Raw genomic sequence first — 49,551 nt, forward strand, 5'->3', positions numbered from 1 at the left:
CTTTTTGGCTGTTTCCTCCGATCAGGATCTGGCCGCCCTTAACACCGACCTAGCCCGTGTTGCCGTGCCCAGGTTGTTGAAGATCGACGGCGTGCGAGGCGCCGAGGTGAGCGGCGCCAACTCCCAGCACATCGCCATTGTGCCGGACCCGGCCAAAATGGCCGCCGCGGGCGTCAACCCCGGCACCATCGCCAAGGCCCTGAGCAACAACGGCACCCTGGTTCCCGTGGGTTCCCTCGACACCGGCAACCTGACCTTGTCCATCCAGGCCGGCAGCCCTGTCGACTCCCTGGACGCCGTCAAGGCGCTGCCCCTGGCCAGCACCCCCGTCCCCGGCGCGGCCCCCGCCAGCACTCCCCCCACCATCGCCTCCGTTGCCAGCGTCGGCCTGGCCGATGACCCCACCACCTCCATCACACGCACCAACGGTGAGCCCACCCTGGCGCTGTCCATCACCAAAAAACCTGCCGCGGACACTGTTTCCCTGTCCCAGCAGATCTCGGCTGAACTGCCGGGCTTGGCCGCCTCGCTGGGCAACAACACCACCTTCACGACAGTCCTTGACCAGGCCCCCTTCATTGAAAAATCCATCCACGACCTCACGGTGGAGGGTTTGCTGGGGCTGGGGTTCGCCGTCGTCATCATCTTGATTTTCCTCATGTCGGTGCGGTCCACCCTAGTCACAGCCATTTCCATCCCGCTCTCACTGCTGGTGACGTTCATTGGGCTGTGGGCCACGGGATATTCGCTGAACATTCTCACCCTGGGCGCGCTCACCATTGCCATTGGGCGGGTGGTGGATGACTCCATTGTGGTGATCGAGAACATCAAGCGGCACCTGAGCTACGGCGAGGACAAGAAGACTGCCATCCTGGCCGCCATCAAGGAGGTTGCCGCTGCCATCACCGCCTCCACGCTGACCACGGTGGCCGTGTTCTTGCCTATTGCGTTTGTGGGAAGCCTGGCCGGGGAACTCTTCCGCCCCTTTGCACTCACCGTCACCTTCGCCCTGCTGGCCTCACTGCTGGTGTCGCTGACCATTGTTCCCGTGCTGGCGTACTGGTTCCTGGCGTCGCCCAGCGCTGCCGGTGCCGCGGACGACGCCGGAACCCCCTTGAGCGGGCAGGCGCTGCTGCGCGCCGTGGAGGAGAAGGAACGTTCTTCCTGGCTGCAGCGGGGCTACCTGCCCATCCTGGCCAAGACGCAAAAGCACCCCGTGGTGACCCTGCTAGCCGGCGGCATGGTGCTGGCGGCAACCCTGGCCATGACGCCGCTGCTGCCCACCAACCTGCTGGGTAACACGGGTCAGAACAGCTTGAGCATCCAGCAGGACATGCCGCCGGGAACCAGCCTGGAGGTCACGGACACAGCCTCGCAAAAAGTGGAGTCGGTGCTGCGCGGCATTGACGGGGTCACCGACGTCCAGGTGACGGTGGGCAACGCCTCCGGTGGTTTCTCGGCTCTGCTGTCCTCCGGTGCTTCCAGCGCCGCGTTCCAAGTCATCACCAATCCGGATGCCGATCAAGTCAAACTGCAGGCAACCGTGCTGGCCGCCATCGACGACATCACCGACGCCGGCACCATCACCCTGGGCTCGCAAGGCGGCGGCTTCGGCACCTCAAATTCGGTGGACATCACCGTCAAGGCCACCACGGGCGCCGGGCTGCAGGAGGCCAGCGATCTGTTGGTCAAGGCCATGGCGGGGGTTCCCGGCTCGCAGTCCGTGGACAGCAACCTCAGCGGATCCCAGCCGGTGGTGCAGGTCAGTGTTGACAGGGCCAAGGCCGTTGCCGCCGGCCTGGACGAGCAGCAGATCACGGGCCTGCTCGCCGCCACCGTCAGCCCCATCCCGGGCGGCACGGTGCGCATCGACACCACCGACTACAAAGTCCAAATTGGTGTTGGCACCCAGTTCGATTCCGTGGCAGCGCTGGCTGCCGCCCAGCTCCCCACAGCCGCCGGCCCCGTTCCACTGTCCGCCGTGGCCACCGTGGCGGAGGTTCAAGCACCGCTGACCATCACCTCCTCCAACGGCCAGCGCACCGCCACGGTGTCAGTGACTCCCGAGGGTGACTCCCTGGGGTCCCTGAGCGCCGAGGTGCAAAAGCGTTTGGATGCCACCACCCTGCCGGGAGGTGTTGTCGCCACCCTCGGCGGTGCCGCAACCCAGCTCAACGAATCCTTCTCCCAGCTGGGCCTGGCCATGCTGGCGGCCATCGCCATTGTCTACGTGATCATGGTGGCCACCTTTAAGTCCCTGATCCAGCCGCTGATCCTGCTGGTTTCCATCCCCTTCGCGGCCACCGGCGCCATCGGCTTGCTGCTGATCACGCGGGTGCCGCTTGGCCTGCCGTCACTCATTGGCATGCTGATGCTGGTGGGTATTGTGGTCACCAACGCCATTGTGCTCATTGACCTGATCAACCAATACCGGCAGCCCTCCGGGGACAGGCCCGCCATGAACGTGGCCGACGCCATTGAACATGGTGCCCGCCAGCGCCTGCGCCCCATTCTCATGACGGCGCTGGCCACCATCTTTGCCCTGACCCCCATGGCGTTGGGGCTGACAGGTGGCGGCGGCTTCATTTCCCAGCCGCTGGCCATTGTGGTGGTGGGCGGGCTGATTTCCTCCACGGCGCTGACCTTGATCCTTGTGCCGGTGCTGTACCGACTCGTGGAGGGCCGCAAGGAACGCCACGACCTCATCAAGGCGCTCAAGGTGGTCCACACGCCGAGCCCGGGTGGTTCCACCGCCGGTTCCTCGGGCGCGGTGCCACCCATGGAAGCCAGCTCCGCCTTCCAGGATTGGACCACCGGGGCCATCCCCAAGGTCCGTGGCCGCCGCTCAGCAGACTGACCCCCTCCGCTTTCCATCTGTGTAGCAGTTATTGGATCAAAATGGCCATTTTTAGGCTGATTTGATCCAACAACTGCTACACAGATCTAGGCGGGCTGGGGCTGTGGATAACCTTCAGCGGGATTGCGCAAAAGTTGTCATGATGGAGCCATGCCACCCCTTGACGGTTTGCCCACGAATCTTCTTTCGTCCCCCTTTACTGTTGCCGAAGCCCTCGACGCTGGAGCCAGCTACGGGGCACTGTGCCACCGCGATGTAGTGACGCTGAGCCGCGGCATCAAAACCTTGAAGAACGACGCCGATGTCCCGCTTGCGCTGCTGACCCGCCCGTACACCGTTGTCACCGGATACTCCGCGGCCTCTCACGCCACGGCCTTCACCATTTGGGAAATGCCGGGCTTCCTGCCTGACGCGGATCACGCCAAACTGCACATCTCGCGCCAGTACCCGCACGCGATTGCACGCCGGCGCGGGGTCATCGGCCACCGAACCATGTTCTGCGACGACGAAGTCTGCTGTGTAGGCGGCCTGTGGATCACCACTCGGGCAAGGACGTGGCTGGACTGTGCCCGCAAGATGTCCATTGAGGAGTTGGTGGTTGCCGCAGACCACCTGATCCGCATTCCACGTCCTGATTTTGAGGGACGCACGGCACCTTACGCAACTGTCCACGAGATCGAAATCATGTTGGCGCGGCACCGCGGAACTCCGGGGATCATCAAAGCACGAGAGGCCCTGCGATTGGCCCGTGTGGGCTCCGATTCGCCACAGGAGACCCGGCTCCGCCTAGCGTGTGGGTATGCCGGACTGCCCGAACCGTTGCTGAACATTGCAACCACCCTGTGCAACGGGGCCGAACGTACACCTGACCAGTCGTATCCGGAGTACAAGGTGGCCGCTGAATACGACGGCGACACCCACAATGACCCGCTGCAAGTTGAACGGGATGTTCGGCGCCAGGAGGACTACAGCCGCGCAGGCTGGACAGAGGTGCGCATCATGAAACGCCACATGGCAGGGGATGCCAAGGAGGCGGTGCGAAAGATCCGCAACGCCCTGTATGACAGAGGCTGGCGCCCCACCCCCAATCTGTGATCCAGTTGTTGGACGAAAAGTGCCCATTTTCGCCCAAATCGGTCCAACAACTGCCACATAGATCTTAGGAGGTGGGGAGGGTGGGGCCGAAGGCCAATTTGGGCACAAAGTACAGGGCCACGGCGGCCACCAGTGCCGTCACACCGCAGATGGTCCACACCAGCATGTATCCCTCCAATGGCGCGGCCGTGCTCCCTGCCCCTGCCGTGAGGGATCCCAGCGCCTGCCCGGCCAGGGCAATGCCAAACACGCAGGAGGCAAACGCACCACCAATGGTCTTGGTGGCATTCGTGAGCCCGGTGGCCATGCCTGTCTGGGTCAACGGTGCGGCAGCCGCGGCCGCCGACGGCAGTGCGGCCACCAGCGCGCCGCTGCCAATCCCGGCGATGGCCATGTTGGTCAGCACCTGGCTCATGGATGTGTGAAATGGCAGGAACAAAAGGTAACCCACAGCAACGAGGACGGCTGCACTCATCAACGTGATTCTCGGCGTCGTCCATCGCGTGACCAGTGGATACAGCAGCGCACCCACCAGCAGCCCCAGGACGTACACGCCGATGAGGATGGAGACCAGCCCGGAGCTGGCGCCGAGTCCGTAGCCGACCTCATCGGGGTTGGTGCGGGCAAAGGTGGACAGCGGTGCCTGCGCGCCGAGCACCGAGACGCCAAACAGGAACGCCGTCAGCTGCACGGGCCACATACTGGGCTGGCGCAGCAGCCGGATGTCAATCAGCGGGTCCTTGTGGCCCAGCTCGTAGCGGGTGAAGGGCACCAGCGCGGCAATGCCCAGCACGACGGCGGCCCAGGCCCACCAGGTGCCGGGGCCGTTGATGCGCATGAACGTCAGTCCGGCCGTGATGAGCAGCAGCCCGGTGGAGAGCAGTGTCAGGCCCATGAGATCAAGCCGCCCACCGGTGCGGTTCTCAGACTCCGGCACCCCAAAGAGGATCACAAAGAAGCAGAGCGTGACGGCTATGGCCGGGATCGTCAGCACCAGCCATAGTTTGTCGGCAAAAATGCCGCCCAGGAAGCCGCCGGCGAGTGCTCCGACAATCACGCCCACCTCGAGCCCGGCCACCAGAATGCCGGCTGATTTCCGGGTCAGCGCGGCCCCGTCGGGACGCTGGTGCGAGCGGCTGTAAATGAGGGCGATTTCCAGCGGCAGCCAGACCACATAGAAGCCCTGCAGGGCCCAGGCGATGATGAAGATCCAAAAGTTGGGGGCAAACGCCACGCCCCAGGAGGCTGCTGCCGTCAATGCCGTGGAGATCAGCAGGACCTTGCGGTGGCCGATCATGTCGCCCAGCTTGGCCAGCACCGGCACCACCAGGGCACTGACCATGAGCTGGGCGGCTTCGAACCAGTTGACGTCGGCGTCGTGGATACCCAGGAAGCGGGCAATGTCCGTCAGCAGCGGAGTGTAGTAGCCCTGCAGGATGCCACTGGTCAGTTCCACCAAAACCAAAAAGCCCACGATGGCCGTGGCCGTGGGGGCCAGGCGAACAGTGTTACCGGCCAGGCCCGTGCGCAATGAAGCCATTGCCATCCTCCGCAGCTACGTGTGGCATGCCTTACATGCCACTTGAGAGCATCCTAGTACCCGCCGGTAACAGGCGTGGGTATTGCCCGCATTTTGCCCCGCACCAACCGGCATTTCCAGCGGGAACATTTTGACGACCCGCAGGGTTGAACCGTATATTAGATACAAACGCATATATCTCCCGGGGATCCCGGGGATTCAAAGGAGCACATCATGCAGTTCGGCATATTCAGCGTAGGCGACGTCACCCTGGATCCCACCACCGGCCGCACTCCCACCGAGCATGAGCGCCTGAAGGCCATCACCACCATTGCCAAACACGCCGAGGACGTGGGCCTGGACGTCTTCGCCACGGGCGAGCACCACAACCCGCCGTTCTACCCCAGCTCCCCCACCACCATCCTGGGCTACATTGCGGCGCAGACCGAGAAGATCATCCTCTCCACCACCACAACACTGATCACCACCAATGACCCCGTGAAGATCGCCGAGGACTTCGCCACCCTCCAACACCTTGCCGACGGGCGTGTGGACCTGGTGCTGGGCCGCGGCAACACCGGCCCCGTCTACCCCTGGTTTGGCAAGAACCAGCAGGACAGCGTTGAACTGACGGTTGAAAACTACGCCCTGCTGCGCCGCCTGTGGGACGAGGAGGTGGTGAACTGGGAAGGTAAGTTCCGCACCCCGCTGCGCGGTTTCACAGCAACTCCCCGCCCGCTCGACGGCGTTGCCCCCTTTGTCTGGCACGGCTCCATCCGCACCCCACAGGTTGCCGAGATCGCCGCCTACTACGGTGACGGCTTCTTCGCCAACAACATCTTCTGGCCCAAGGAGCACTACCAGCAGCTCATTGGCCTGTACCGCGAACGCTATGAGCACTACGGCCATGGCCAGGGGGACCAGGCCATTGTTGGCCTGGGCGGGCAGTTCTTCATCCGGCCCAATTCCCAGGACGCCGTCAAGGAGTTCCGGCCCTACTTTGACAATGCACCCGTCTACGGCCACGGACCGTCCATGGAGGACTTTACCTCCCAGACCCCGCTGACAGTTGGCAGCCCACAGGAGCTCATTGAGAAGACCCTGACGTTTCGCGACTACTACGGCGACTACCAACGCCAACTGTTCCTGGTGGACCACGCCGGCCTGCCGTTGAAGACTGTCCTTGAGCAGCTTGACCTGTTTGGCTCCGACGTCCTGCCAACCCTGCGCAAGGAATTCGCCGCGAACCGGCCGGCACACATCCCGGACGCACCCACCTTCGAGGCCCGGCGCGATGCAGCCCACGCCGCTGCCAAGAATTCCGCCAGCAGCCAGCTGGGAGTGAAGTAGCATGTCTGCCGCAGCACACCGCCGGCTCGCCACTGACGCCTGGGAGTCGCTACTGCGCTCCCAGGTGGCCGTCATGCGCGAACTCCACAAGGAACCGAACTTCAAGAAGCTGGGCAGCCGCGAGTATGACGTGCTGTACAACCTGTCGCGCTGCCCTTCGGGATGGCTGCGCCTGAACGAACTCAACGACAACGTGCTGCTGACCCAGCCCAGCATTTCCCGCATGGTGGATAGGCTTGAGGCTCGGGGCCTGATCCGGCGCAAGACGGCCGAGGACGACAGGCGCGGGGTGCTCATTGGCTTGACCGAGGCCGGTGCGGCGCTGCAGAAGGAAGTGGGCCGGGCCCATGTCCACAACATCCTGGACATCATGGAGACCGCGCTGACGGACGACGAGATGCGCACCCTGCTGGAATTGGCCGGCAAGCTGCGCGAATCGGTGGCCGGGCGGTAGCGGAAGGGGCACGTCGCAATACCCGAACCAGGCTCTGAAGGCGCCATGACCCGAACGTAAACTCGCAATTGCAGAGGGAGATGGCGCCGCATGACCCCTGTTTCCCCACAGATCTCGGCGCGGTTGGTGAATGATCCGCGAGGAGTCCAGTGTCTGCACAAGAAGCAACGGGAACAAAAAATTCGGCGTCACGGCAGGTGCTCCTCCTGGGTCTCCTGGGTGCCATCCAGGTTTCCGACCCGCTCATCTCCACCCTGACACTGGTCAAGGCCTCGGATGAGCTGAATTTTTCGGCATCCCTGCAGGCGCTGGCCGCCGGCATCTCCACCTTCGCACTGGCTGCGACGGTGATCCCCGGCGGCGTTCTGGCAGACCGCCTGGGTCGCCGCCAGGTTCTGGCCTTCTCGCTCCTGCTCGCGGCAGCCGGGCAGCTGGTGACGGCCTTGGGCGCCGATTCGCTGCTGTTCCTGCTGGGCCGTGTCATCTCCGGTGTTGCCCTGGGCATCACCTTCGCCGCAGCGTACGGCATGATCCGCGACGTGGCTGCCGAAGGCGACAGGGGCCCGGCACTGGCCAAATTCAACATTGCCAACACCGTTTTCCCCCTCATGGTGGTGGTGTTGACCGGCCCGCTCGCTGCCGTGAACTGGCGCCTGGCCTACCTGATTCTGCCGGTGGTGTCCCTCGTGGCCTTCCCCCTGGCCCTGCGTTTACTGCCCAAGGTGCCCAAGGTGGCTGCAGGACGGCCTGACTACCTGGGCATGGTGCTCGTGGCGTTGGGTGTGGTTGGCTTGCTGCTGGGCATCAGTGCAGCCGGCGGCGGGATCGGGTCCCCGGCGTTCTGGCTGCCCATCGTCTTGGGCATCGCAGCCCTTGCCTCCTTTGGCATCTATGCCAGCCGTGCCGCATCTCCGGTGTTCCCGGTCAAACTACTGACCCACCCCGCATTTCTGGCGGCCGTGGTCATGGGTATTTTCTACAACTTTGCCAGCTCGGCCGCCAGCCAGATGTCCAGCAACTACTGGCAGTACATCCTGCACATGCCCACGGCTTTGGTCGGTCTGGCCGCCCTACCCACGGTGGTTACGGCCGTGTTCTCCGCCGTCGTCGCTGGCGGGATGATCAAGCGCGGAACCCCCAACACCGTCATTGCCGGTGTTGGCTACGGGCTGATTGCGCTCTCCTTCGTCTCCTTGTTCCTGGTCAAGGCGACCTCCCCCTACCTGATCTTTGTGCCCACCCTGCTGTTGAGCGGCTTTGGCATTGCCATGGTCTCCATCCTGCAAAGCACGCTCTTCCTGCGCCTGGCACCTGCCAGGTTCTTTGGCCCCGTGACCTCCAGCAAGACCGCCGTGGGCCAGTTCGGCTACTCCCTGGGACTGACCGGGACCACCGTGCTGGTGGGCATCTTCACCCTCAAGGGGGTGGACCGCGCCAGCGGTGGGGCCGTGTCCGGCGACGGCGCCTGGGATGACGTCACCTCCTACCTTGCCAGCGGCACCACGAAGAACGCGGGCCTGGCAAAAATCCCGCACGATGTCCTGGCCGGGATTTACGCCCAGGCCTTCGTCTGGACGTCCCTGATTGCTGCCGCGGTGGTTGTCGCGGCCGGGATTGTTGTCTACCTGAACCTCCGCTCGCCCCGGGCCGGGATGTCCTCCGAGGAACTGCTGGGGATCGACCCCGACGTCACAGCCACACCCGCCACAGCTGCCAACTAGCCTGCACCGCACCACCTAAGGAGCACCGACTTGAAAGATAAGATTCTCACCGCCGACCACATCATCACCATGGACGACGCCGTCCCCCGCGCCACCGCTGTGGCCGTTTCCGGGGACACCATCATTGCCGTTGGCACCCTGGCGCACTGCCAGGGTGCGCTGCCCGGCGCAACAGTTGTCAACACGGGCGCCACGGTCCTCATGCCCGGGTTCGTGGAACCCCACAGCCACCCCTTCTTCAGCGGCGTCTCCACCCAGGCGCCCGCCCGGTCGATCGCCCCGTGGGACGCACCCACGTGGGCTGACGTCGAGTCGATCTTTGCCCGGGCCGCCGCCGAAACGGAACCGGGCATTGCCCTGGTTTTCAACGGTTTCGACGCGCTGCTGCACGGACGCCCGGCCCCCACAGCGGCCGATCTGGACGCCATTTTCGGGAACCGCGTGGCAGTGGTGGTGGACAACTCCGGCCATGCCACCTACTTCACCAGCGCCCTGATGGCCGCCAACGGCTGGGACGCTGTCCCGCCGCAGGATCCGGTGGGCGGAAGTTTCGGCCGCACCGCCGACGGGCACCTCAACGGCGTCGCCTACGAGGTCCCGGCCAACACCCTGGTCCTGGGCCCGCTGCTGACGGAACTGGGCGGAAACGTGCTGGCCAGCGCCGCCGAATACTATGCGCTGATGGCCCGCGCGGGCATCACCTCGACCTCGGACATGAGCTACTCCGCCGACCTGCATGAAGGCTACGAGACACTCGCCACCTTGCCTTCCAACCCGCTCCGGGTCAGCATGTGGCAGGTTTCCACCTCCGGCGGCTATGCCGATGACGTGGAGTTCACGGCCTCCCCGAAACTGCTTTTCAAGCAAGGCGTGAAACTCTGGACGGACGGCTCGCCGTGGATCGGCAACATTGCCATCTCCTTCCCCTACCTCGACGGCGCCGTGACCGAGCTGGCCGGGATCAACCCGAAAACAGCCGGCGGGGCATCGTCGATGAACTACACCCGGGCCGAGGTGGACGCCATTTTGGACGAGTGCGCGCCCCTGGGCTGGCAGCTGGCCTTCCACGCCAACGGTGACCTCGCCATCGATTTCGCCCTCGACGCCTACGAGGGGGCCCTGGTCCGGCACGGCCTGCTGGGCGCCGACCACCGCTGGCGCATTGAACATGTGGGGGCCGGGAGCAAGGAACAGTTTGAGCGTGCGGCAGCGCTTGGCGTGCACATTTCGATGGGGCCGTTCCAGTACTACTACTGGGGTGACCTGCTCGACGGCGGCATGTTCGCGCCCGAGCATGGCGCCCGGTGGCAGGCGTTCGGGGATGCCTTCGAATCCGGTGCCTGTGTTTCCTTCCACAACGACGGCTCGGTGTCCCCGCCCACGCCGATCCTCAATGTCCAGACGGCCGTCACGCGACGCACCCGCAGTGGGCTGGTCCATGGCGGGGAGCAGCGCGTGAGTGTTGATGCCGCCTTGCGTGCCCACACCATCAATGCCGCACGCAGCCTGCACCGGGATCAGTTGATTGGCTCGATCACCCCGGGCAAGCTCGCGGACTTTGTGGAACTTGCCGCTGACCCCTATGCGGTGGAGGCGGACAGGCTGGCGGAACTGGCAACCGTGAACGGCACCTGGGTGGGTGGTGAACGGATAGACCTTCAGGCGTTCCTGGCCGCAGCCCGGAACGAAGATCCCGAGCCGCACGGCCATTTGGCCCACAAGCAGCACAGCTGCTGAGCTGCTGAACTGCAAAGGCACCGGGAGCGTTCGCTCCCGGTGCCTTTCATTGTTGCTTTGCCCGGATTGCATTGGGGGATCCGGGCAAAGCGTCAATTGCCCGGCACAGCCGCCGCGGCCTAGCGGAACGCCACCACGTCATCGCCCCAGGCGGCTCGCAGCGCCACGTCGAGGTCGTTGACGGCCCTGTCATTGCTGTCAATGACAAGGCTGGCCCGGTTTTGCTCCTCGTAGGCTTCCCAGTTCGGTTCCCCCGGCAGGCCCTGCGGCTCCCCCGCAGTTGCAAAGGCCAGCCAGCGGTGCTGCATGCGCGCCGATACTGCCCGGGCGGTCCGCAGCCCGCCCAGCTTGTAGGTGATGTCCTTAAAGCTGTGGCTGATGCCCCCCCACACATAAGCCAACTCTGTTGCATGGGTGGCTCCGATGCCCAGTGCCTTGAGCGCGGCAGGTGCGTAGTCAAAGCGGTAGAGCCAGGTGGGGGCATAGCGGCTGTGCCCCTCAACAATCCACAGGGTTGGCATCCGGAAACCAAAGTCCCGGGTAATCCCCAGACCAGTCTTTTGGGTGGACAGGCCCTCATACGCCGGTTCCAACTGCTGCGCATCGGGGACTTCCTGCTCCGGGTTCTCCCTGGCGATCTGGGCAAACATGGAGTTGATGGTGGGTGCGTCGATCGGCATCAGGGGCGACTTCATGAGTTTGAACAACGCCGATTCGTCCTTGTTGGTGCCAATCAGCAGGGGGATGCGGTGGGCGTGTCCCCGCCGGAATGCCGCCACAGGGTATTCCGGCAGCAAATCGCCGTCGACCACGGGGGCAAACGCCAGCGTTCCCGGAGATTCCTCCGGAATGGCAGCAAAGAGCGCATCTGATGCTTCCACGAGCTCCGCGGCGGTCAGGGTGCGCAATTTACCCATTGCCTGGCTGCCGCCACCGAGCAGATCCAGGAACCGTGAGGCAACACTACTGGCACGGTTGAGGTTGTATACGGAGGTGGCCGGTGAGCTTTCGGCGATGGCCCGGTGGAAGAGTCCTTCCGCGGAGGGCACTGCCATCAAGGTGGTGACCGCGCCGGCGCCAGCGGACTCACCAAACACCGTCACTTGTTCGGGGTCACCGCCAAAGGCGGCAATATTCTCCCGCACCCACCTCAGCGCAGCAATCATGTCCCGGAGCGCCACATTGCTCTCAAAGGTCTCCTCTGGCGTGTTGAAGGCAGAAAAGTCAACCCAACCGAAGACACCGATGCGGTAGTTGATGGTCACCACCACCACGTCCCCGTTCTCCGCCAGTGCCCGGCCGTTAAACAAAGGCTGGCTCGAGGCACCACGGAAGTAGGCGCCGCCGTGAATCCAAAACATGACAGGTTTGCTTGCCTTGCCACCGGAGGGTGACCAAATGTTCAACGACAGGCAGTCCTCATCCATGCGCACATCAGCCCCCAGGGGAATGACAGCGTTGCGTCCCTGCGGCTCACAGGGACCAAACTCGGTGGCATCCAGGGGTTCCTGCCATGGCTGGGGTTTCTGAGGACCCCTGAAACGCAGGGCTCCGACCGGAGCAGCCGCGTAGGGTATGCCCTTCCACACCGAAACCGGGCCGTCGGTGGTCCCGCGCACCGGTCCGTCGCTGGTGTGAATCAGGCTGCCAGCTGGTGAGGAAAGTGTCATGGTAAGTTCCCTTGCTTAGGTCACGGCGCCGATCTGGCGTCTCTCACCGATGCTACGGCGGCCCTGTGTGGGCCCGGCGGTCAGGTTCGGTTGTTCAGACTTCCGCGGCCACGGACCTCCGGCTGGGCAGCTACGGAAGCACCACGGCCAGAACCACCCTGGCATCGTGCTCCTCCAAGGAAACCGTGGTGGCTAGGCGCTGCAGGCCAGCAACTCCAAGCCCGTACTTTAGGGGCCGGCGCAGCCGCCCCGGGGAAGAAACCGTGACGTGAATGGATTCGGGAGCCCACCCGTCCTCGCCCCAGACAACGGGCCCAGCCCAGATTCGCAGCGCAATATCCCGGGCGCGGCCATGCCTGATGGCGTTGGTGAACCCCTCGGAGAGAACGTCGATGAGGGCGTCGGCCCGTTCCGGGGCTGCCTCGCACAGGGTCCAGATGGACGGGTCAATATCCTGCGACAGGACCACCACGTGGCCCCAGGTGTCCAACAGGGCACCGATGCGGGCCGCAGCCGCGCCAGCATCCCGCTCCGGTTCCGCCAGCATTTCCTGTTGCAGGCGAGCCAGCGTTCCGGTCACCACGGCCGCAAGCTGCACGGATTCTGTGAGTGTGCGCCCGTCCCGGTCATCGCCGCCCAGGAGCAGCGCCGCGGAAACGAGCTCCCCTTGGACGTTGGAATGCAGGAAGTGCGCTATCTGGCGGCGCAGGTGCAGGAGCTTTTGCTGTACACGGTCGGATAGTCGCAGTTGCTCCGACAGCGAGTGCGCCAGCCGCGCCTCCCCCAACGCCCTGCGCCGGCCGGCGGCCCGAAGCAGTGCTACAACGCAGGCAGTGAGGGGGTAGAAGAATACCGAGGACCAATAAAAGTACAGCGGGTACCCGAAGGACTGTTGCAGCAGGCAGGTCAGCGTGGTGGAGGCAGCAGCTCCGGCTGTATAGCAGCCCACCATGGCAAGAATTCTAGGCAGCGGACCCCTGGCGCGGCGGGCCAGCGCAATGGCTGCCATGTTGCCCGCCATCAGCAGTGCCGCCCCGCCACCCAACTGCAGCAGCGTGAATACGGGGCCGTAGATCGTGTAGAGGTAAACCATGGCCAGTGTGCCAAACAAAAGCACCGGAAGCACAGGTGGTGCGGGCCGAAGAAGTCCCAGCAGCTCGCGCAGCCGTGTGTCCTCGATGGCCGGGGCGGCCGGGGCGGGCCCCGCGCTCCAGGGTGTCTCGTCGTGAAAGATCGTGTGGCTCATGGGGCGGACCACGTCATCGGAGATGGAGCGTAGCAGCCGGGATGCCTCGTGGCGGTCCAGCGTCTCCACCGGGTGGGCAGCTAGCGCGGCGTTGATGCTCTTCTCCAGCTGGTTGGCATAGTTGCGGCGGATGGCGACCAGGCGCTCCTCATCGAAGCCGCGCTGCATTTCAATGGTTGCCTGCGCCGTGCGCAGCCGTGAGGCAATGGCTCTGTGTTGGCGGACCGAATCCACCAACAACGCGATGGCCGAAAGCACCACCACTGACGTCACAACATTGATCAGCACGCGAACCAGCAGGCCCTCGTTCAGCTGCGGCACCCCCAAGGGCGGGGAGGCCCAAAGGATCAGGAACGGGCGGCTGGCCCCGAGTACGGCGAAGGCCACAAGTGCGCCCGCTGCACGGCCGCCGGGGCGCGCCGGGAGGCGGACGGCCCACCGCAGAACCATGCCCAGCACTCCAAGCGCCAGATGGACCAGGGCGATCACGGCCGCTCCCCTGGCACCTCCCTCCCAGGATGGCGACTGCGCAAACCCGTTCATGACCGTCAACGCGATGGGCAGGCTGAGGAGCCATGACCAGAGGCTGAGTACGTGGGGGCCGGCAAAGACCGGCAGCCGTGCCTTGATGCGAGTCCGGATCAGCACGTTTCTGAGGGTGCCGGCTCCGCATCCGCCGGCAGTCCGAAGCTGCGCGCATAGAGCGTCGCCGCAGCCACTCGCGGATTCACTGTGGGGCTGCGGTTGAGCCCCAACGCCTCGAAGGTGCGGGCCACTGCCTTTTCAACGGCGCGCATGCTGCTGCTGCGCTGCTTGGCGATCTCCGCGTTGGACCAGCCCTCGGCAATCAGGCGCAGAGTGTCCAGCTGGACCCGGGTCAGTGCCGCAACCTTCTCCGTGGCTGCCTCGGGGCCGGCGACGATGGTCAAACTGGCGTCAGACAGTGTGGCGTTGACGGCGAGGATGAGCCCGTCGACCGAATCCACGCAGGCCTTGTTCACAAATGTGGCACCGGGCGGGATGGCCGGAAGCGAGGCCACGTTGGGATAGTTCGTGAGAAAAACAATGGCGCAGTGCGGGGCTCGAAGGTTCAAAATGACCGCCAGCTCCGCCCCGTTGGGCCGCGCACCGAGCTCAATGTCCGTCACCAGCACATCAGGGTCAAAACCGTCAAAAAGGGCCAGTGCCTCCGCCGAGGAGCCGCACGCCCGCACCTGAAAATTCGCTGCCTCCAGCGCCCGCGCCACCAGGTCGCGCATGAGCGGCTGGTCCTCAACGACCAGCGCCCTCCTTGTCCAACCGGAATCCACCATGGGTCAAGAGTATTACGAATGAGGGGCCCGATAGGACAGCGCGACACTGTCCCCGCGGCACCCACCCGGGGCACCGCAGCTGGCCTGCCAAAATGCCGGCAGGAATCAGGCCAGACCGGCCAACAGCTCGCGGTAAAACACCACGCCCGCGCCCAGCGAGCTGACGCGCACTTTTTCGTTGACAGCATGCACGCTGGCCCGGTCCCCGGCGTCCATCAGGAGGGGTGAAAACCTGTAGACGGCCGGGCAGATGGCTGTGAAGAACCGTGCATCCGTGGCACCGCTCTGGATGTACGGCGTCACCACGGCTTGCGGGTAGGACGCGGCCACAGCCCTGCTCAGCAAGGCGAACTGTTCGTTGTCAAAGGCCGAGATCGGTGAGGGATTGTGGCCCGAACGGACCGTCAGCTGCACCGACGGATCGTCGATGATGCCGCGCACGGCCTCCACCACCGAATCAACACTCTCCCCGGATGCGATGCGGATGTTGACATTGGCCCGGGCCGTGGCTGCCAGGACATTGGCGGCCTTGCTGCCCTCCAGCATAGTGACGGCCACCGTGGTTCGGGTGAGCGCCCGGGTTTCGTCTCCCACCAAACCCAAAACTTGAGTGACGAGCGGCTTGAAGGCCCACATGTTCGCCGTCACCAGGCGCATGGCGAATCCGCTGCGGGTGCCAATGCGTCGTAACATTTCGGCAATCGGCTCGGGCATCGAGGCCGGGAACGGTGTCTCCTCCAACGCCACGATGGCCTGGGCCAGTCGCGAGGTGGAGCCCATGCGCGGTGGTGTGGAGGCATGCCCGCCGGCACTGCGGGTGAGGATTTCCAGGTCCAGAATGCCTTTTTCGGCCACGCCGATGACGGCCGCCGGCGCGTTCAGCCCGGGGAAGGCGTCCAACGCCACGGCACCGCCTTCATCCAGGACCAACCAGGGCCGCACCCCGCGGCTGGCCAGCAGGTCAACGGCCGCCTGGGCGCTGTCCCCGGCCGTTTCCTCGTTGTTGCCAAAGGACAGGTAGAGATCGTGTGCGGGCTTGTGGCCCTCCGTGATGAGGGACTCGATGGCCGCCATGATCACCACCAGCGCACCCTTATCGTCCAGGGCACCGCGGCCCCATACGAATTCACCGTCCTGATGGCCGGAGAAGCCAGGGTGTGTCCATTCGTCCCGGGGATCCACGGGAACCACGTCATAGTGGGCCATCAGCACTGTGGGCCTTGCGCCGGCGTCGGCCCGGGTCCCGGCCCACTTGAACAAGAGTGCGTGGCCGTTGACGAGTTCCCGGTCCAGTTCCCCGTGGACGGCGGGGAACAAGCGCTCCAGTGCCTCGATGAAACCGGTGAACTGTTCCAGTTCTATTCTGTCGCGAAAGCGCGAGAACACCGTGCGGAAGGTGATCAATTCGCTGAGCTTGTCCGCTGCGTCTTGGGCGTATTCGGCCCCGATCGCGCCGGGATGCGGGGCTGCACCGAGGCCGTGCGCCGGCGTGGCTGCCCCGGCACGGTAAGCCCGCGCGGCGATGACGGCTGCTGCACCGGCGGCACCCACGCCCACCGCAGCAGCCAGGGCGCGATTAATTGCTGAACCATTAGGCATGACACGGATTCTATGCCACGGGGCTGTGAGCGCGCCCCGCCCACCGCCCCACGGGCCGCCCACCGTGGACGGTCCTTATCAAGGAGCACCACCTGGAGGTAGGATGTCCTCATGACTGATGCCCCATACCGCCTTGCCCGTGTCCGCCCCCTCGACGCTGCGGCGGCGCCGCTGCCCGAGCAATTCTTTGTGCGCAATGACGCCGCCGACTTTGACAGCCCCGAGGGCCGCATCTGGACGCTGGTGGAGACCCCGTTCCCCACCTCGGCCGCGAATCAAAACAGTGCCCCCCGCACCGGCTGGGCCGCAGGCGCCTCGGTCGCTGAGGAACAGTTCACGTTCCTGGCCCCCTGTGCCCCCGTCAACGTTTTCGGCATGGCGCACAACACCGGCGCCCCCGGCCGCGCCCTGCCGCCGCAGGCCTTCCACAAGGCCGCCAGCTCGGTGGTTGGCCCCGGCGCTGCCATTGAACTGAGCCCCACCGTGGGCTATGTTGACCCCGAGGCCGAACTGACGGTTGTCATTGGCCAGCCCGCACGCAACTTGACGCTTGAAAACGCCCGCCAGGCTATCCTGGGTTTCACCATTGGCAATGACGTCTCCGCCCGCGACGCCCAAAAGTCCGATGAGTTGTGGATCAGCGCCAAGAGCCCGGACACTTTCACACCCCTGGGCCCGTGGATTGTTGTTGGACTGGCGGACGACGGCGTGCCCATCAGCATTGTGCACAACGGCACGGAGCTGGCCGCTGCCTCCAGTGACGATCTGGGCTGGGGCGTGGCTGAGATCCTCGTGTACCTCAGCGGTTTCATGACGCTGGTCCCCGGAGACGTCATCATGACGGGCTTCCCGGCTGAGTGCCGCCAGATCACCCCGGGCGATGAAGTCATTTGCCGTGTTGGCGGCATTGGCGAACTCCGCAACCCCGTGGTTGCCGGGGTCTAAGTCCCCAGCCGCGCAGTCCGTGATGGGTGTTGGCTGTGGTTCACAGCCAACACCCATGCAGCCCATTGGGTGCTGCGATGTTCTGCTGGCATTATTGGTTACCGATGGCAACACAAGCAGCTACCGAACAGCCCCCCGAGGATCCTGCACTCAGCACAGCATCCAGCGGGGCTTTTGTTGTGCCCAGGCAGTGGTGGAGCAAGTACCCCGTGCTGGCCGCGCAATTGCGTGGCTTTGCCGTGGTTGCCGTGATTTGCACAGTCATTTCCATGAGCATCTTTGCCAGCCTGCGCCCCCTGCTGGGCCTGCAATGGGCCAACACCATTTCACTGGTTCTGTGTTCGGTGCTCAACACTGACCTGAACCGGCGCATGAGTTTCGGCATCACGGGCCGGGCGCTGTGGTGGCGGGACCAACGGCGCGGGCTGTGGGTCATGATGCTGGCGCTCTTTATCACCAGCGGCAGCCTGTGGGTTTTGCACCAGGTGTTGCCCACAGCGTCTCTTCTGGTGGAGTTGGTGGTCATCGTGGCCGGCAATGTTGCCTCTGCCGTGACCCGCTTCCTCATGATGCGGTATTGGATTTTCCGCAGGCTTCGGCGGCCAGCCGCCACGCACCAGCGCGGCGGCGAAACCGCGGCGTTGCGCTAGCTGCCGTGCTCGTAGGTCAGGCAGTCGGCGTTGTCGGCCCCGGGCCCCACCCGCACCGAGTCGGCACCGCACATGAGGTGGTCGTTGTGGATGCATTCCGTGCGCTGGCAGGCGCCCACTGACGCCAGGACCTTGGGCAGTCCGCCATGAACGCCTGTGTCAATGAAGGTGGCGCACTGGGCGTGGTCGGTGTTGCCGCCAATGGTGATGCCCGCGGCCCCGCAATGGGTGTGGTCGTTGAAGGAACAGTTTTCCACGGCGCATTCGGTGACGGGAACTGTGGCAGTCATGATGCTCTCCTTGCGTGAAGTAATCCGGCCGCGCGTGGCCCGATTTCCTCCTACCGTACGCCCAAACACGGTGAACTAATTAGTGCCAATTTTCTGCCCTAATTCCAGCTCCGCGCCGCCCCTGCGCCTCAGCTGCCCAGCCTGCCAACCCTGGCCACGGCAGCCACCAGCTCATCCGCGGCCCGGGCCAAGTCCTGTTGGGCCACGTCCGCGCCAAAACTGAAGCGCAACGCCGTCTGCGCCACGGCGCGTTCCACACCCATGGCCGTCAGCACCTCAGACGGTTCATCCGATCCGGCGGCGCAGGCTGATCCGGAGGAGCACATGATGGAAGCCCGCTCAAGTTCCAGCAACAGAGATTCCCCGCTGGTGCCCGGGAAACAAAACGACGCCACACCGGGCAGGCGGCGGCTGCGATGACCCGTCAGGACTGCTGTGGGAATGCGCTCCAACACACTGTCCATGAAGTGGTCCCGGAGGGCTGTGACACGGCTCGCGGACTCCGCCCGGCCCCCCTCGGAGAGCCGCAGGGCAGTGGCCAGGGCCACGGCGAACGCCACATTTTCGGTGCCCGAGCGGGTGCCGCGTTCCTGGCCCCCGCCGTGAATCAGCGGTTCCAGCGGCACCGAACCTTTCAAGAACAGCAAGCCAACACCCTTGGGCGCCCCCAGCTTGTGCCCGGAGATGCTCAGGGCGTCAACACCCAGCCGGTTGACGTCCAGATCCAGCCAACCAGCCGCCTGGACGGCATCGCTGTGGAACGGTATGCCGTACCCGGCGGCAATGCTGGCCAGTGCGGGAATGTCCTGGAGCGTGCCCACTTCGTTGTTGGCGTACATGACCGAAACTACCGCCACATCAGCGCCGGGAACGTGAGTGCCGGCGTCGTCCCTGACTGCCGTGGCGCCTCCCAGCACCTTGGCAAACTCCGCGGGATCCACCAGGCCGTCAGGGCCCACGGGCACGCGGTCAACCACAAAGCCGTGGACCCGGTGCAGGTAGTCGGCGGAGTCCGCAATGGCGGGGTGTTCTATGGCGCTGATGACAACCCTGTTGCGGGCGGGATCGGCGGCCCGCCGCGCCAGGGCAATGCCCTTGAGCGCCAGGTTGTCGGCCTCGGTGCCACCGGAGGTGAAGATCAGTTCCTCCGCATGGCAGCCCAGGATGCCCGCGCATTGCGCCCGGGCGGCAGCCAAGGCGTGCGCCGCCCGCTCCCCCAGCTCGTGGTGGCTGGAGGGGTTGCCAAACTGGTTGGTCAGAAACGGGAACATCGCCTCAATGACCTCGCGCCGCACGGGCGTGGTGGCCGCGGCGTCCAGGAAGATCATGGCTCAGGCCTCGATCGCGATGTCCAGGCCAAGGTCCAGGGCCCGGACACTGTGGGTCAGCGCGCCCACGGAAATGATGTCCACACCCGTTTGGGCAATGGCGGCGATGGTGCCCAGGTTGACGTTGCCGCTGGCCTCCACCAGGGCCCGTCCATTGACCAGGGCAACACCCTGGACCAGCTGCTCATTGCTGAAGTTGTCCAGCATGATGGTGTCCACCCCGGCTGCCAGCACGGCCTCAATTTGCTCGATGCTGTCCACCTCCACCTCGAAGTGGACGGTGTGCGGCAGCTGTGCCCGGACCCCCTGCAGGGCAGCCGTCAGTTTGCCCGGATCTCCCCCGGTCAGCACGGCCAGGTGGTTGTCTTTGGCCAGGACGGCGTCGGAGAGCGAAAACCGGTGGTTGTGCCCGCCGCCGCAGCGTACGGCGTAGCGTTCCAGCACGCGCAGCCCTGGGGTGGTCTTGCGGGTGTCAGTCACCCGCGCCTTGGAGCCGGCAATCAGGGCCGCATATGCGGCTGTCTGGGTTGCAATGGCGCTCATCCGCTGGGTCAGGTTCAGAGCAATGCGCTCGGCTGTCAGTACACCGCGTGCCGACCCCGTGACGCGCATGATCCGGGCGCCGGCCTCAAAATGCTGCCCGTCGGCAATGAGCTGCTCAACCTCGGCCCCCGGGTCCTGCAGGAGCATGGCGGCTGTGAACACCTTACCGCCGGAAAAGATGCCCGGCTCCCGGGCAACCAGCCAGGCCGTGGCCTGGGCCTGGGCGGGCAGCAAAGTGGTTGAGGTGATGTCCCCATAGGGGGCATCCTCCAGGAAGGCAGCACGCAAAATGGTGTCCACGGCTGTGGCCGGGAGGGTTGGCAGCGGGGCCGTTGTTGTGGCTGTGGGCGGGGCTGCGTGGGGCGCGTTCATACTGTTTCACTTTCAAGGTCGGCAAGGCTGCTGGTTTGCTCCGTGAAGGGGCGGGCGTGGGGATCAACCCAGAAGGCGGACGGTTGTGCGGGCTGGTTGTTGCCGCCTAGCTGGTCACTGCGGAAGTGTGCCCCCACCGACTCCTCGCGGGCCAGGGCCGCATGCACCAAAAGCTCCGCCACCAGAAGCAAATTCGAGGATTCGGCGGCCTCCACGGGAGTTCCCGCCGGGCCCTGGCGGAGGAACTGCGAGCGCCAGCCCGCTAGGACCGCTTGGGCATGGCGCAGGCCGCTCCCGTCCCTGACCACGGCGGCGTGAGCGCTCATGAGCCTGCGCAGGTCCTCGCGGCTGAAGGGCCCTGCCGCCGGCGCTGCGGGGTCGAGCGCGCTTGTCAGCACAGCGGCCGTGGCGGGCAGTTCCGGCCAGCCGGTGGCACCCTGCATTTCGCTGTCCTGGGTTTCGGCAAGAAACGCGGCAACGGCACGCCGGCCAAAGACGAGCCCTTCAAGCAGGGAGTTGGAGGCCAGCCGGTTGGCGCCGTGGATGCCTGTGCAGGCCACCTCGCCTGCCGCGTACAGCCCGGGCAGGGAGGTTTGTGCATTGAGGCTGGTGGCCACCCCTCCCATCCAATAGTGCGCCGCGGGCGTCACGGGCAGCCATTCCCGGGACCAGTCAAAGCCCAGCCCACGGGTCATGGCGTCAATCGTGGGGAAGCGCGCCGCCAGGTATCCGGCGCCGTGGAGTGTCTCCACAGCCGTGGCGTCAAGGAAGACAGTTCTGGGCGCATCTGCATCGTCCTGCCCGGTCCGGGCCAGGTGGGCGGCAATGCTGCGCGAGACAACATCGCGGGGTGCCAGCTCGCCGTCGGGGTGGTAACTGTGCATGAAGGCCTCGCCAGCAGCGTCGCGGAGCACGGCCCCGGCTCCCCGCACGGCCTCGGAAATCAGGAAGTTCTTGCCAACGGCCAGGGCAGTGGGATGGAACTGGAAGTACTCCAAATCCGCCAGCACGGCACCCGCCCGCCATGCGGCAGCCACGCCGTCGGCCGTGGCCACCTCGGGGTTGGTGGTGAACTCGAAAAGCTGGCCTGCGCCTCCCGTGGCCAGCAGGACGGCGTCGGCAGTCAGGGCCACAGCCTCAGCGGGCGTGTGTGAACGGCTGAACAGCACACCCGTCACGCGGCCCCGCTGCACCAGCAGGTCCTGCATGAACGCGCCTTCCTCAATGGTCAGAGTGCCCAGGGCGGCCACGTCGAGGACGGCTCGGATCAATCCGTCGGCGATGGCGGCCCCGGTGGCGTCGCCGCCCGCGTGGAGGATGCGGGCCGCCGAATGCGCCCCTTCCAGGCCCAGCGCACGGCTCCCGGTCACGGGATCCCGGTCAAACTCCACGCCGAATCGCTCCAGTGCGGCAATGTCGGCTGCCGCCTCGCTGCACAGGATGCGCACGGCTTCGGGATTGCACTGCCCGGCCCCTGCCTTGAGGGTGTCGGCAATGTGCGCACCAACGCTGTCCCCGGGGGCTGCCTCGCCTGGAGACAGGACCGCACAGATGCCGCCCTGGGCAAAGTGGGTGTTGCTGTGGGCCAGGGCCCCCTTGCTGAGCAGCGTCACCCGCAACCCCGCCTCGGCGGCGAGCAGCGCGCTGTAGAGGCCGGCAATGCCGCTGCCCACCACCACCAGGTGCGAGTTGCGCGTTGTCATGACAGCGGCGCGGTTGCTTGAGCTTGGCGGGGCTTGGCCGCAAGCATCCGTTCCAGGGCGATGCGCGCGTTGACGGCGGTGGCTTCCGGCACGGTGATCTGGTTGAGCACCTCACCGCGCAGCAGCCCCTCCAGCACCCAGGCCAGGTACCCGGGGTGGATCCGGTACATGGTGGAACAGGGGCAGATCACGGGGTCCAGGCAGAAAATGGTGTGCTGCGGATACTGCGCCGCCAGCCTGTTGACCATGTTGATCTCGGTGCCGATGGCGAAGGTGCTGCCGTCCGGGGCGCCCTGGATGGCCTTGAGAATGTAGTCAGTGGAGCCAGCCTCGTCAGCGGCGTCCACCACCTCCATGGGGCATTCGGGGTGCACCACCACCCGCACGCCGGGGAAGTCGATCCGGGCCTGTTCAATCTGGGCCACGGTGAAGCGCTTGTGCACCGAACAGAAGCCCTGCCACAGCACCACCTTGGCATCGGCCATGACCTGTTCGCTGTTCCCACCCAGAGGCATGCGCGGATTCCATAGCGGCATGTTCTCCAACGCAACCCCCATGGCTTTGGCCGTGTTCCGGCCCAGGTGCTGGTCGGGGAAGAACAGCACCCGCTGGCCACGCTCAAAAGCCCATTCCAGCACTGTTGAGGCGTTGGATGAGGTGCACACAATGCCGCCGTGCTGGCCGCAGAAGGCCTTCAGCGCGGCTGAGGAATTCATGTAGGTGACGGGGATGACAGGAACCCGGCCCTCGGCGTCGGGCTCGGTGCCGTACAGCTCTTCCAGCTGCGCCCAGCACGCCTCCACGGAGGGCAGGTCCGCCATGTCGGCCATGGAGCAGCCGGCAGCAAGGTTGGGCAGGATCACCGATTGGTGGCTGCCGGAGAGCATGTCAGCGGTTTCCGCCATGAAGTGAACGCCGCAGAACACAATGGCTTCGGCCTCGCTGCGGCTCTTGGCCGCGTTGGCCAGCTGGAAGGAGTCCCCCACAAAGTCGGCAAATTCCACCACCTCGTCGCGCTGGTAGAAGTGCCCCAGTACCACGACGCGTTCCCCCAGTTCAGCCTTGGCGTTGAGGATGCGCGCCTTGAGTTCGGCGTCGGAGGCGTCCTTGTATTCCTGCGGCAGCTGGCCCTGCTGCGGGGTCTCCACGGGTGCCGTGTCCTCGCTGGAGGCACCGGGGCCGTAGCCGGGAGTGCCTGCGAGCGCCTCGGCCAAGTCAAATTCCCAGGGGCCCTTGGACAGCTCGGTGCTACAGCTGGACTGCTCGCGCCCGGCCTTGCCCGCACGCTCGGCTTCCTCACGGGTGATGAGCTGGATGGTGGTGTTGACAGATGACATGGCGTGCTCCGTAGCGGTGGCGTTGGTCCGGTAACAGGGGAAATGCTGGGATTTTTGGGGATTGCTGGGGCGGCTAGGGTGCCGGCGAGTCGGAGAAGGTGTCTCCGGTGTAGCGGTAGAGCCTGGGCGGGCGGTGCTTGCCGCCTTGCAGATACTCGTCGGTGGCTTCTATGTGCGCCGCCTGCTTGAGCTGGCGGCGGAAGTTGGCAGGATCCACACTCCTGCCCAACACGGCCTCATACACCTCACGCACCTGCGCCAGGGTGAACTTCTCCCCCAACAAGTAGTAGGCAATGGAACCGTAAGTCATCTTGTTGCGCAAGCGCCAGAGGGCGTAGTCAACAATTTGTTGGTGGTCAAAGGCCAGCTCGGTCAGCTCGTCAGCCCGGAACCACTTCACATTTTCGGATTCCCTCGCCATGGCCGCCTCGGTCGATTGGACCATGGCCCAATACACAATGGAGACCACGCGCTGGCTGGGCGAGCGGTGCAGGCCACCGAAGGCGTAGAGCTGCTCGAGGTAGTTCGGTGCCAGCCCGGTGGTGTCGGCCAAGTTGCGGGCCGCCGCGTCCTGCAGGGAATCGGCTTGGGTCAGCGGACCGCCGGGCAGCGCCCACTGCCCCATGAAGGGCTCCCGAATGCGGCGCACCAGGGGAAGCCACAGGGTGGGACGGCCACTGGCTTCGCTGGGCCGCAGCGCAAAGATGACTGTGGAAATGGCCAATGCCGGCGGTTGCGCCATGCGCTCGCTGACATTGGCGGCCCCCGTGGCCAGTTGCTGCATTTTCACCACCCCGACTCCTTGACACTAGTTATAGTCAACTTGACTACAACTGAGTTTACGACCCAAACCCCGCATCGGCAAATAGTGTCCAGAGTGATCCGCAGCACAGGCCGATGACAAACTCCCGCGAATTTCGGGGGATAATCCTAGGGCGGGCACTCGAAATCCGTTGCCCGCGCCGTCTGCATTCCAAGCCCTTGCGGTATGCCCCACACCCAGGAAGCCCTTGCCCCATGAGCCCCGCACAACCTACACCCACAGGGCCTGTTGATACAGGTGCCAATCAAAGCGCCCCCTCAGGCACCCCCGGCGTGAAAGACCACCCCGGCGCACCCAGCACGGGCCTGGGCCATTCGCTGAAACAACGCCAACTCACCATGATGGGGCTGGGCAGCGCCATTGGCGCCGGACTCTTCCTGGGGTCCGGCAAGGGCCTGGCCGAGGCCGGTCCGGCCGTCCTGATTTCCTACCTTGCCGCCGGCACCCTGATCATCCTGGTCATGTGGGCGCTGGGCGAAATGGCTGCCGCCAACCCCAACTCCGGCGCCTTCTCGGTCTACGCGCAAAAGGCCATGGGCCCCGTGGCTGGCTCCACCGTTGGCTGGCTGTGGTGGCTGCAACTGGTGGTGGTCATTGCCGCCGAGGCTTTGGGGGCCGCCGCCCTGCTGGTCAGTGTTTGGCCCGTCATCCCTGTGTGGGCGCTGACCTTGATCTTCATGGTCACCTTCACGGCGATCAACCTGGCCTCTGTGAAAAACTACGGCGAGTTTGAGTTTTGGTTCGCCTTGCTGAAGGTGGGCGCCATTGTGCTGTTCCTGGTCTTTGGTGCGCTGCTCCTGCTGGGCTGGCTGCCGGGGACAGCGTCACCGGGGCTGGGCAACTTCGTCAACAACGGCGGCTTTGCCCCGAACGGTCTCTCGGGAATCGCCACGGGACTCTTTGTGGTGGTCTTTGCCTTTGGCGGCACGGAAATCGTGGCTGTCGCCGCCGCGGAGACGGCCGATCCGCAGCGCAGCGTGACCATTGCCGTGCGCACGGTGGTCTGGCGCATCCTGGTGTTTTACATTGGCTCCATCTTTGTCATCGCCGCCGTGCTCCCCTGGAATTCGCCGGACCTCAGCTCCCCCTTCGCCGCCGTGCTGAACATCGCCGGGATTGAATGGGCCGGAACAGCCATCACGCTGGTGGCCGTGGCTGCCCTGCTGTCCGCCTTGAACGCCAACCTCTATGGCGCCTCGCGCATGATCTACTCACTGGCCGACCGCGGCGAAGCCCCCCGCATCTTTGCCCGCACCACCGCGCGCCAGGTTCCCTTGGCCGCCGTGGCGATTTCGGTCAGCTTCGGCTTTGCCGCCGTGCTCCTGGAACTCCTCTTCCCGAACCGGGTCCTGGACGCCCTGCTGAACCTGGTGGGCTCCACCTGCCTGATCGTCTGGGGCATCGCACTGGTGTCCCAGCTGATCCTTCGGCGCCGCGCCGACCGCGACGGCACCGTTCTGCCCCTGCGCATGAAGGCCTTCCCCGCGTTGACGATCTTCGGACTGGTGCTGCTGGCCGCGATCTTTGTTGTGGGCTTCATGGGCGAGGGAAGCCGGGGCCAGCTGTTCGGCACGTTCACGCTGGTGGCTGGGATCGCCGTCGTGTGTGCCCTGGCTCAACGATTCCAGGCGCGCCGCCACACATCCTAGGCGGGCGCCAAAGTGCCCCGCCGGGCATGAGTTTTCGCTATTGTTGAAGAACGACGGCGGCACTGGCCGCTGCGGGAAAGGTTCACCCCATGACTCCCCCAGGCAAGCACACAGCAACGGCGGCTCCCCACAGTGTGGAAGGCGGGGCCACGGGCCTGAATGTCATGGTCTTTGAGAGCCCGTCACCGGTCCCGCTGCCTGCCGTGTTCTTGATTCACGGCTTCGCCTCTTCGGTGGAACTGAATTGGGTCAAGACCGGCTGGATCAAGGCACTCAACGATGCCGGACGCCACGTCATTGCCGTGGACTTGCCCGGCCATGGCGGCAGCACCTCCCCGTACGACCTTGACTCGTACACGCCCGGGAAAATCCGCGCCGATCTTCTCCAGCTCCTCTTCGACCAAGGCGTACGCCCGCTGGTGCCCGGGGACCCCCGCAGCGGAGTCGACGTGATCGGCTATTCACTGGGTTCACGGCTCGCCTGGGAATTTGGTGCCACCCAGCCCGAACTGGTGCGCAAAATGGTCCTTGGCGGCCCCAACCCGGCGGACCCGCTGGCTGATTTTGACCTTGTCGCGGCCCAGAATTTCCTAGGTGACGGCACCCCCATCGCCGACGAGTCAACAGCCTGGCTGCTCAACATGGCCCAGCTGGTTCCCTCCAATGACATCTTCGCGCTGATGTCACTGATCCAGGCGGTCAAGATGGAACCCTTTGACCCCACGGATGCGGTGCCGCGCATGCCCGTTTTGCTGGTTGCCGGGGAAAAGGATGAGCGGGCCTCGACCATGGACGGCATGGCCGCGCTCTGCCCCGACGCAGCCATGCTGGTCATCCCCGGACGCACCCACAACAATGCTGTGACCTCGCGGGACTTCAAGGATGCCGCCATCACCTTCCTGGCGTAGCCGACGAGTCCTGCCAGCGCAGCCGGTCCGTGGCGCCGCCACCCCCGCCGGAGCATACTGAAGGCATGGGCTATTCCGCAGAACCCCCGCCGTGGCTGCCCTTCACCAACAGGGACGACGCCGGGGCCCGCCTGGTACGGGGACTGCCGGACTTCCGGCGGGCACCAAACACCGTGGTGCTGGCACTGGCCCGCGGCGGCGTGCCCATCGGACAAGCAGTGGCGCGCGGCCTGGAGCTGCCCTGGGACGTCATGGTGGTCAGGAAACTGGGAGTGCCGGGATCACCCGAGACGGCGTTTGGGGCGCTGGCCCGCTACGGCACCGACACTGCGGCCATCCGCCTGCCGGCCATGGTGGAGCGTCTGCGCCACAGCGGCTTCAGCGTTGCCGGGCTGGAGCACGTTGAGGCCGCCGAGCGCGCCGAACTGGAACGCCGGCAGGCCCGCTTTGTAACGAAACCCCAGCCCGCCGTTGCCGGACACACCGTGCTGCTGTGCGACGACGGGGCCGCCACGGGCGCAACACTGATGGCGGCGATGGCGGTGCTGCGCCAGGCACGCGCGGCAACCATCCACCTGTGCCTGCCCGTGGCGCCGGCGCACACGTGCCAGGAGCTGGCAGGCCTGGCGGACGGGGTGACGTGCCTGCAGCCGTGGCCGGCGTTGCATGCCGTCAGCGAGGTGTACCTGCACTTTGGGCAGCTTGACGATGCCCAAGTGATGGCTGATTTGGCCGGGCGGCCCGGATCTAGCTGACCCTGGCGCTGCGGCGCAGCACCAGGGCGGCAATGACACCCAGCAGCAGCAGGGCGCCGGCGGCGGCAATGGGGACCAGAAACGCCGTGTGGTAGCCCACGGTTTGGGCCAGCGAACCGGCAATGGAGGAGCCCAGGGCGGTGCCGGCCACAATGCCGCTGGCCAGGGCCGTCATGACGGTGCCCATCCACTGCGGCGGGGCAATGACACTGCCCACACTGAAGATGGTCACCATGGTGGGGCCCACGGGAATGCCCACCAGCAACAGCACAATGGCCATGGAGCCCAGGGAATCGGGCAGCAGGAAGGCCAACGATCCGGCAGCCATCAGCCCGGCCGTCAACACCCAGCGCCAGGCATGACTGAAAGCAACCGGCCAGTAGGCTACCGAGAGGGCGGCCACCGCGGAACTGGCACCCATGATGGCGTACATGAGCCCGGCCTGATCCACGGATCCGTGAACACCCGTGAACGCCGTCAGCGCTGTCTGGGAGGACCCGAAGAACGTCCCCATGCACACCATGCCCAGCACCGGGACGGCAACGCGTAGCCACCTAATGGGTTCGGCGGGAACGTAGCCGGCATTGCCTGTGACGGAATTCTTGCGCGCCCCGACGGCTGCCTGGGTGGGGTGGACGGCAAACAGTGTCACCAGGGTCACCGTCATTGCGGCGGCCAGAACCAGCGGAAGCCACGGGGCCACGAGTGACGCCAGCAGGCCCACCAGGGCCGGGCCCAGCACAAAGGTCACCTCATCGGCGGTGCCTTCCAGGGACAAGGCCGTGTCCACCAGCGGGCCCTGTTCCTTCTTGGGCAGTTTCTTGCTCAGGGCCATCCACCGCACCCGCGACAACGGCCCCACCTGGGGAGAGCTGGCCCCGGCCAAGAGTGCCGCGCCCAGCATGGCCACGGTGGCAAGAACCGTGAATTCGCCAATGCTGTAGGCCATGACGACGACGGCACACACCAGCACAGCGTTGGACACCGCGGAGACGAGCAGGACGCGTTTTTGGCCGAAACGGTCGGCGAGGTACCCCACCAGTGGGGCGCCAATGGCTGCGCCAACACCCACGGCACCGGCGGCGTAGCCGCCAATCGCATAGGACTCGCTGACGGCTGTGACGAGGGTCAGCACACCAATGGTGAGCATGGCCAAGGGAACGCGGGCAAACAAGCCCAGCGGGATGTAGCTTCTACCGGCCAGCCGGGGCAGCATGCCGTAGCGGCCGCCCTTTGCTGTGTTGGCACTGGCGGGCGGCTCAGGGGCGGAAAGGGGTTCTGGGAGGCTGGAAATTGAGGAGGTCATGTGTATCCGGTCAGCTCAAAGTATGCGTGCACCGTCCCCCCACCCGGTGCACCGAACCCAAATACCTATCCAGTCTAGTGGGGATTGGCCCGGTCCGGAACTAGTCCCGCTCCCCCACTGTCAGGGTGGAACCGCTACGGCCCTTCAAAACGTGCAGGTGCATGGGGATGCGCGTCTTCATCTCCGCGACATGACTGACGAGGCCAACCATCCGGCCGCCGTCGCGCAGGCCCTCCAGTGCGTCCATGACCTGCTCCAGGGATTGCTCGTCAAGGCTGCCAAAGCCCTCGTCGACGAAGAGGGTTTCCATGTCCAGCCCACCTGATTCCTGCTGCACAACATCCGACAACCCCAGGGCCAGGGACAACGACGCCATGAACGATTCCCCGCCGGACAGGGTGGCGGTATCCCGGCCCACGCCCGTCCACTGGTCAACCACTTCCAGGCCCAGCCCCGATTTTCTGTTGCCGCCCGACTTTGCGTCGCTGTGGCGCAAGGTATAGCGGGCGTCACTCATGGTCGACAGGCGCAGGGACGCCGCCTGGGCCACCTGCTCCAGCCTGGCTGCCAACACGTAACTGGTCAGCGTCATCTTGTACCTGTTGTCGCCGGATCCCCGCACAGCATCAGCCAGCCCCGCCAACAATGCGGCGCGTTCACGCAGTGGCGCCACTGTTGCCTCCAGCGTCCGGAAGGACTGTTCCGTTGCGGCAAGCTGGTCCGCCGCCGATGCTGCCAGTCCCAGGGCCAGGGCATCCGCGCGCGCCTTCGTTTGAGCGTCCTTGGCGGCACTGCCCAGGGCCGCCAGTTCCGCCATGGCGGGCACGGGAACCTGGGCCGCGGCCTCCTGGGCGGCCAGCACGGCCTCCGGTGCCGCCAGCCTGTCTGCGTTGACGGCAACCGCCTTGGCGTAGTCCTGCAGCTCCTGGTCCAGGGCTGCCGCCGCCGCGGTGCTGAGCAGTGCCTGCTCCACGTGGGCGACATCGGCAAAGTTCGATCCCGCCAGGGCGTCGGTCAGGGCGGCGGCGGCTGCTTCCTGGGCCTGCATCGCCGTGGCGCGTTGGCGGACGGCGCGCAAAAGCTCCTCGGCGGGCAACTGGGCCTGTGCCAGGGCAGCCTGCCGCAACGCCAATGACGGGTATCCGTCACGGGCCAGCGTCAGCTGTTCGTCCAGGACGGCCAGTTCCTGCTCTAGTGCGGAAATAGTGGCCCCCAAGGATGCCGCACGTTCCGCTGCCGCCAAACTGGCCGTTTGCGCTGCGGCCAGCAATTCCTCCTGGGCGGCGGCGTCGGCCGTCAGGGCGGCAAGCTCGCCCACAGTCCGGGTGGCCCGTTCATGGGCCGCCGTGGCCGCCACCACGGCATCTTGTGCGTCCTGCAGCCGTCCCGATCCCCCGCGTTCCACCAGGATCGCCAAGGCACCCTGGGCCTGGACAAGTTCTGTCCGTGCCGCAGCGGCCAGCTGCTCGGCCCGCTCATGGGCCTGCTTGGCTGCTTTCTCCACCTTGGGCAGATCTGTCCCGGAACCGGCCAAGGGCGAAGGATCCGGATGCACAGTGCTGCCGCAAACCTGGCAGGGTTCGCCGTCCACCAGGGTGGCTGCCAATTCACCGGCAACCTGACTGAGCCGGCGGTCGAGTGCCTGAAGCCAGGCATCCTTGGCATCCAGCGCGCATTCACGTGCCGTGCCATCAGCCTCGGCAAGCTGCGCTACCAACAGTTGCTGAGCCGCGTGGTCCTTGATTGTCTCAACAAGGCCCGCCGCCTGCCGGGCTGCCTGCTGGGTGAGGTCCACACTTTGCGCCGTTTCACGCAGCTCCACCGCCCGTTCCCGGATCGCAGCAAGGCGCGTCCTCGCCGCAGCACCGGCATTGCCTTGCTGTTCCTGCAGGTTCAGGACAAGAACCAGGGCGTCCCGGTTGCCAGCAAGCGCGGTGGTTTTTTCACCCAGCCGCAGTTCTTCCGGCAAGGCAGCGGTCACGGCGGCCAACTGTGTTGTCAGCTCACGGTCCACGGTTTCCAAGGCACTGATGCCGGCAGTTTCCGCCGGCCGGTCCAACAACGCCGCGGCCACCTCATTGGCGCCGAAGCGGCCCGCAGCGCCGGCCACCAATGCCCGCGCTGCATCGCCCGCGGTCGTGGTTTTCACGGCAGCATCCAGCACCGCTGCCAGAACCTGGGCTTCATGGTGCTTTTCCTGCTGCTGGCGCCATTGTTGGGCCTGATCGGCCAGCCCGGCCAGTCTGCCTTCTTCCAGCACTGCGGCTGCCAGCGCCGTATGCCGGGCGTTGCGGGCCTGCGCCTGCCGAACGGTGTCCTCAAGATCCTCATGCTGTTGTTGTGACTGCCCCGCCCGCCTTTGCGCTGCCGCAACGGCCAGCGCCACCCGGCTGCCCAGTTCGGCGAAAAGCTCCAGACCGGCAAGTTCTGCAATGCTGGCAGCATCCGGATCCTGAGGGGGCGGGCAGGCTTCCGCTTCGAGCGCCGCTTCCTCGGCAGCCAAGGTGGGCGCGCCCTGGCTGCGGGCCAGCTGCTCTGTTGCCGCCAGCTGATTCAGGCCGGCATCCACATCACTGTTGGCAAGCCGCGAATCGGCGGCCAGGCTCACTTCCAAGTTCTTGTAGATGTCGGTGCCAAAGAGTTTTTGCAACAGCGTTTGGCGTTCCTCGGCTGTGGCGCGCAGGAAGGCCGCAAAGTCCCCTTGGGCCAGCAGCACCACTTTGGTGAACTGGGCCATGGTCATGCCCAGCAGCCCCTGAATTTCGGCCGCAGCCTCGTCATTGCGGGTGGACTTCACTTCCCAGCCATCAGCCGTCTTCTCACGCAATTGCGTGCTGGCCTGCTCACGGGTGGTGCCTTGGCCGCGCTTGACCGGACGCATCCACTCGGGTTTGCGCTGGACCTCCAAACGCCGTCCGCCGGCACTGAATTCACACAAGACTTCGGGGCCAACCCCCTCCGCCGCATGGTGACTGCGCAGCTGCCCGTTGACGCCCTGCCGGGCACCGGGCACCTGGCCGTATAAGGCGTAGGCAATGGCGTCCAACACGCTGGTCTTGCCGGCTCCCGTGGACCCGTTGAGCAGAAAGAGGCCCTGGGCGCCCAATTCATCAAAGTCAACCACTTCACGGCCGGCAAAGGGGCCAAAGGCTTGGATTTCCAGACGGTGAATCCTCATAGGGACACCTCCTGTGCCCGCACGGAAGCCAGGGCGTCGCGGAGGACCATTTGTTCGTCGTCGTTCGCGGCCCGGTGGCGCACATGGTCAAGGAAACCGCAGCAAAGGTCAAGCTCGTTGGCCGCTGCAGAAATACGTTCGCCGTAGCTCTGCTGGTCAGAGCTGCGCACAAACTCCGGGGCAAACATCAACACCAGCGTGTTCGGGAACCTGCCGCGCAGCCGCTCCATGGCAAGTTCGGGGCGGTCATTGTCAGTGAGCGTGATCTGGCAGAAATGCTCCTCCGCCTCGCTAAAATCGGCTGCGGCGAGCAGATCCTCCAACTTGCCGCTGAGGATGCTCAGTTGCCGTTCCGGGGCCCAATCCACCTTGCGCACCTCCCCCAAACCCGCAGCCGTGATCTCCAGCAGCCACGCACCCTTGCTGTGCCTGGCTTCGGAGAATGAATACGGCAACGGCGAACCGGAGTAGCGCACCGAATGGCTCAGCGTTTGGGGCCCGTGCAGGTGACCCAGCGCCGCATAGCTGAAGGGCTCAAAAAGATCTAGGGGCACGGCGCCCACGCCGCCGATGGACAGTTCACGTTCACTGGCCGAGGAGATCCCGCCGCTGGCAAAAGTGTGGGCCAGAACCACGCTGGGGGTTCCCGGGGCGCGCGTGCCCAGATCTGCCGCAATGAGCTTCAGGGCAGCCTCGGTCACGCTGAAGTGCGTGGGGTTTTCCACGCCCAAGTCCTGGGCCGCCAGGCGCGGTTCAAGAAAAGGAATGCCGTAAATGGCCACCATGGGCGGCCCATCGCCGCAGTCTCCGTCAGCCAGGGGCAGCAGGATGGGCACGGCAAGGTCAGCCAGCCGCGTGCGCAAGTGCACGCCGGCGCGCTCCAGCAGCCGGCCGCCAAAGCCCAGCCGGGTGGCCGAATCATGGTTGCCACTGCTGACCACCACCTGCACGCCGGCAGCATTAAGCCGTGCCAAAATGTCATCAAAGAGGTTCACAACATCCACGCTGGGCAGTGCGCGGTCGTAGACATCACCGGCAACCAGGACCACATCAACGTTCTCCATGGCGACCGTTTCAAGGAGCTGATCGGCAAACCGGCGCTGGGCGGCGAGCGTGCCAACACCGTGGAAGGACCTGCCCAGATGCCAGTCGGAGGTGTGAAGTAACTTCATGGTTCCACGCTATAGGAGGGCACTGACATTTCTGTCACCGCCAAGGCCCGTGGGTGGGCCGTGCCGGGCCCCTAGCGGCGTACTTTTTCCACCGTCAAGGCTTCCACGGCGGCAACGTTGGCCAGTTTGGCGCCGTAGATGACGGCCGTGACCAGCAGGGCGCAGGCCAGGAAAACCATGATGAGCTGGGTGTTGGGATCGTCCAGGAACAGCAGTCCGGCCAGGGAGATGGCTGCCGCGGCAATCCCGCTGACCCAGAGCGGCTGCACGGCGGCGGCGTGTCCGGCCTGCCAGGTGTCCTCGCTGACCATTGTCTTGGCTGTGCGAATGCCAAGCAGAGGATTCTTCTTGATCTTCCCTGCGGCACAGGCGTGGTTGGCCGCGGCAATGCCCAGTGAACAGGCGGCAAGGAGCAGGAGGGAGAAGATCAGCATCCACCAACCCTATCTCCAATGCCAACTGACCCGCAGAAAACGCCGAAAATCACGGTAAAACCGTGTATTTTCGGCGTTTTCTGCGGGTCAGTTGCTGGGCGGCGCTGCTGCAACACAGTGGCCTCAGGGCATGCGCCACGCCAACTCCCCGTCTGGCGCATAACCTATCAAAGAGCACCCAGCAGACGCCAGTCATTCCACAGCACGCCCTCAACACGCTAAGACAGCCAAGATACGAGGTCACCCCCACCCACGCTGCCCAACTCACCCGATTGACGTACTACTTGAAAGAGGGGTTTGTGTTACTTTTTGGGGCTGTCGAAGAACGCCTGGGCGTCGTCAATCTGCGTGCCGGCCGACGTGGTGGTGCCTGCGTTGTCGCCGGAAGCCGACACAGGCTGGGGCAGCTTGGGCAGCTCGTCGTTCGCTACCAAAGCCTCGGACGAATCGTCCGCGGCGGAATTGTCGGCGGCGGAATCGTCCGCGGCGGGGGCGGCGGCGGCGTCGTCGGCCAGGTCCTGCTCAAGCAGCGAGGCGGCGGGGGCGAAGGAGCGGAAAATGGCTGCTGCCAGGGCTGCGCCGAAGAGCGGTGCCAGCCAGAACAACCACAGCTGTCCCGCGGCCCAGGATTCTGCCAGGAAAACCACAGAGGTGGCGCGGGCCGGGTTCAGGGAACCGTTACTCACCGGCATGGTGATGCCAATGGCCACGGCGAAGCCCAGGCCGATGCCGATGGGGCCAAGCGAGGTGGTGTTGCGGGCGGAGGTGATGCCCAGGATCAGCGCCGTCAGCACTGCCACGGCAACAACTTCCACGATCAACACGCCAACCATGGGCACAGCGGACGGGGAGTGCGAGTCAAAACCGTTGGAGAGGGCGGCGAAGAGCTGGGGCGTTTCGGGGCTGCCCGGCATGACCTTGACCAGGGCCAGCAGCACGGCTGATGCCAGCACGGCGCCAACCGTCTGGGCCACCACGTACAGCGCCATGGCCGAGTACTTCAGGCGGCCGGCAACGGCCATGCCCAGCGAGAACGCCGGGTTGAAGTAACCGTTGGAAATATGGCCGAAGGAAATGACAACTGCCACCATGGCCAGTCCGTAGGCGAAGCCCACAGTGGAACCGGACCCTGTTGCGCTGAACAGCGCCGTAGCCAGACCCGCAAAGACAATGAAGAAGCTGCCCAGCCCCTCAATGGCAATGCGGGTGCTGAGCGGGTAGGCATGCGCCGTGGCCGTTCCGGATGTAGTCATGGTGTGGAAATCCTTCGGTTGGAAACATAAGAGTCGCAGGCTGCGGCGGGGACTAAAGCCCCAAGGCCACCGCACACATGGTGGCAACGGCCAGAGCAACTATAGCGGCCGATGCTGTACGTACCATAAGAGCCGGCACGGCCACGTGGGCGCCACTCTCCAGCACCTCGGCGCCGGCACGGAGCCGGCGGAGCCGGACCACCGAACACAGCACCAAAATGATGGTTGTCAGACTGGCAACCATGGCGCAGATGCCCAGCCCCACCGTATGGGCCGAGTGGCTCTGGCCCATCAGCGAGGCGCTCTCGGCAGCGGTTGGGGTTCCCCCTAGCGCATGGAGCCAGCCGCGCCAGATCAGGAGACTGGCGATCACTGCGCTCATGACGGTGCGCCGCCAGGCCAGTGCCGTCCGCTCGGGCTGCAGCCCGGGGTCCCTGGCCGGCCCCACAGAGGCACCCAAATTAAGGCCGGACCAGAATCAGCACGGCAAAGACGATGGCGGCGGTGGAGACAACAACCGTCATGCCCAGCATGAGCCAGGAATGTGGCAGTTCCGCATCATTGCGCATGGCCTGTTCCTGGTTGGCCCAGCGCCGGTAGCTGACCACTGCGAGCACGGCGCCAATCAACGCCAGCACCATGCACAGGATGATGCGGACCAGCGGCGGCGCTATCTCGGGGGCCAGTTGGTCAATGGCCACGGCCCCGGCCAGTAGTGCCAGTGCTGTGCGCACCCAGGCCAAAAACGTCCGCTCGTTGGCCAGGGAAAACCTGTAGTCAGGCATCTTCCCGGTCCGTCGCCACGCAGGCTCGCGCATGGGTCTCCTCAATCGTGTAGGGTGGTTGTTCAGCTACGAGTCTACTGGGCGTGGATGTCCCGCCGAGGGACGGTAAATTAGTGGCATGACTATTGCAGCGCAGTCCCCCGGTGAGCCCATGGCCAGCTTTGCCAGCCGCGTCCAAGGAACACTCATGGGAGGTGCGCTGGGCGACGCCTTCGGCTACCTGGTGGAGTTTGATTCATTGGCAGATATCACGGCCAGGTACGGCCCGGCGGGCCTGGTTGACCTGTCCCAGGCCAAGGGTCCGGTACATTTTTCCGACGACACCCAAATGACCCTCTACACCCTGGACGGTTTGCTGGATGTGCTGGAGTGGGCCAACAACGGAGTGGGCGCCGACATCAACGCCTGCCAGTGGTTGGCGTACCTGCGCTGGTTCAAGACCCAGGGCGTGGAAGGTGCGGAGCACGCCCCCCAGCAGGCGCCGCGCTGGATTGACGCCCAGAGCGTGCTGCACCACCAGCGCCACCCGGGAAACGCCTGCCTGAGCGGCCTGGCCACAGGCGAGATGGGCACGGCCTTCCGGCCCGTGAACCTCGATTCCAAGGGTTGCGGGACCGTGATGCGCTCTGCCCCCTACGGCTTGTTGCCCAACATTGAAGCCGAAACCGTTTACAAGATGAGTTCCGACGCCGCATCCCTGACCCACGGTCACCCGGCCGCACGCCAGAGCTCGGCTGCGTTCAGCTGGCTCATCCACGCGTTGGTGATTGGCGCCCTGCCGCTGCGGGCCGCGGCCGAGTCGGCCCGGGACCGTGCCGCCGCCGAATCTTCCGCCGACGCCGATCTCCTGGCCCGCCTCGATGCGGCGCTCACCCTTTCCATGCACGACGGCGAACCCCTGTGGGGCGATTCCCTCACCGCTGCCCTGGGCTTGGGTTGGGTGGCGGAGGAGGCACTGGCTGTTGCCCTCTACTCCGTGCTGGCCACTGCCGCATCCACGTCCTCCCCCGTGGAGCACTTTCTGGCTGCCCAGCGTCTAGCCGTGAACCACAGCGGTGACAGCGATTCCACCGGATCCATGGCCGGGAACATCCTTGGCGCGTTGTACGGGGAAGCCGCCCTGCCGCCGTCGTGGTTGACGCTGTGCGAGGCGCCGGCATTGATCCGTCACCTGGGAGCCGACTTCATCAAGCTCACCACCGGGGAGTAGCCGGGCAGCAATCAGTTCGTGCGCAGGGTGAAGTTGGCGCATTCGGCGCAGACGCTGGCGGGTATGAGTCCGCGGCGCTGCAGCACACCAAAGATGATGCAGCCCAGGCACAGGCCAATGAACGCCTCCAGCGAGGCGGCTATCAGCAGCACCACCATCAGGAGCCAGCCCAGGGGTGCCACACCTGCCATCAGCAGCACAAAAGCCGCGATGGACATGGCGGCTCCCATGCCTTGGGCGAAGCGTTTGGGTGGTCCGGGCACCAGCTTGGGTGCGCCCAGGCGCGGGGCCAGGACCTTCACCGACAGCAGGGCGGCCGGCGAGATGCGCGGCCCGAAGGCCACGCGCAGCACAAAGCCTGCCGCGATGACGCCTACCAACCATTCGAACGATCCGATGACCGCCACGAGGGCCAGCACCACAATGATCCCGGCCGTGCAGCGCGCAGCGTATTCGTTGACGGGGTTGGGGAAGGCGAAGAACCGTTTCAGGGCGCTGGGCCGGGGAGGCTGCACCGAGTCGGCGGCGGCGTGGAACTTCGCTAGCTGGGTCATGTCCCAACAGTAGGGCTCGGCCGTGCCGGTTGGACAGCATTGTTGCCCCATGTGACAGCCGCCCGCACGATGCGTCTAGGGGAACCGGTGTCTAGGGGAACCGGTCCGCGGGCGAGCCGTCGCGCGCCAAAAGTGCCAGACACGCCGCCGGGGCTATCCGGCGGTAGGAGCTGTCCAGCAGTTCGGCGATCTCCTGCCAATCCGGCACGGCCAGCGTCAGGTCCAGCCCCACCCAGCCGTACGGGCCAATGTAGGAGGGGACATAGAAGCGTGCATCCGCCAGCAAAGCCTCGCGCTCATCCGCTTCCGGGAGCACCTGGACGGACGCCGGCCTCGGGTGGCCGCTTTGGCCTTGGCCGTAGTAGGCAAAGATCCTGCCGCAGCGAAAGGTGGGCCGGCCAAAGCTCTCCTTTTCCGTGGCCTCCGGAAAGGCCAGGCACAGGCCCCGCAGCCGCAACAGCTGCGGATCGTCGTCGCTGTACATTCGCGGATGGGCCATGGCAGCATCCTAGGCGCGCGGGTCCGACGGCACCAGAGGGCGCGGCTTCTTAGCCGATCATCTGCATGAATTCGCCCTCGGACAATACCTCAATGCCCTGGCCGCGGCGCTGCAACTCCAGCACCCGCTGGGCCTTGGAGGTGAGCCGCCCGTTGCGCAGATCCGTGGCCGTAAAGCCGCTGCCCACCACCAGCACCGTGGTCTTGAGTGTCACGCTGCTGGCGCATTGGGCACCGTACGCCGCGGCCCTGGTTTTGGCTTCGGGGCGGCCCAGGCCAAGATCGCCCGTGAAGACCAGCGTCTGCCCAAACAATGGATGTGTTTCATCGGCGTGCGGGTTCGGCACCGGGTTGGGGCCTTCCGTGGACCAGCTGCCGCGGCTGCCGCGCGCGGATCCACTGGCAATCCCGGCCTTCATCTCGGCCATCTTGTCCAGGGCCGATCGGGTGGCCTTGGACATCTCATCCCGAGCGGGATCGTAGGCGTCAACATGGGGCATGGCCAGCTTCATCGAGGCAAAAACGTCGTGGACGCTGTTGGCGCCGTGCTTGGCGGCGATGTCCACCATGATGCCGGCGCAGGCCCGCGCATCCTCGGTGGCATCGTGGTGGTTGAGCAGCGGGACCCCCGCCTCCTCGGCCACGAACGGCAGGGAGTAGGACGGGAGGGAGTAGTTTTTTCGGGACAGCACCACCGTGCACGCGTAGTCAAACGCTTTGGAGGCCATGCCGGAAACTTCCGATGCGGAGCGGATCACCCCAATGTCGAAGGCGGCGTTGTGCGCCACCAGCGCATCCGGGCCAATAAAGTCCAGCACTTCGGGGAAAACCTCGCGGAAGCGCGGTGCGGTGGCAACGCTGTCCGGGCTGATTCCGTGGATGGTGATGTTGCGGGAGTCAAAGTGGTCATGCCCGGCGGGCGGGCGCATGAGCCAGTAGCCCTCGTCAACAATCACCCCGCCACGGACCTTTGTCAGACCCACGGAGCAGGGCGATCCCCTAAATCCGTTGGCAGTTTCAAAATCGATCGCAGTAAAGTCCAGTGGCACGCTCCAAGGCTACCCCTCGCCGCAGACACTCTTCACATCCAGAGCCGCGCATCACACCCGCACCCCAGCGCAAAGGCAAGGTTCGACGCCGGAACCTGCATTCCGGCGTCGAACCCACCTTGGGGATTTGCTAGGGTGTGGCCCGGCGCAGGGTCAGGTAAGCGCCAACCCCCAGCATGAGGGCCAGGGCCAGGCCCAGCACCCCGATGCTGGCCGGGGTCAGGGTGCTGGCCCAGGCGCCAACGGCCGGCCACCAATCCTGCACTGTGATGAGCGCGATGGCACCGACCAGCAGCACCGACAGTGTGAGGGATGCAACCAGCGTGCCCGTGGCCTGCCAGCGCTTGTAGATGGTGGCAAACCAGAAGCCCACCAGGAACAGGAACAGCATCATGATGAAGTAAAAGAACCACTGGATGAACCACGGCTGGTCCGCGACCCAGGCGATGGCGAACATGCGGCCCTGCAAACCCCAGCCGTTGGTGGCGTTTTCAATGACGCCCAGCACCACATAGAGCGCGGCGACGCTTACGGCAATGACAGCGAACAAGCCCACTGTGCCCAGGAAGAAGTTGCGTCGGCTCACGCTCAGCCCTTGGGAGAAAGGGAAGCTCAGCGTCAAGGCCTGGACGCCCAAACCCAGGAAGTACCACATGACGGCTTGGCCGGCGCCGGAGTATTTCACGCCCACCGAGTCCGGGATCAGGGCCCAAACAGCCATGCTGAGCAGGAACGATCCTGCGATGATCACCGCCGGAATACCCAGGAATGTCCATTTGTTGATGAGCTGCATCTTGGCAACTCCCAGTGCGCGGTTCATCGTGATGCTCCTGTTCGGGTATTCTTGCGGCTCTTCTCGATGGGGTCCGGCGCCGGGCCGTCGAGGGCCGTTTCGGCGTCGAGCGCCTTTCTGATGACAAACTGTTGCAACGAAACCGGCCCCAATTCCAGGCCAAGTTCCTGGGCTTCGCGGCGCTCGGCAGCGCTCAGTGCACCCTCGAGGGTGAGCGAGAGCAACGCACCGATGCTCTCCCTGTGCAGGATGGTGCGGCCGGCGGCGAAGGCCTCAACGCGTGAGGTGGCGCCGGCAACGTTGACGGCTGAACCACGGATGTTCTCGGCGTCGTCATCGACAATGATGCGGCCCTTGTCAATGATGATGACGTGCTCCAGCAGATTCGCCACCTCGTCGATCAGGTGCGAGGACAGGACAATGGTCCGCGGGAACTCCGTATAGTCAGCCAGCAGCCTGTCGTAGAAGAGCTGCCGGGCCACCGCGTCCAAACCCAAATAGGGTTCGTCGAAGAACGTCAATTCAGCCCGCGAGGCTAAGCCAATGATGACCCCCACGGCCGACAGTTGGCCGCGCGAGAGCTTCTTGATGCGGCGTTTCATGGGCAGCTGGAATTCCTTGGCCAATTGCAGGGCCAGCGCGTTGTCCCAATCCTTGTAGAACAGGGCCGCCGCCTTGAAGGCGTGCACGGGCTTGAAGTCGTCCGGGTACTTTTGCGATTCGCGGATGAAGCAGATCCGGCTGAGCACCTTTTCATTCTCATAGGGGCGCTCCCCGAACACACTCACGGATCCGCTGCTGGCAAAGCCTTGCGCCGTCAGAATGGACATGAGGGTGGTTTTGCCGGCGCCATTGCGGCCCAGCAATCCGTAGATCTTGTCCCGCTCCAGATTGAGGCTGACTCCATCCAGTGCCTGGACGTCCCGGTACCGCCGGTTCAGGTCCGACACCTGGACGATGGGTGTGCTCATAACGCGCCTTCTTTCGCATCGGCTCTGGTTATTTCTGCTCCTGCACCCGGTTCCCGGGCCAGCATTTCCGCCAGCGCTGCGCCGTCGATCCCCAACTTGCGGGCCTCACAGGCCAGCGGGCGGACAAACTGTTCGTAAAAGTCGTCCCGGCGCCGGCTCATCAGCACGGCACGGGCTCCGGTGGCAACAAACATGCCAATTCCCCGTTTCTTGTAGAGGATGCCGTCGTCAACAAGGCGGTTGACACCCTTGGCCGCTGTGGCCGGGTTGATTCTGTGGAAGGCTGCGAACTCATTGGTGGAAGGTGCCTGGGTTTCTTCGGCTAGGACGCCGTCAACAATGTCGTTCTCGATCATTTCCGCAATTTGCAAAAAGATCGGCTTGCTGTCGTCAATCATTGGCCCCCACCGCCAAACCGTGGCCGGTGAAACCGCTCCTCAGCTCCATTGGTTCATTACTCATGTAACTAACCATAGACGCTACGACGTCATAGTCAAGAGGGTGCCCGAAATATCCCCCTCCGGGTGGAGGAAGCGTTCAGCTAAGTGCCGTAATCTGGAACGGTGATACTAACCGCACTCATTGACTCTGCCCTGCCCGCGCTTGTGGGACACGGATCAATTCCCGCCCTCGGCATCCTGCCCGACTGGCTGGACCCCATGAAGATCCTGGACAACTCAGCTCTTGGCTTCTGGGTAGTGATCATTGCCTGCGCCATCATCTTCGCCGAGACCGGACTCCTGGTGGGCTTCTTCCTGCCGGGCGATTCACTGCTGTTCACAGCCGGCCTGCTGGTGAGCACCGGCGCCATGCCCGTGAACATCTATGTGTTGATGGGGATGTTGATCGTCTCCGGTTTCGTGGGCAACCAGCTGGGCTACTACATCGGCTACAAGGCCGGCCCTGCCATCTTCAACAAGCCCGACTCCAAGCTTTTCAAGAAGCAACATGTGGACAGCGCACACGCCTTTTTTGAAAAGCACGGAGGCAAGGCCCTGATTTTGGCCCGCTTCGTCCCGATTGTGCGCACCTTTGTGCCCGTCATAGTGGGCGTGGCCAAGATGGACATGCGCAAATTCCTACTCTTCAACGCCATTGGCGCCGTGCTCTGGGCAGGCGGAGTCACCTACTTGGGTTACTTCCTGGGCAATAAGGTGCCGTGGGTGCGCGACAACCTGGACATCATCTTCATCGCCATTGTTGCCGTCTCTGTCATCCCCATCGGCATCGAGTTCCTCAAGGCCCTGAGCCACCGTCGCAAGAAGAAGGTCGCCCAGCAAGCCGAGACCGCGCCGTAATTTCTTTCCTTAACGCACGACGGCGGCCCGCAGCAATTGCTGCGGGCCGCCTTTTCGTTCCGCCCGCCCAACTATGACGCAGTAGGTGCTGAAAATCGCCGCGAATTTAGCACCAACTGCGTCATAGTTGGGAGAGGGCCTTGATGATGTGCGGCAGCAACGCGCGGAACGCGTTCCCGCGGTGGCTGATGGCGTTCTTTTCAGCACTGCTCAGCTCGGCACAGGATTTGTCCGTACCCAGGGGCTGCAGGATGGGGTCATAGCCGAACCCGCCCGCGCCCCGCGGTACGCTCAGCAAGGTTCCCTCAAGGGTTCCTTCTTCCACCACATCCACCGAGCCGTCGGGGCTCGCCAAGGCTGCCGCGCACACAAAGCGTGCACCGCGGTGCCCGGGGGCGATGTCGGAGAGCTGAGCCAGCAGCAGGTTCAGGTTGGCGGTATCATCGCCGTGGCTCCCGGCCCAACGGGCGGAAAAGATCCCGGGGGCGCCGCCCAGAACGTCAACGGCCAAGCCGGAGTCGTCGGCAATGGCAAGAGCGCCGCTGAACTGTGCCACGGCATGTGCCTTCAACAACGCGTTTTCGGCAAAGGTGACACCTGTTTCGGCAACGTCGGGGGCTTGGATGGCTCCGGCGTCGAGCACGTCCGTGTCAACATCCAAACCCGGCACCTGGCCGCGCAACAGTTCACGCAGCTCGCGCAGCTTGCCCTGGTTGTGGGTGGCCAGGACCAGTTTGGGTGTGCTCATCAGATGCCGAGGGTTTCGCGCTGGATGCGGGTCAGCTCGGTGGTGCCGATGAGGGCCAGGTCCAGGAGCTGGTTGAGCTCGTCACGGTCAAACGGGGCGCCTTCGGCCGTACCCTGGACCTCGACGAACTTGCCGGATCCGGTCACCACAACATTCATGTCCGTCTCGGCGCGCACGTCCTCAACGTACGGCAGATCCAGCATGGGGACGCCGTCGATGATGCCCACGGAGATGGCGGAAACCGTGTCAACGAGGGGCTGGGCGTTCTTGGCGATCAGCTTGTTTTCCTTGGCGTAGGCAATCGCGTCGGCCAGGGCCACGTAGGCGCCTGTGATCGCTGCCGTGCGGGTGCCGCCGTCGGCCTGCAGGACGTCGCAGTCCAGCACAATGGTGTTCTCACCCAGGGCCTTGAGGTCGATAATGGAGCGCAGCGACCGGCCAATGAGGCGTGAGATCTCGTGTGTGCGGCCGCCAATCTTGCCCTTGACGGATTCGCGGGAGTTGCGGGTGTTGGTGGCGCGGGGCAGCATGGCGTATTCGGCGGTGACCCAGCCGGTGCCTTCGCCCTTAAGCCAGCGCGGCACGCCGGGGGTCAGGGATGCGGTGCAGAGCACGCGGGTGTTGCCGAATTCAATCAGGGCCGAACCTTCGGCCTGCTTGGACCAGCCGCGGGTAATGGTGATGTCGCGGAGTTGGTCGTTGGCGCGCCCGTCAGAGCGCAAGGAAACAGTTTCAGTGGAAGTCATGGACTAAGCCTAGCGGCCGAGGGGCCACGAGCGAGCGCAGCGAGCTTGGGGAGGGCGCGACGGCGCTAGCGGCCGAGGGGCCACGGGCGGGGGCCCACGGCCGCGAGGGACCCGCCGCGAGCTTGCGAGCGGTGGGAGCGGCTGGGGAGCAGCGAGCTTGGGGAGGGCGCGACGGCGCTAGCGGGTCTTGTTCGCCAGCTTGTAGTTTCTCTTCGCCGTGAAGAAGGCGCCGGCAGGACCCGTAAAGCACAGCACCATGGCGGCCATGCCGAGCAGGACCTGCAAGATCGTGGCGATTCCGCTGGGCAAGGACAGGCCATTGAGCTGTGTCAAGGACACGATGGCCAAAACGCCACCCACCATGCGGGCCCAACCCCTGCCCTGCTTGAGGAACAGGCCAATCACCACGTAGGCAACCACGGCCGCCACGCCTATGACAATGGAGGTGGTCAGCGCAAACATGATGGTTGTGTCGATCATCTCCGGCGTCAGGCCAGGAATGTTCTGGCTCCGGAGCTGCTGCTCCACCTGTGTGCGGAATGAGCTGGAAAACACCTTAATAACACCAAAAATGGTGGCCACAACGTGCAGTGCCGCAGCTCCCAGCAGCATGAAGAAGATGGTGTTCATGATGGGCGGGGCCGTGGGCGCCGGCGCCGGCGTAAAGGAATCGGGTGCGGGGTTGTACCGCGGCATTTCGGTCATGGCTGGCATCCTTAGTCATCTCATGGTCGACGGCGCACGGCCGCCAGGTCGTGAGTCGAGCCTAGCTGCCGGTCCAGCCAAAGAGGATGCTCCTTTGGGACGATATTCGCCGGCAGGCAGCCCGACCGCGCAGGAGACTAGATGGTGTAGTGGACGCCCGCCACGGCGGCGGCAACATCTCCGGTATACACTTCCTTGGCTTCGGCCACCACAGTGTTGGTGTCGGTCCAGACCGGAATGTGGGTCAGCAGCAGGCGCTTCACATTGGCGCGGGCTGCCGCCTCGCCGGCGCGCTTGCCGGTGAGGTGGACGTCCTTGATGGCGTCGTCGCGGCCCTCCTGGAAGGCGGCCTCGCACAGGAAAAAATTCGCGTCCTGGGCTGCGTCTTCCAGACCCTGGCAGCTGTCGGTGTCCCCGGAATACGTCAGCACGGAGGTGCGGTCAAGGCCGGTGCCGTCGAACTCGGTGACTTCAACGCGCAGCGCATAGGCTTCCGGGACGGGGTGGTTCACGGCAAACGGGGTCACCTTGAACGGGCCCACCATGACGGGTTCGCGTTCTTGCCAATTCTGGAAATCAAATTCCTCGTGCATGCCCGGATCAAGGTCAAGCCCGTAGGCGGTAGCCAACCTGTCTGCTGTTTCGGCCGGGCCCCAGACGGCGATCCTGTCACGGTTCCAGCCATCGGGGCTCCAACGGACGGCCACGTGCAGGCCGCACAAGTCCATGCAGTGGTCGGGGTGCAGGTGGCTCAGGAAAATGGCGTCGATATCTTCCAAGTCCATGTACTTCTGCGCGGCGCCCAGGGCACCGCTGCCCAGGTCGATCAGCACCCGCCAGGGCCGCACGCCGTCGTGTGCCGTCAGCAGGTAGCAGGACGCGGGCGAGGCCGGGCCGGGAAAAGACCCGCTACATCCAACGATCGTTAACTTCATGTGTGCTCCCCCGCAACTGTTCCCGGACTAGCAAGTCTGCCCATCGAATCCGCCAAAACAAAATTGGAGACCTGTGTGACCGCCGGCCCGACGGCATTCCTGCGGGCCGCGGCGAGCATGTCCGGGGTGATGCGGGCCAGCGAACCTGTGGGGTAGTGGGCAGCCACGTGGCTGACCTGTTCCACGCCACGGACTTCCGGGCCCAGGAAGCGCCTGGCCAGCACACCGAAGCTGCCGGCGTCGCCCGTGGCGAGGAAGTTGTGGGTGGGCGGCTGCGCGGAAACACGCTCAAGGTCGTGGCTGACGAGTGCCTTGTACACGTCCTTGGCGGTTTCCTCGGCGCTGGAGACCAAAGTGACCGAATCCCCCATGACGTAGGAGATGACGCCCGTGAGTAGCGGGTAGTGCGTGCAGCCCAGGACCAGGGTGTCCACTTGGGCGGCCTTGAGCGGGGCCAGGTATTCCTCGGCGGTGGTGAGCAGCTCGGCGCCTGCCGTGATGCCCGATTCCACAAACCGCACAAAGTCCGGGCAGGCCACGGAGGTGATGCTCAAATCAGGGGCTGCCGCAAAGGTGTCCTCATAGGCGCGTGAACCAACGGTGGCCACGGTGCCAATGACGCCCACCTTGCCGCTGCGGGTTGCTGCCACGGCGCGCCGCACGGCCGGCTGAATCACCTCGATGACGGGGATTCCGTAGCGGGCCGTGTAGCGTTCCCGGGCATCCCGCAGCACGGCAGCAGAGGCCGAGTTGCAGGCAATGACCAGCAGCTTCACCCCGGAATCCACCAGCTCATCCATGACGCCCAGGGCGTTCGCGCGGACCTCGGCAATGGGCAGCGGACCGTAGGGGCCGTTCGCTGTGTCGCCAACGTACATGATGGATTCGTTGGGCAGTTGGTCAATCACAGCGCGGGCCACTGTCAGCCCGCCCACCCCGGAATCAAAAATGCCGATGGCCCGCTCGGACACCGTGCCCTGTCCGGAGGTGCCAACGGTTGGTGTTGGGGCTGTTCTTGGATGTGTGCTCATGATCGTTCCAACAATAGTTTGTTTGCCGGCCGAGCTGTTGCTATTGCGGCTAAAAACACAGCTACTTTGTGCGCTGCAGGCTCGCCAGCATGGCTTGGACAAGGCTTTCCTGGAGCCAGGAGACAAAGTTGTAGACAAGGCTCAGGTAGCTGTCCACATCTTCGGCGTCACCCCAGTCCTGGACCTCGTGGACGCGTTCGGCGTCCTCCTCATCACGGATGTCCAGCCGCTCGGCCAGCACCAGGCGGATGTCATTGAGCGCCATGGCCCACAGTTTGGCCGCTTCCTGATCAAGCAGCAGCTTCTCGGAGTCCAAGGCCATGGAGGCCGCGCGCAGGGCGCCGATCTTGGTTTCACGCAGCGAGCGTTCGGTGAGCTGGCGGAACTCAAGGGCGGAGTCGGCGTCGTCCTTCACGGCATCCGGCAGCAGCCGCAGCAGGGCGGGATCGTCCGGGACCGAGACCTCCATGTCAAGGCCAATCAGGGCCGCCAGCGGGTCCTCATGGGCGGGACGTTCGGGCTCCAGCATGGTGATGATGTCGGCAAAAAGCTTGCGCAGCAGGTCACGTTCGGCAGGTTCCAGGTAGCCGGTGATGCCGCGGCGCCCGGCGGAAAAGGCCTTAGCCACGTCCGCCACCCTTCTGAACCGTTGCCCACAAGCCGAATCCGTGCATGGCAACGGCGTGTGCTTCCATTTTTTCCTTCGTTCCATGGGCCACGGCGGATTTACCCTCCGTGTGGACCTGCAACATCAATTTCGCCGCCTTTGCCTCTGAATAGCCAAAATAACTTTGGAAGACGTAACTGACATAGCTCATCAAATTAACCGGGTCGTTCCACACGATTAATTCCCACGGAATGTCCGGGGAGATGAGTTCGCGCGTTGAGACTTCCCGGTCTGTTTCCGGGGCTGTGCTGACACTCATGTGTCCATTCTAGTGTTGCCGCACTAAAGTAAATTCCGTGACTACGCCATCAAACTGGGGCCACCCCCGCACTTCATTGTTTACGGATCACTATGAGCTGACAATGCTGCAGGCAGCGTTGCACTCCGGCGCCGCCCACCGTCGCAGCGTTTTTGAGGCCTTCGCCCGGCGCCTGCCGGACGGCCGCCGCTACGGCGTAGTGGGCGGCACGGGGCGTTTGCTGGAAGGTTTGGAGCACTTCCGCTTTGGTCCCGACGAGCTGAATTTTTTGGCCAACAACAACGTTGTCAACGACGAAACCCTGGCGTGGCTGGCCGACTTCAAGTTCTCCGGCGACGTCTACGGTTATGCAGAGGGCGAACTGTATTTCCCCAATTCGCCCATTTTGACCATCGAATCCACGTTTGCCGAGGCCTGCATTCTGGAAACGTATGTGCTCTCGGTGCTCAACCACGACTCCGCCATCGCCTCCGCAGCCTCCCGCATGATCGGTGCCGCCGGCGCGCGTCCCTGCATTGAGATGGGGTCCCGGCGCACCCAGGAGGAATCCGCTGTGGCCGCTTCCCGCGCCGCCGTGATTGCCGGGTTCCACAGCACCTCCAACCTCGAGTGCGGTTTGCGCTACGGCGTCCTGACGCAGGGCACTGCCGCGCATTCCTTCACCCTCCTGCACGATTCCGAGGAGGATGCCTTCCGGGCCCAGATCGGCTCCATGGGCGCCGGCACCACGCTGCTGGTTGACACGTACGACGTCGAGGCCGCCGTCCGCAAGGCTGTCGCCATAGCGGGCCCCTCCTTGGGCGGCGTGCGGCTGGATTCCGGCGATCTTCTCGCCCAGGCACGCGACGTCCGGGCCCTACTGGATTCGCTCGGGAACACCAGCACCCGCATCACCGTGACCAGCGATCTCGACGAGTTCGCGATTGCCGCCCTGGCCGCAGCACCCGTGGACTCCTACGGTGTTGGCACCTCCTTGGTGACCGGATCCGGCGCCCCCACAGCCTCCATGGTGTACAAACTGGTTTCCCGCGAGGGCAACGACGGCGAGTTTGTCTCCGTTGCCAAGGCAGCCAAGAACAAGGCCAGCGTGGGCGGCAAAAAGTACGCCATGCGCCGCCTGAACAACGCAGGCATTGCCACGGCGGAGATTGTGGGCATTGGCCACGAACCGGCGGCCGACAGCAACGACAGGCCCCTGCTGGCCACCTTCATGACCGGCGGCGTGCTGGCGCCGGGCTGGACTGGCGCCGAGGGCGTGGTGCGGGCAACAGCCCGCCATACCGCCTCCATGGCTGAACTGCCGGGAGCCGCGCGCCGGCTCCAGCGCGGGGAACCTGTCATCCCCACCGAATACGAACAAGCAACAACCGCAAAGAACTAAGAGGAGCTACTCATGGCCAAGGCCCTGATTATTGTTGATGTCCAGAACGATTTTTGCGAAGGTGGCTCACTTGCCGTCACGGGCGGGGCCGAGCTTGCCAGCGAGATCACCGAGCTGATTGCCGACGCACCGGACTTCGACTTCATTGTTGCCACCCAGGACTGGCATGTGGACCCGGGCAGCCACTTCTCGGACACCCCCGATTTCCGCACCAGCTGGCCGGTCCACTGCGTTGCCGGATCCAAGGGTGCCGCCCTGCACCGCAACCTGGACACCGAGGACATTGACGCTTATTTCCGCAAGGGCAAGTTCGACGCCGCCTACTCGGGCTTCGACGGCCTGCTCGCCCCCGAGGACGAGGTTGCCGTGGGCGAACGCGAAGCGCACGAGTCCGCCGACGAGGACGCCGAAACGCCGTTGAGCCTCGATGACTGGCTGCGCGAGAACGACGTCGAGGACGTCGTCATCGTGGGTCTGGCCACGGACCACTGTGTCCGTGCCACGGCCCTGGATGCCGTCAACGCCGGCTACAACACCACAGTGCTGCGCGATTTCGTTGCCGGCGTGGATGAGGACGCCAGCGAGGAAGCCCTGGAAGAACTCGAGGACGCAGGCGTGGAGGTCAAATAAGACCACCACACTGAGGGCGTGGGGGGGAGGGGGGAAGGGGGGGGGGGTGTGGCGGCGTGGGTGGTTTTTTCTCCCCCCTCTTCT

General features: G+C 64.9%; 46 protein-coding genes (1 of these 46 cut by a window edge). 15 read left to right on the plus strand and 31 right to left on the minus strand.

The window, feature by feature from the left end; all coding sequences use genetic code 11:
- Both ACX80Q_RS08160 and ACX80Q_RS08165 read left to right on the plus strand, forming a co-directional pair.
- Nucleotides 1–2,857: the 3' portion of an efflux RND transporter permease subunit gene (locus ACX80Q_RS08160; RefSeq protein ID WP_459330027.1), read on the plus strand. Its footprint begins 416 nt before the window's first position; the window shows 2,857 of its 3,273 coding nt (coding positions 417–3,273); the start codon falls outside the window, past its left edge; its stop codon occupies nt 2,855–2,857.
- Between the two features lie 150 nt (nt 2,858–3,007).
- Complete coding sequence (locus tag ACX80Q_RS08165; RefSeq protein ID WP_459330028.1) at nt 3,008–3,952, plus strand: hypothetical protein; 945 nt, start codon at nt 3,008–3,010, stop codon at nt 3,950–3,952.
- A 64-nt stretch (nt 3,953–4,016) separates the two neighbouring features.
- Here ACX80Q_RS08165 and ACX80Q_RS08170 read toward each other — a convergent pair whose 3' ends face one another.
- Nucleotides 4,017–5,492, minus strand: coding sequence for an MFS transporter (locus tag ACX80Q_RS08170; protein WP_459330029.1), 1,476 nt, complete (start codon nt 5,490–5,492; stop codon nt 4,017–4,019).
- A gap of 213 nt (nt 5,493–5,705) precedes the next feature.
- Between ACX80Q_RS08170 and ACX80Q_RS08175 the strand changes: the two genes are divergently transcribed.
- The 4 genes from ACX80Q_RS08175 to ACX80Q_RS08190 all read left to right on the plus strand — a co-directional run bounded on the left by ACX80Q_RS08175 (nt 5,706) and on the right by ACX80Q_RS08190 (nt 10,733).
- Complete coding sequence (locus ACX80Q_RS08175; protein WP_459330030.1) at nt 5,706–6,821, plus strand: LLM class flavin-dependent oxidoreductase; 1,116 nt, start codon at nt 5,706–5,708, stop codon at nt 6,819–6,821.
- A 1-nt stretch (nt 6,822) separates the two neighbouring features.
- Nucleotides 6,823–7,275, plus strand: a complete 453-nt coding sequence (locus ACX80Q_RS08180; RefSeq protein ID WP_459330031.1) for a MarR family winged helix-turn-helix transcriptional regulator — start codon at nt 6,823–6,825, stop codon at nt 7,273–7,275.
- Nucleotides 7,276–7,424: 149 nt separating this feature from the next.
- On the plus strand, nt 7,425–8,996 hold the full coding sequence (locus tag ACX80Q_RS08185) for an MFS transporter (RefSeq protein ID WP_459330032.1): 1,572 nt from the start codon (nt 7,425–7,427) through the stop codon (nt 8,994–8,996).
- A 30-nt stretch (nt 8,997–9,026) separates the two neighbouring features.
- Entirely contained in the window at nt 9,027–10,733 is a 1,707-nt protein-coding gene (locus ACX80Q_RS08190) for an amidohydrolase (protein WP_459330033.1), read from the plus strand.
- Between the two features lie 119 nt (nt 10,734–10,852).
- Here ACX80Q_RS08190 and ACX80Q_RS08195 read toward each other — a convergent pair whose 3' ends face one another.
- The 4 genes from ACX80Q_RS08195 to ACX80Q_RS08210 form a co-directional block, all read right to left on the minus strand.
- The gene (locus tag ACX80Q_RS08195) at nt 10,853–12,403 is read right to left on the minus strand and encodes a carboxylesterase/lipase family protein (protein WP_459330034.1); all 1,551 of its coding nucleotides are present in this window, start codon (nt 12,401–12,403) and stop codon (nt 10,853–10,855) included.
- A 130-nt stretch (nt 12,404–12,533) separates the two neighbouring features.
- A complete protein-coding gene (locus ACX80Q_RS08200; RefSeq protein ID WP_459330035.1) occupies nt 12,534–14,297 on the minus strand; it encodes a sensor histidine kinase in 1,764 nt (587 codons plus the stop codon).
- Complete coding sequence (locus tag ACX80Q_RS08205) at nt 14,291–14,962, minus strand: response regulator (RefSeq protein ID WP_459330036.1); 672 nt, start codon at nt 14,960–14,962, stop codon at nt 14,291–14,293. The genes ACX80Q_RS08200 and ACX80Q_RS08205 overlap by 7 nt, the downstream gene beginning before the upstream one ends.
- A gap of 105 nt (nt 14,963–15,067) precedes the next feature.
- Nucleotides 15,068–16,561: a M20/M25/M40 family metallo-hydrolase gene (locus ACX80Q_RS08210; RefSeq protein WP_459330037.1), complete on the minus strand. Its 1,494-nt coding sequence runs from the start codon at nt 16,559–16,561 to the stop codon at nt 15,068–15,070.
- Nucleotides 16,562–16,672: 111 nt separating this feature from the next.
- On the opposite strand from ACX80Q_RS08210, the gene ACX80Q_RS08215 reads away from it, so the two are divergent.
- Both ACX80Q_RS08215 and ACX80Q_RS08220 read left to right on the plus strand, forming a co-directional pair.
- Complete coding sequence (locus ACX80Q_RS08215; RefSeq protein ID WP_459330038.1) at nt 16,673–17,506, plus strand: fumarylacetoacetate hydrolase family protein; 834 nt, start codon at nt 16,673–16,675, stop codon at nt 17,504–17,506.
- Nucleotides 17,507–17,610: 104 nt separating this feature from the next.
- A complete protein-coding gene (locus tag ACX80Q_RS08220) occupies nt 17,611–18,156 on the plus strand; it encodes a GtrA family protein (protein WP_459330039.1) in 546 nt (181 codons plus the stop codon).
- Here ACX80Q_RS08220 and ACX80Q_RS08225 read toward each other — a convergent pair.
- The 6 genes from ACX80Q_RS08225 to ACX80Q_RS08250 all read right to left on the minus strand — a co-directional run bounded on the left by ACX80Q_RS08225 (nt 18,153) and on the right by ACX80Q_RS08250 (nt 24,513).
- Nucleotides 18,153–18,446, minus strand: a complete 294-nt coding sequence (locus ACX80Q_RS08225) for a DUF1540 domain-containing protein (protein WP_459330040.1) — start codon at nt 18,444–18,446, stop codon at nt 18,153–18,155. The genes ACX80Q_RS08220 and ACX80Q_RS08225 overlap by 4 nt on opposite strands.
- Nucleotides 18,447–18,574: 128 nt before the next feature.
- Nucleotides 18,575–19,774, minus strand: a complete 1,200-nt coding sequence (locus ACX80Q_RS08230; RefSeq protein WP_459330041.1) for a cysteine desulfurase family protein — start codon at nt 19,772–19,774, stop codon at nt 18,575–18,577.
- A gap of 3 nt (nt 19,775–19,777) precedes the next feature.
- Nucleotides 19,778–20,689, minus strand: a complete 912-nt coding sequence (gene nadC, locus ACX80Q_RS08235) for a carboxylating nicotinate-nucleotide diphosphorylase (protein ID WP_459330042.1) — start codon at nt 20,687–20,689, stop codon at nt 19,778–19,780.
- Nucleotides 20,686–22,392 carry an L-aspartate oxidase gene (gene nadB, locus ACX80Q_RS08240; RefSeq protein WP_459330043.1) on the minus strand — a complete coding sequence of 569 codons (1,707 nt, stop codon included), beginning with the start codon at nt 22,390–22,392 and terminating at the stop codon, nt 20,686–20,688. Before nadB ends, nadC begins: the two co-directional genes overlap by 4 nt.
- Nucleotides 22,389–23,729, minus strand: coding sequence for a quinolinate synthase NadA (nadA, locus tag ACX80Q_RS08245; protein WP_459330044.1), 1,341 nt, complete (start codon nt 23,727–23,729; stop codon nt 22,389–22,391). The genes nadB and nadA overlap by 4 nt, the downstream gene beginning before the upstream one ends.
- A 73-nt stretch (nt 23,730–23,802) precedes the next feature.
- On the minus strand, nt 23,803–24,513 hold the full coding sequence (locus ACX80Q_RS08250; protein WP_459330074.1) for an NUDIX hydrolase: 711 nt from the start codon (nt 24,511–24,513) through the stop codon (nt 23,803–23,805).
- A 233-nt stretch (nt 24,514–24,746) separates the two neighbouring features.
- Here ACX80Q_RS08250 and ACX80Q_RS08255 point away from each other — a divergent pair, with 233 nt between their 5' ends.
- From ACX80Q_RS08255 to ACX80Q_RS08265, 3 genes are all read left to right on the plus strand, one after another.
- The gene (locus ACX80Q_RS08255) at nt 24,747–26,201 is read left to right on the plus strand and encodes an amino acid permease (protein WP_459330045.1); all 1,455 of its coding nucleotides are present in this window, start codon (nt 24,747–24,749) and stop codon (nt 26,199–26,201) included.
- A gap of 89 nt (nt 26,202–26,290) precedes the next feature.
- Complete coding sequence (locus ACX80Q_RS08260) at nt 26,291–27,109, plus strand: alpha/beta fold hydrolase (protein WP_459330046.1); 819 nt, start codon at nt 26,291–26,293, stop codon at nt 27,107–27,109.
- A 65-nt stretch (nt 27,110–27,174) separates the two neighbouring features.
- Nucleotides 27,175–27,864, plus strand: a complete 690-nt coding sequence (locus tag ACX80Q_RS08265) for a phosphoribosyltransferase (RefSeq protein WP_459330047.1) — start codon at nt 27,175–27,177, stop codon at nt 27,862–27,864.
- Here the strand turns inward: ACX80Q_RS08265 and ACX80Q_RS08270 are convergent.
- From ACX80Q_RS08270 to ACX80Q_RS08300, 7 genes are all read right to left on the minus strand, one after another.
- Nucleotides 27,857–29,170, minus strand: a complete 1,314-nt coding sequence (locus tag ACX80Q_RS08270; protein WP_459330048.1) for an MFS transporter — start codon at nt 29,168–29,170, stop codon at nt 27,857–27,859. The genes ACX80Q_RS08265 and ACX80Q_RS08270 overlap by 8 nt on opposite strands.
- Nucleotides 29,171–29,270: 100 nt before the next feature.
- Nucleotides 29,271–32,348, minus strand: a complete 3,078-nt coding sequence (locus tag ACX80Q_RS08275) for an AAA family ATPase (RefSeq protein ID WP_459330049.1) — start codon at nt 32,346–32,348, stop codon at nt 29,271–29,273.
- Complete coding sequence (locus ACX80Q_RS08280) at nt 32,345–33,520, minus strand: exonuclease SbcCD subunit D (RefSeq protein WP_459330050.1); 1,176 nt, start codon at nt 33,518–33,520, stop codon at nt 32,345–32,347. The genes ACX80Q_RS08275 and ACX80Q_RS08280 overlap by 4 nt, the downstream gene beginning before the upstream one ends.
- Nucleotides 33,521–33,591: 71 nt before the next feature.
- Entirely contained in the window at nt 33,592–33,954 is a 363-nt protein-coding gene (locus tag ACX80Q_RS08285) for an SdpI family protein (protein WP_459330051.1), read from the minus strand.
- A 302-nt stretch (nt 33,955–34,256) separates the two neighbouring features.
- Nucleotides 34,257–35,207 (minus strand): aquaporin, encoded by a 951-nt coding sequence (locus tag ACX80Q_RS08290; protein WP_459330052.1) that lies wholly within the window; start codon nt 35,205–35,207, stop codon nt 34,257–34,259.
- 52 nt (nt 35,208–35,259) lie between these two features.
- Nucleotides 35,260–35,667: a DUF202 domain-containing protein gene (locus tag ACX80Q_RS08295; RefSeq protein WP_459330053.1), complete on the minus strand. Its 408-nt coding sequence runs from the start codon at nt 35,665–35,667 to the stop codon at nt 35,260–35,262.
- Between the two features lies 1 nt (nt 35,668).
- Complete coding sequence (locus tag ACX80Q_RS08300) at nt 35,669–36,025, minus strand: YidH family protein (RefSeq protein ID WP_459330054.1); 357 nt, start codon at nt 36,023–36,025, stop codon at nt 35,669–35,671.
- A gap of 85 nt (nt 36,026–36,110) precedes the next feature.
- Between ACX80Q_RS08300 and ACX80Q_RS08305 the strand changes: the two genes are divergently transcribed.
- The gene (locus tag ACX80Q_RS08305) at nt 36,111–37,202 is read left to right on the plus strand and encodes an ADP-ribosylglycohydrolase family protein (RefSeq protein ID WP_459330055.1); all 1,092 of its coding nucleotides are present in this window, start codon (nt 36,111–36,113) and stop codon (nt 37,200–37,202) included.
- An 11-nt stretch (nt 37,203–37,213) separates the two neighbouring features.
- On the opposite strand, the gene ACX80Q_RS08310 is transcribed toward ACX80Q_RS08305, so the two are convergent.
- From ACX80Q_RS08310 to ACX80Q_RS08335, 6 genes are all read right to left on the minus strand, one after another.
- Complete coding sequence (locus ACX80Q_RS08310; RefSeq protein WP_459330056.1) at nt 37,214–37,756, minus strand: DUF4395 domain-containing protein; 543 nt, start codon at nt 37,754–37,756, stop codon at nt 37,214–37,216.
- A 91-nt stretch (nt 37,757–37,847) separates the two neighbouring features.
- The gene (locus ACX80Q_RS08315; RefSeq protein WP_459330057.1) at nt 37,848–38,255 is read right to left on the minus strand and encodes an MmcQ/YjbR family DNA-binding protein; all 408 of its coding nucleotides are present in this window, start codon (nt 38,253–38,255) and stop codon (nt 37,848–37,850) included.
- 49 nt (nt 38,256–38,304) lie between these two features.
- Complete coding sequence (locus ACX80Q_RS08320; RefSeq protein ID WP_459330058.1) at nt 38,305–39,303, minus strand: 3'-5' exonuclease; 999 nt, start codon at nt 39,301–39,303, stop codon at nt 38,305–38,307.
- A gap of 130 nt (nt 39,304–39,433) precedes the next feature.
- Entirely contained in the window at nt 39,434–40,123 is a 690-nt protein-coding gene (locus tag ACX80Q_RS08325) for a hypothetical protein (protein WP_459330059.1), read from the minus strand.
- Nucleotides 40,120–41,067: an ABC transporter ATP-binding protein gene (locus ACX80Q_RS08330; RefSeq protein ID WP_459330060.1), complete on the minus strand. Its 948-nt coding sequence runs from the start codon at nt 41,065–41,067 to the stop codon at nt 40,120–40,122. The genes ACX80Q_RS08325 and ACX80Q_RS08330 overlap by 4 nt, the downstream gene beginning before the upstream one ends.
- Nucleotides 41,064–41,465 (minus strand): GntR family transcriptional regulator, encoded by a 402-nt coding sequence (locus tag ACX80Q_RS08335; protein ID WP_459330061.1) that lies wholly within the window; start codon nt 41,463–41,465, stop codon nt 41,064–41,066. Before ACX80Q_RS08335 ends, ACX80Q_RS08330 begins: the two co-directional genes overlap by 4 nt.
- Before the next feature lie 165 nt (nt 41,466–41,630).
- Here ACX80Q_RS08335 and ACX80Q_RS08340 point away from each other — a divergent pair, with 165 nt between their 5' ends.
- Complete coding sequence (locus ACX80Q_RS08340; protein WP_459330062.1) at nt 41,631–42,365, plus strand: VTT domain-containing protein; 735 nt, start codon at nt 41,631–41,633, stop codon at nt 42,363–42,365.
- A gap of 121 nt (nt 42,366–42,486) precedes the next feature.
- Here ACX80Q_RS08340 and rdgB read toward each other — a convergent pair whose 3' ends face one another.
- The 7 genes from rdgB to clpS all read right to left on the minus strand — a co-directional run bounded on the left by rdgB (nt 42,487) and on the right by clpS (nt 47,456).
- Nucleotides 42,487–43,113: an RdgB/HAM1 family non-canonical purine NTP pyrophosphatase gene (gene rdgB / locus ACX80Q_RS08345; RefSeq protein WP_459330063.1), complete on the minus strand. Its 627-nt coding sequence runs from the start codon at nt 43,111–43,113 to the stop codon at nt 42,487–42,489.
- The gene (gene rph, locus ACX80Q_RS08350; RefSeq protein ID WP_459330064.1) at nt 43,113–43,859 is read right to left on the minus strand and encodes a ribonuclease PH; all 747 of its coding nucleotides are present in this window, start codon (nt 43,857–43,859) and stop codon (nt 43,113–43,115) included. The genes rdgB and rph overlap by 1 nt, the downstream gene beginning before the upstream one ends.
- A gap of 177 nt (nt 43,860–44,036) precedes the next feature.
- Entirely contained in the window at nt 44,037–44,564 is a 528-nt protein-coding gene (locus tag ACX80Q_RS08355; protein WP_459330065.1) for a hypothetical protein, read from the minus strand.
- Between the two features lie 137 nt (nt 44,565–44,701).
- Entirely contained in the window at nt 44,702–45,499 is a 798-nt protein-coding gene (locus ACX80Q_RS08360) for an MBL fold metallo-hydrolase (RefSeq protein ID WP_459330066.1), read from the minus strand.
- Nucleotides 45,496–46,530, minus strand: coding sequence for a glutamate racemase (murI, locus tag ACX80Q_RS08365; RefSeq protein WP_459330067.1), 1,035 nt, complete (start codon nt 46,528–46,530; stop codon nt 45,496–45,498). Before murI ends, ACX80Q_RS08360 begins: the two co-directional genes overlap by 4 nt.
- A 61-nt stretch (nt 46,531–46,591) precedes the next feature.
- Entirely contained in the window at nt 46,592–47,158 is a 567-nt protein-coding gene (locus tag ACX80Q_RS08370; protein WP_459330068.1) for a DUF2017 domain-containing protein, read from the minus strand.
- Nucleotides 47,151–47,456 (minus strand): ATP-dependent Clp protease adapter ClpS, encoded by a 306-nt coding sequence (clpS, locus tag ACX80Q_RS08375; RefSeq protein ID WP_459330069.1) that lies wholly within the window; start codon nt 47,454–47,456, stop codon nt 47,151–47,153. Before clpS ends, ACX80Q_RS08370 begins: the two co-directional genes overlap by 8 nt.
- 76 nt (nt 47,457–47,532) lie before the next feature.
- On the opposite strand from clpS, the gene ACX80Q_RS08380 reads away from it, so the two are divergent.
- A complete protein-coding gene (locus tag ACX80Q_RS08380) occupies nt 47,533–48,837 on the plus strand; it encodes a nicotinate phosphoribosyltransferase (protein ID WP_459330075.1) in 1,305 nt (434 codons plus the stop codon).
- Nucleotides 48,838–48,849: 12 nt separating this feature from the next.
- A complete protein-coding gene (locus ACX80Q_RS08385) occupies nt 48,850–49,467 on the plus strand; it encodes an isochorismatase family protein (protein WP_459330070.1) in 618 nt (205 codons plus the stop codon).
- The last annotated feature ends 84 nt before the right edge of the window (nt 49,468–49,551 follow it).

This window comes from Arthrobacter sp. HLT1-20, assembly GCF_054510895.1.

Coding starts and splice junctions, on each gene's coding strand:
- ACX80Q_RS08165 (WP_459330028.1), top strand. CDS start 3,008: ATGCCACCCCTTGACGGTTTGCCCACGAATCTTCTTTCGTCCCCCTTT.
- ACX80Q_RS08170 (WP_459330029.1), bottom strand. CDS start 5,492: ATGGCTTCATTGCGCACGGGCCTGGCCGGTAACACTGTTCGCCTGGCC.
- ACX80Q_RS08175 (WP_459330030.1), top strand. CDS start 5,706: ATGCAGTTCGGCATATTCAGCGTAGGCGACGTCACCCTGGATCCCACC.
- ACX80Q_RS08180 (WP_459330031.1), top strand. CDS start 6,823: ATGTCTGCCGCAGCACACCGCCGGCTCGCCACTGACGCCTGGGAGTCG.
- ACX80Q_RS08195 (WP_459330034.1), bottom strand. CDS start 12,403: ATGACACTTTCCTCACCAGCTGGCAGCCTGATTCACACCAGCGACGGA.
- ACX80Q_RS08205 (WP_459330036.1), bottom strand. CDS start 14,962: ATGGTGGATTCCGGTTGGACAAGGAGGGCGCTGGTCGTTGAGGACCAG.
- ACX80Q_RS08210 (WP_459330037.1), bottom strand. CDS start 16,561: ATGCCTAATGGTTCAGCAATTAATCGCGCCCTGGCTGCTGCGGTGGGC.
- ACX80Q_RS08215 (WP_459330038.1), top strand. CDS start 16,673: ATGACTGATGCCCCATACCGCCTTGCCCGTGTCCGCCCCCTCGACGCT.
- ACX80Q_RS08220 (WP_459330039.1), top strand. CDS start 17,611: ATGGCAACACAAGCAGCTACCGAACAGCCCCCCGAGGATCCTGCACTC.
- ACX80Q_RS08225 (WP_459330040.1), bottom strand. CDS start 18,446: ATGACTGCCACAGTTCCCGTCACCGAATGCGCCGTGGAAAACTGTTCC.
- ACX80Q_RS08230 (WP_459330041.1), bottom strand. CDS start 19,774: ATGATCTTCCTGGACGCCGCGGCCACCACGCCCGTGCGGCGCGAGGTC.
- nadC (WP_459330042.1), bottom strand. CDS start 20,689: ATGAACGCGCCCCACGCAGCCCCGCCCACAGCCACAACAACGGCCCCG.
- nadB (WP_459330043.1), bottom strand. CDS start 22,392: ATGACAACGCGCAACTCGCACCTGGTGGTGGTGGGCAGCGGCATTGCC.
- nadA (WP_459330044.1), bottom strand. CDS start 23,729: ATGTCATCTGTCAACACCACCATCCAGCTCATCACCCGTGAGGAAGCC.
- ACX80Q_RS08250 (WP_459330074.1), bottom strand. CDS start 24,513: ATGCAGCAACTGGCCACGGGGGCCGCCAATGTCAGCGAGCGCATGGCG.
- ACX80Q_RS08255 (WP_459330045.1), top strand. CDS start 24,747: ATGAGCCCCGCACAACCTACACCCACAGGGCCTGTTGATACAGGTGCC.
- ACX80Q_RS08260 (WP_459330046.1), top strand. CDS start 26,291: ATGACTCCCCCAGGCAAGCACACAGCAACGGCGGCTCCCCACAGTGTG.
- ACX80Q_RS08265 (WP_459330047.1), top strand. CDS start 27,175: ATGGGCTATTCCGCAGAACCCCCGCCGTGGCTGCCCTTCACCAACAGG.
- ACX80Q_RS08270 (WP_459330048.1), bottom strand. CDS start 29,170: ATGACCTCCTCAATTTCCAGCCTCCCAGAACCCCTTTCCGCCCCTGAG.
- ACX80Q_RS08275 (WP_459330049.1), bottom strand. CDS start 32,348: ATGAGGATTCACCGTCTGGAAATCCAAGCCTTTGGCCCCTTTGCCGGC.
- ACX80Q_RS08280 (WP_459330050.1), bottom strand. CDS start 33,520: ATGAAGTTACTTCACACCTCCGACTGGCATCTGGGCAGGTCCTTCCAC.
- ACX80Q_RS08285 (WP_459330051.1), bottom strand. CDS start 33,954: ATGCTGATCTTCTCCCTCCTGCTCCTTGCCGCCTGTTCACTGGGCATT.
- ACX80Q_RS08290 (WP_459330052.1), bottom strand. CDS start 35,207: ATGACTACATCCGGAACGGCCACGGCGCATGCCTACCCGCTCAGCACC.
- ACX80Q_RS08300 (WP_459330054.1), bottom strand. CDS start 36,025: ATGCGCGAGCCTGCGTGGCGACGGACCGGGAAGATGCCTGACTACAGG.
- ACX80Q_RS08305 (WP_459330055.1), top strand. CDS start 36,111: ATGACTATTGCAGCGCAGTCCCCCGGTGAGCCCATGGCCAGCTTTGCC.
- ACX80Q_RS08310 (WP_459330056.1), bottom strand. CDS start 37,756: ATGACCCAGCTAGCGAAGTTCCACGCCGCCGCCGACTCGGTGCAGCCT.
- ACX80Q_RS08315 (WP_459330057.1), bottom strand. CDS start 38,255: ATGGCCCATCCGCGAATGTACAGCGACGACGATCCGCAGCTGTTGCGG.
- ACX80Q_RS08325 (WP_459330059.1), bottom strand. CDS start 40,123: ATGAACCGCGCACTGGGAGTTGCCAAGATGCAGCTCATCAACAAATGG.
- ACX80Q_RS08330 (WP_459330060.1), bottom strand. CDS start 41,067: ATGAGCACACCCATCGTCCAGGTGTCGGACCTGAACCGGCGGTACCGG.
- ACX80Q_RS08335 (WP_459330061.1), bottom strand. CDS start 41,465: ATGATTGACGACAGCAAGCCGATCTTTTTGCAAATTGCGGAAATGATC.
- rdgB (WP_459330063.1), bottom strand. CDS start 43,113: ATGAGCACACCCAAACTGGTCCTGGCCACCCACAACCAGGGCAAGCTG.
- rph (WP_459330064.1), bottom strand. CDS start 43,859: ATGACTTCCACTGAAACTGTTTCCTTGCGCTCTGACGGGCGCGCCAAC.
- ACX80Q_RS08355 (WP_459330065.1), bottom strand. CDS start 44,564: ATGACCGAAATGCCGCGGTACAACCCCGCACCCGATTCCTTTACGCCG.
- ACX80Q_RS08360 (WP_459330066.1), bottom strand. CDS start 45,499: ATGAAGTTAACGATCGTTGGATGTAGCGGGTCTTTTCCCGGCCCGGCC.
- murI (WP_459330067.1), bottom strand. CDS start 46,530: ATGAGCACACATCCAAGAACAGCCCCAACACCAACCGTTGGCACCTCC.
- clpS (WP_459330069.1), bottom strand. CDS start 47,456: ATGAGTGTCAGCACAGCCCCGGAAACAGACCGGGAAGTCTCAACGCGC.
- ACX80Q_RS08385 (WP_459330070.1), top strand. CDS start 48,850: ATGGCCAAGGCCCTGATTATTGTTGATGTCCAGAACGATTTTTGCGAA.